The sequence below is a fragment of the Microbacterium hydrocarbonoxydans genome (assembly GCF_000956475.1).
Classification (GTDB): Bacteria; Actinomycetota; Actinomycetes; order Actinomycetales; family Microbacteriaceae; genus Microbacterium; species Microbacterium hydrocarbonoxydans_A.
The window spans coordinates 54,489-110,099 of the sequence record NZ_JYJB01000004.1 but is presented as its reverse complement, the minus strand read 5'-3'; the positions used below and the strand labels follow the sequence as shown (position 1 = coordinate 110,099).

General features: G+C 68.2%; 55 protein-coding genes and 1 tRNA gene (1 of these 56 cut by a window edge). 21 read left to right on the top strand and 35 right to left on the bottom strand.

What is annotated here, in order from left to right:
- From RS84_RS01750 to RS84_RS01720, 7 genes are all read right to left on the bottom strand, one after another.
- Positions 1-113 carry the start of a thymidine phosphorylase gene (locus RS84_RS01750; RefSeq protein ID WP_045256034.1) on the bottom strand. 1,198 nt of this gene lie to the left of the window's left edge, so 113 of the gene's 1,311 nt are visible here — the first part of the coding sequence; the start codon lies at positions 111-113; its stop codon lies beyond the left edge, outside the window.
- Positions 113-511 carry a cytidine deaminase gene (locus RS84_RS01745; RefSeq protein WP_045256033.1) on the bottom strand — a complete coding sequence of 133 codons (399 nt, stop codon included), beginning with the start codon at positions 509-511 and terminating at the stop codon, positions 113-115. The genes RS84_RS01750 and RS84_RS01745 overlap by 1 nt, the downstream gene beginning before the upstream one ends.
- 11 nt (positions 512-522) lie before the next feature.
- Positions 523-1,797, bottom strand: a complete 1,275-nt coding sequence (locus RS84_RS01740; RefSeq protein ID WP_045256032.1) for an ABC transporter permease — start codon at positions 1,795-1,797, stop codon at positions 523-525.
- Complete coding sequence (locus tag RS84_RS01735; protein ID WP_045256031.1) at positions 1,794-3,053, bottom strand: ABC transporter permease; 1,260 nt, start codon at positions 3,051-3,053, stop codon at positions 1,794-1,796. Before RS84_RS01735 ends, RS84_RS01740 begins: the two co-directional genes overlap by 4 nt.
- Positions 3,050-4,567: an ABC transporter ATP-binding protein gene (locus RS84_RS01730; protein WP_045256030.1), complete on the bottom strand. Its 1,518-nt coding sequence runs from the start codon at positions 4,565-4,567 to the stop codon at positions 3,050-3,052. Before RS84_RS01730 ends, RS84_RS01735 begins: the two co-directional genes overlap by 4 nt.
- Before the next feature lie 102 nt (positions 4,568-4,669).
- On the bottom strand, positions 4,670-5,752 hold the full coding sequence (locus RS84_RS01725; RefSeq protein WP_045256029.1) for a BMP family lipoprotein: 1,083 nt from the start codon (positions 5,750-5,752) through the stop codon (positions 4,670-4,672).
- 148 nt (positions 5,753-5,900) lie between these two features.
- Entirely contained in the window at positions 5,901-7,016 is a 1,116-nt protein-coding gene (locus tag RS84_RS01720) for a mannose-1-phosphate guanylyltransferase (RefSeq protein ID WP_152641726.1), read from the bottom strand.
- Between the two features lie 215 nt (positions 7,017-7,231).
- Between RS84_RS01720 and sdhC the strand changes: the two genes are divergently transcribed.
- The 6 genes from sdhC to RS84_RS01690 all read left to right on the top strand — a co-directional run bounded on the left by sdhC (position 7,232) and on the right by RS84_RS01690 (position 12,847).
- Positions 7,232-7,666 carry a succinate dehydrogenase, cytochrome b556 subunit gene (gene sdhC / locus RS84_RS01715; RefSeq protein ID WP_192628033.1) on the top strand — a complete coding sequence of 145 codons (435 nt, stop codon included), beginning with the start codon at positions 7,232-7,234 and terminating at the stop codon, positions 7,664-7,666.
- Positions 7,666-8,112, top strand: coding sequence for a succinate dehydrogenase hydrophobic membrane anchor subunit (locus RS84_RS01710; protein WP_045256028.1), 447 nt, complete (start codon positions 7,666-7,668; stop codon positions 8,110-8,112). The genes sdhC and RS84_RS01710 overlap by 1 nt, the downstream gene beginning before the upstream one ends.
- A 17-nt stretch (positions 8,113-8,129) precedes the next feature.
- Complete coding sequence (gene sdhA / locus RS84_RS01705; protein WP_045256027.1) at positions 8,130-9,956, top strand: succinate dehydrogenase flavoprotein subunit; 1,827 nt, start codon at positions 8,130-8,132, stop codon at positions 9,954-9,956.
- A 2-nt stretch (positions 9,957-9,958) separates the two neighbouring features.
- Positions 9,959-10,717 carry a succinate dehydrogenase iron-sulfur subunit gene (locus RS84_RS01700; protein WP_045256026.1) on the top strand — a complete coding sequence of 253 codons (759 nt, stop codon included), beginning with the start codon at positions 9,959-9,961 and terminating at the stop codon, positions 10,715-10,717.
- A gap of 84 nt (positions 10,718-10,801) precedes the next feature.
- Positions 10,802-11,944: a YihY/virulence factor BrkB family protein gene (locus RS84_RS01695; RefSeq protein WP_045256025.1), complete on the top strand. Its 1,143-nt coding sequence runs from the start codon at positions 10,802-10,804 to the stop codon at positions 11,942-11,944.
- A 9-nt stretch (positions 11,945-11,953) separates the two neighbouring features.
- On the top strand, positions 11,954-12,847 hold the full coding sequence (locus RS84_RS01690) for an exodeoxyribonuclease III (protein WP_045256024.1): 894 nt from the start codon (positions 11,954-11,956) through the stop codon (positions 12,845-12,847).
- Here RS84_RS01690 and RS84_RS01685 read toward each other — a convergent pair.
- From RS84_RS01685 to RS84_RS01675, 3 genes are read right to left on the bottom strand one after another with little or no spacing between them, the layout of a single operon-like run.
- Positions 12,841-13,479, bottom strand: coding sequence for a DUF4166 domain-containing protein (locus RS84_RS01685; RefSeq protein ID WP_045256023.1), 639 nt, complete (start codon positions 13,477-13,479; stop codon positions 12,841-12,843). The genes RS84_RS01690 and RS84_RS01685 overlap by 7 nt on opposite strands.
- Positions 13,476-14,159, bottom strand: coding sequence for a DUF4166 domain-containing protein (locus tag RS84_RS01680; protein ID WP_045256022.1), 684 nt, complete (start codon positions 14,157-14,159; stop codon positions 13,476-13,478). The genes RS84_RS01685 and RS84_RS01680 overlap by 4 nt, the downstream gene beginning before the upstream one ends.
- Complete coding sequence (locus RS84_RS01675; RefSeq protein WP_045256021.1) at positions 14,156-14,788, bottom strand: hypothetical protein; 633 nt, start codon at positions 14,786-14,788, stop codon at positions 14,156-14,158. Before RS84_RS01675 ends, RS84_RS01680 begins: the two co-directional genes overlap by 4 nt.
- A gap of 12 nt (positions 14,789-14,800) precedes the next feature.
- Between RS84_RS01675 and trpS the strand changes: the two genes are divergently transcribed.
- Positions 14,801-15,856: a tryptophan--tRNA ligase gene (trpS, locus tag RS84_RS01670; RefSeq protein WP_414738807.1), complete on the top strand. Its 1,056-nt coding sequence runs from the start codon at positions 14,801-14,803 to the stop codon at positions 15,854-15,856.
- A gap of 24 nt (positions 15,857-15,880) precedes the next feature.
- On the top strand, positions 15,881-16,636 hold the full coding sequence (locus tag RS84_RS19525) for a hypothetical protein (protein WP_235281359.1): 756 nt from the start codon (positions 15,881-15,883) through the stop codon (positions 16,634-16,636).
- A 33-nt stretch (positions 16,637-16,669) separates the two neighbouring features.
- On the opposite strand, the gene pth is transcribed toward RS84_RS19525, so the two are convergent.
- Together pth and RS84_RS01655 are read right to left on the bottom strand one after the other, a co-directional pair.
- The gene (gene pth, locus RS84_RS01660; protein WP_045256018.1) at positions 16,670-17,251 is read right to left on the bottom strand and encodes an aminoacyl-tRNA hydrolase; all 582 of its coding nucleotides are present in this window, start codon (positions 17,249-17,251) and stop codon (positions 16,670-16,672) included.
- Positions 17,252-17,347: 96 nt separating this feature from the next.
- Positions 17,348-17,935: a 50S ribosomal protein L25/general stress protein Ctc gene (locus RS84_RS01655; protein WP_045256017.1), complete on the bottom strand. Its 588-nt coding sequence runs from the start codon at positions 17,933-17,935 to the stop codon at positions 17,348-17,350.
- A 221-nt stretch (positions 17,936-18,156) separates the two neighbouring features.
- On the opposite strand from RS84_RS01655, the gene RS84_RS19675 reads away from it, so the two are divergent.
- On the top strand, positions 18,157-18,282 hold the full coding sequence (locus RS84_RS19675) for a hypothetical protein (protein ID WP_268748599.1): 126 nt from the start codon (positions 18,157-18,159) through the stop codon (positions 18,280-18,282).
- 26 nt (positions 18,283-18,308) lie between these two features.
- Here RS84_RS19675 and RS84_RS01650 read toward each other — a convergent pair whose 3' ends face one another.
- The 6 genes from RS84_RS01650 to RS84_RS01625 form a co-directional block, all read right to left on the bottom strand.
- Positions 18,309-19,343 (bottom strand): zinc-binding dehydrogenase, encoded by a 1,035-nt coding sequence (locus RS84_RS01650; protein ID WP_045256016.1) that lies wholly within the window; start codon positions 19,341-19,343, stop codon positions 18,309-18,311.
- Between the two features lie 16 nt (positions 19,344-19,359).
- Positions 19,360-20,082 carry a fumarylacetoacetate hydrolase family protein gene (locus RS84_RS01645; RefSeq protein ID WP_045256015.1) on the bottom strand — a complete coding sequence of 241 codons (723 nt, stop codon included), beginning with the start codon at positions 20,080-20,082 and terminating at the stop codon, positions 19,360-19,362.
- Complete coding sequence (locus RS84_RS01640; RefSeq protein ID WP_045256014.1) at positions 20,082-20,855, bottom strand: SDR family NAD(P)-dependent oxidoreductase; 774 nt, start codon at positions 20,853-20,855, stop codon at positions 20,082-20,084. The genes RS84_RS01645 and RS84_RS01640 overlap by 1 nt, the downstream gene beginning before the upstream one ends.
- The gene (locus RS84_RS01635; protein WP_045256013.1) at positions 20,852-22,270 is read right to left on the bottom strand and encodes an MFS transporter; all 1,419 of its coding nucleotides are present in this window, start codon (positions 22,268-22,270) and stop codon (positions 20,852-20,854) included. Before RS84_RS01635 ends, RS84_RS01640 begins: the two co-directional genes overlap by 4 nt.
- 119 nt (positions 22,271-22,389) lie before the next feature.
- Positions 22,390-23,181: an IclR family transcriptional regulator gene (locus RS84_RS01630; RefSeq protein WP_045256012.1), complete on the bottom strand. Its 792-nt coding sequence runs from the start codon at positions 23,179-23,181 to the stop codon at positions 22,390-22,392.
- Between the two features lie 21 nt (positions 23,182-23,202).
- Positions 23,203-24,261, bottom strand: coding sequence for a D-2-hydroxyacid dehydrogenase (locus tag RS84_RS01625; RefSeq protein ID WP_045256139.1), 1,059 nt, complete (start codon positions 24,259-24,261; stop codon positions 23,203-23,205).
- A gap of 102 nt (positions 24,262-24,363) precedes the next feature.
- Here RS84_RS01625 and RS84_RS01620 point away from each other — a divergent pair, with 102 nt between their 5' ends.
- From RS84_RS01620 to RS84_RS01605, 4 genes are all read left to right on the top strand, one after another.
- Positions 24,364-25,251 carry an NAD(P)-dependent oxidoreductase gene (locus RS84_RS01620; protein ID WP_045256011.1) on the top strand — a complete coding sequence of 296 codons (888 nt, stop codon included), beginning with the start codon at positions 24,364-24,366 and terminating at the stop codon, positions 25,249-25,251.
- Between the two features lie 58 nt (positions 25,252-25,309).
- The gene (gene gndA, locus RS84_RS01615; protein WP_045256010.1) at positions 25,310-26,758 is read left to right on the top strand and encodes an NADP-dependent phosphogluconate dehydrogenase; all 1,449 of its coding nucleotides are present in this window, start codon (positions 25,310-25,312) and stop codon (positions 26,756-26,758) included.
- A gap of 114 nt (positions 26,759-26,872) precedes the next feature.
- Complete coding sequence (locus tag RS84_RS01610; RefSeq protein WP_045256009.1) at positions 26,873-27,601, top strand: response regulator transcription factor; 729 nt, start codon at positions 26,873-26,875, stop codon at positions 27,599-27,601.
- A 47-nt stretch (positions 27,602-27,648) separates the two neighbouring features.
- On the top strand, positions 27,649-29,118 hold the full coding sequence (locus tag RS84_RS01605) for a sensor histidine kinase (protein ID WP_045256138.1): 1,470 nt from the start codon (positions 27,649-27,651) through the stop codon (positions 29,116-29,118).
- A gap of 30 nt (positions 29,119-29,148) precedes the next feature.
- Here RS84_RS01605 and RS84_RS01600 read toward each other — a convergent pair whose 3' ends face one another.
- From RS84_RS01600 to RS84_RS01575, 6 genes are all read right to left on the bottom strand, one after another.
- The gene (locus tag RS84_RS01600) at positions 29,149-30,702 is read right to left on the bottom strand and encodes an FAD-dependent oxidoreductase (protein ID WP_045256008.1); all 1,554 of its coding nucleotides are present in this window, start codon (positions 30,700-30,702) and stop codon (positions 29,149-29,151) included.
- Between the two features lie 28 nt (positions 30,703-30,730).
- Positions 30,731-31,582, bottom strand: coding sequence for an FAD:protein FMN transferase (locus tag RS84_RS01595; RefSeq protein ID WP_045256007.1), 852 nt, complete (start codon positions 31,580-31,582; stop codon positions 30,731-30,733).
- Positions 31,583-31,596: 14 nt separating this feature from the next.
- Positions 31,597-32,055, bottom strand: a complete 459-nt coding sequence (locus RS84_RS01590) for an FMN-binding protein (RefSeq protein WP_045256137.1) — start codon at positions 32,053-32,055, stop codon at positions 31,597-31,599.
- 95 nt (positions 32,056-32,150) lie between these two features.
- The gene (locus RS84_RS01585) at positions 32,151-33,185 is read right to left on the bottom strand and encodes a ribose-phosphate diphosphokinase (RefSeq protein WP_045256006.1); all 1,035 of its coding nucleotides are present in this window, start codon (positions 33,183-33,185) and stop codon (positions 32,151-32,153) included.
- A 6-nt stretch (positions 33,186-33,191) separates the two neighbouring features.
- Positions 33,192-34,622 (bottom strand): bifunctional UDP-N-acetylglucosamine diphosphorylase/glucosamine-1-phosphate N-acetyltransferase GlmU, encoded by a 1,431-nt coding sequence (glmU, locus tag RS84_RS01580; RefSeq protein WP_045256005.1) that lies wholly within the window; start codon positions 34,620-34,622, stop codon positions 33,192-33,194.
- Between the two features lies 1 nt (position 34,623).
- Positions 34,624-34,695, bottom strand: a tRNA-Gln gene (locus RS84_RS01575).
- 134 nt (positions 34,696-34,829) lie between these two features.
- Here RS84_RS01575 and RS84_RS01570 point away from each other — a divergent pair.
- Both RS84_RS01570 and RS84_RS01565 read left to right on the top strand, forming a co-directional pair.
- A complete protein-coding gene (locus RS84_RS01570) occupies positions 34,830-35,312 on the top strand; it encodes a GNAT family N-acetyltransferase (protein WP_045256004.1) in 483 nt (160 codons plus the stop codon).
- Entirely contained in the window at positions 35,309-35,803 is a 495-nt protein-coding gene (locus RS84_RS01565; RefSeq protein WP_045256003.1) for a MarR family winged helix-turn-helix transcriptional regulator, read from the top strand. Before RS84_RS01570 ends, RS84_RS01565 begins: the two co-directional genes overlap by 4 nt.
- Before the next feature lie 3 nt (positions 35,804-35,806).
- Here RS84_RS01565 and RS84_RS01560 read toward each other — a convergent pair whose 3' ends face one another.
- Positions 35,807-36,748 (bottom strand): zinc-binding dehydrogenase, encoded by a 942-nt coding sequence (locus RS84_RS01560; protein WP_045256002.1) that lies wholly within the window; start codon positions 36,746-36,748, stop codon positions 35,807-35,809.
- Positions 36,749-36,856: 108 nt separating this feature from the next.
- Here RS84_RS01560 and RS84_RS01555 point away from each other — a divergent pair, with 108 nt between their 5' ends.
- Together RS84_RS01555 and RS84_RS01550 are read left to right on the top strand one after the other, a co-directional pair.
- Complete coding sequence (locus RS84_RS01555) at positions 36,857-37,795, top strand: GlxA family transcriptional regulator (protein ID WP_052676173.1); 939 nt, start codon at positions 36,857-36,859, stop codon at positions 37,793-37,795.
- A gap of 38 nt (positions 37,796-37,833) precedes the next feature.
- Positions 37,834-38,754 carry a pseudouridine synthase gene (locus tag RS84_RS01550; protein WP_200891949.1) on the top strand — a complete coding sequence of 307 codons (921 nt, stop codon included), beginning with the start codon at positions 37,834-37,836 and terminating at the stop codon, positions 38,752-38,754.
- 59 nt (positions 38,755-38,813) lie between these two features.
- Here RS84_RS01550 and RS84_RS01545 read toward each other — a convergent pair whose 3' ends face one another.
- The 4 genes from RS84_RS01545 to RS84_RS01530 all read right to left on the bottom strand — a co-directional run bounded on the left by RS84_RS01545 (position 38,814) and on the right by RS84_RS01530 (position 43,340).
- Complete coding sequence (locus RS84_RS01545; RefSeq protein WP_045256000.1) at positions 38,814-39,473, bottom strand: methionine ABC transporter permease; 660 nt, start codon at positions 39,471-39,473, stop codon at positions 38,814-38,816.
- Positions 39,473-40,516: a methionine ABC transporter ATP-binding protein gene (locus RS84_RS01540; protein WP_045255999.1), complete on the bottom strand. Its 1,044-nt coding sequence runs from the start codon at positions 40,514-40,516 to the stop codon at positions 39,473-39,475. The genes RS84_RS01545 and RS84_RS01540 overlap by 1 nt, the downstream gene beginning before the upstream one ends.
- Positions 40,517-40,591: 75 nt before the next feature.
- Positions 40,592-41,509, bottom strand: a complete 918-nt coding sequence (locus RS84_RS01535) for a MetQ/NlpA family ABC transporter substrate-binding protein (RefSeq protein WP_045255998.1) — start codon at positions 41,507-41,509, stop codon at positions 40,592-40,594.
- Between the two features lie 112 nt (positions 41,510-41,621).
- Positions 41,622-43,340 (bottom strand): Na+/H+ antiporter, encoded by a 1,719-nt coding sequence (locus RS84_RS01530; RefSeq protein ID WP_045255997.1) that lies wholly within the window; start codon positions 43,338-43,340, stop codon positions 41,622-41,624.
- A gap of 99 nt (positions 43,341-43,439) precedes the next feature.
- On the opposite strand from RS84_RS01530, the gene RS84_RS01525 reads away from it, so the two are divergent.
- Positions 43,440-44,357 (top strand): L,D-transpeptidase, encoded by a 918-nt coding sequence (locus RS84_RS01525; RefSeq protein WP_152641725.1) that lies wholly within the window; start codon positions 43,440-43,442, stop codon positions 44,355-44,357.
- A gap of 33 nt (positions 44,358-44,390) precedes the next feature.
- On the opposite strand, the gene RS84_RS01520 is transcribed toward RS84_RS01525, so the two are convergent.
- Both RS84_RS01520 and RS84_RS18565 read right to left on the bottom strand, forming a co-directional pair.
- Positions 44,391-46,199 (bottom strand): ABC-F family ATP-binding cassette domain-containing protein, encoded by a 1,809-nt coding sequence (locus RS84_RS01520; protein WP_045255996.1) that lies wholly within the window; start codon positions 46,197-46,199, stop codon positions 44,391-44,393.
- Positions 46,200-46,205: 6 nt separating this feature from the next.
- Complete coding sequence (locus RS84_RS18565) at positions 46,206-46,922, bottom strand: alpha/beta hydrolase (RefSeq protein WP_052676172.1); 717 nt, start codon at positions 46,920-46,922, stop codon at positions 46,206-46,208.
- A gap of 142 nt (positions 46,923-47,064) precedes the next feature.
- Here RS84_RS18565 and RS84_RS19520 point away from each other — a divergent pair, with 142 nt between their 5' ends.
- From RS84_RS19520 to RS84_RS01495, 3 genes are read left to right on the top strand one after another with little or no spacing between them, the layout of a single operon-like run.
- Positions 47,065-48,690 (top strand): HNH endonuclease signature motif containing protein, encoded by a 1,626-nt coding sequence (locus RS84_RS19520; protein WP_235281358.1) that lies wholly within the window; start codon positions 47,065-47,067, stop codon positions 48,688-48,690.
- Positions 48,691-48,745: 55 nt separating this feature from the next.
- Positions 48,746-49,288: a hypothetical protein gene (locus RS84_RS01500; protein WP_152641723.1), complete on the top strand. Its 543-nt coding sequence runs from the start codon at positions 48,746-48,748 to the stop codon at positions 49,286-49,288.
- Positions 49,282-50,061, top strand: a complete 780-nt coding sequence (locus RS84_RS01495) for a hypothetical protein (protein ID WP_045255995.1) — start codon at positions 49,282-49,284, stop codon at positions 50,059-50,061. Before RS84_RS01500 ends, RS84_RS01495 begins: the two co-directional genes overlap by 7 nt.
- A gap of 83 nt (positions 50,062-50,144) precedes the next feature.
- On the opposite strand, the gene RS84_RS01490 is transcribed toward RS84_RS01495, so the two are convergent.
- The 4 genes from RS84_RS01490 to RS84_RS01475 all read right to left on the bottom strand — a co-directional run bounded on the left by RS84_RS01490 (position 50,145) and on the right by RS84_RS01475 (position 55,358).
- Positions 50,145-51,263, bottom strand: coding sequence for a sugar-binding protein (locus tag RS84_RS01490; protein WP_045255994.1), 1,119 nt, complete (start codon positions 51,261-51,263; stop codon positions 50,145-50,147).
- A 60-nt stretch (positions 51,264-51,323) separates the two neighbouring features.
- Positions 51,324-52,673, bottom strand: coding sequence for a multiple monosaccharide ABC transporter permease (mmsB, locus tag RS84_RS01485; protein WP_045255993.1), 1,350 nt, complete (start codon positions 52,671-52,673; stop codon positions 51,324-51,326).
- Entirely contained in the window at positions 52,670-54,190 is a 1,521-nt protein-coding gene (gene mmsA / locus RS84_RS01480; protein WP_321163030.1) for a multiple monosaccharide ABC transporter ATP-binding protein, read from the bottom strand. The genes mmsB and mmsA overlap by 4 nt, the downstream gene beginning before the upstream one ends.
- A 154-nt stretch (positions 54,191-54,344) precedes the next feature.
- Entirely contained in the window at positions 54,345-55,358 is a 1,014-nt protein-coding gene (locus tag RS84_RS01475; RefSeq protein ID WP_045255991.1) for a LacI family DNA-binding transcriptional regulator, read from the bottom strand.
- Between the last annotated feature and the right edge of the window lie 253 nt (positions 55,359-55,611).

Below are 55,611 nucleotides of genomic sequence, written 5' to 3'. Positions count from 1 at the left end.
ACGTAGCCGCGGGTGTACGCGTCGACCATCCAGCGCAGCGCCGGCTCGGGCACGACCCCGCCGTCGCGCTTCGCGCGGATGACGTCAACGGCGTCGAAGGGCTCAACAGACATCAGCGAACATCCTCAAGGTCACGGGGGCCGAACGCATCCGGCAGTACTTCATCGATCGTCCGGATGCCGGAGACGGTCTCCAGGAGCATCCCGGGGGTGGCGTGCTCGAACAGGAGCTGACGGCAGCGGCCGCACGGCATGATCGTCTCGCCGTCGTTGTTCACACACACGAAGGCGACCAGCTTGCCGCCGCCGGACATGTGCAGATCGCCGACCAGCGCACACTCGGCGCACAGGGTCACGCCGTACGACGCGTTCTCGACGTTGCATCCGGCCACCATGCGGCCGTCGTCCACGAGGGCGGCTGCGCCGACCCGATAGCGCGAGTACGGTGCGTACGCCTTCGTCATCGCGTCGGTGGCAACCTGACGCAGCTCATCCCAGTCGATGTCGGTCATCTCTCTCACTCCTAGGACTTGATGTACGGTTCGCCGTCAGCCGCCGGCGGACGAGAGCGCCCGACGAGACCGGCCACCGCGAAGATCGTGACGACGTACGGAAGCATCAGCATGAACTGGCTCGGCACGGGCGACCCGATGACGCTGAGCACGCCCTGCAGGTTGGTCGCGAACCCGAACAGCAGCGCTGCGAGCGTCGCCTTGATCGGGTCCCACTTGCCGAAGATCACGGCGGCGAGCGCGATGAAGCCGGCACCCGCCGTCATCTCCGGGTTGAACCGCGGCACCGAGACCAGGGTGTAGAACGCACCGCCCATCCCGGCGATCGCACCCGCGATCAGCACGTTCATGTAGCGGGTGCGGGCGACGTTGATGCCCACTGTGTCGGCTGCCTGCGGATGCTCGCCGACCGCGCGCATGCGCAGCCCCCAGCGGGTGCGGTACATGCCGTACCAGACCACGAAGACGACGACGTACATGAGGTACACGACGATGGTCTGCGTGAACAGGATCGGCCCGATGATCGGGATCTCGCTGAGGAGCGGGATCGGCAGCTTCGGGAAGGGCGTGACGGTGTTCAGCGTGGCCTGGTTCGGCGCGAGCACCTGCCGGAACAGGAACGTCGTCACGCCGATCACGAGAACGTTCAGCACGACGCCGACGATGACCTGATCGACGTGATAGGTGATCGCGAAGACGCCGAGGACCAGCGCGACCAGGACGCCGGCGACCATGGCGGCGACGAGGCCCGCCCACGGCGTGCCGGTCGCCGAGCCGACGATCGCGGCGGTGAACGCGCCGGCCAGCAGCTGCGCTTCGATCGCGATGTTGACGACACCGGCGCGCTCGCCGATCACACCGCCCAGAGCGCCGAAGATCAACGGCGTCGCGAGCGCCAGCGCCCCGCTGAGGAGTCCGATCATCGGCAGCGTGCCCTTGCTGCCGGCCGCGGCCCAGGCGAGGAAGCCGATGATCAGCGCCGCGGCGAAGATGGCGGTGAGCCACAGCGGCACCGTGCGACGCGTGGCGGCCAGCCACCAGGCGATGGCGGTGACGGCTGCGGCGACGAACACCGCGACCCACGCCGTCGCCGTGCCCGGCACGACGACGTTCGGCAGCGCGAGGATCTCGCCACCGGCCGTGAGGCGGAACGTCGAATCCCCTGGGCGCGGCACGAAGAGCGGCAGAAGAGCGAACAGCACGGTGACGACCGTGAAGATGACCGGCGTCTTCCACGAGACGACGGCGACGGTGCGGGGCTCTGCGTCGAGAGTCACAGCGGTCATGCCGCCACCTCCTTCTTCGCGGCGCGACGCTGTCGGCGAGTCGCGACGCCCGGCTGCGGCAGCCCGAACATCGCCCGCACGAGCGGCGGAGCGGCGATGAACAGCACGATCAGCGACTGCACGACCAGGACGATCTCGATCGGGACGCCCTGCGACGCCTGCATCGTGAAACCTCCGGTCTTGAACGCCCCGAAGAGGAGACCGGCCCACAGGATGCCGAGTGGACGCGAGCGTCCGAGGAGGGCGACCGTGATCGCGTCGAAGCCGATCCCGGCATCGATGCCACCGCTGAAGCCCTTCGGCTCGGTGCCGAGCACCTGGCTCACGCCGGCGAGACCGACCAGCGCACCGGCGATGAGCATGACGGTGAAGTACATGCGTCCGACCGAGATGCCCGCGGTGCGGGCCGCGGCGGGATTCTCGCCCACCGCACGGAACCGGAAGCCCAGGCTCGAGCGCTCCAGCAACCACCACGTGATCGCGACGGCGACCAGCGCCAGGAGGAACCCGAGGTGCAGCTTGTACATCGGCCCGAGGATCAGCGGGAACACGGCGGACTCCGCCATGGGCGCGGTCTTCGGGTTGTTGGATCCCGGCGCCTGCAGCAGGCCCTGAGTAGCCAGCATCCACGCCAGGAGGTAGAACGCGATGTGGTTGAGCATGATCGTGACGATCACCTCATGTGCGCCGGTGCGCGCCTTGAGCAGCCCTGCGATGCCGGCCCAGATCGCACCAGCGACGATGCCGGCGACGAGCGCGGCGATCAGGTGCAGCGGGAACGGCAGCTCCCAGGCGGTGGCGACGTATCCGGCGGCGGCAGCGGCCATCAGCATCTGCCCCTGGCCGCCGATGTTGAACAGGCCGGCGCGGAACGCAAGTCCCACGCCGAGGCCTGCGGCGATCAGCGGCGTCGCGAACTTCAGCGTCTCGGTCAGAGGGCGAATGCCGATCGCGAACGAGTCGGCGTTGAAGTTGTAGATCGAACCGCGGAACAGAGCCGAGTACGCTCCCCCGACGGCGCTCCCGATCGCGCTGAAAGTGTCCATGGGCGCCGCGAAGAAGTAGCCGGCCGCGGCCTGCACTGCAGGGTCGGTCAGGGCGATCATCAGGGAGCCGACGACGATGGCCACGAGCACCGCGAGAACCGACACGAGCGCGTTGCCGTTCACGATCTCGGTGAGCGCTCTCCGCCACTTCGAGGGCTTCGGCGCCTTCGGCGCGATCTCGGTCGCCGGCTGAGTCTGAGCGGCGGTCATGCCTGTGCTCCTTCGTTCACGGCGGCGCCCGCCATCATCAGTCCGAGCACGTCACGCGGTGTGTCGCCCGGGACGATGCCCACGATGCGGCCCCGATACATCACCAGGATGCGATCGGCAAGGGCCGCGACCTCGTCGAGCTCGGTCGAGATCACGATCACGGGCACTCCGGCGTCGCGGGTCTCGATCACGCGCTTGTGGATGAACTCGATGGAGCCGACGTCGACCCCTCGGGTCGGCTGGGCGGCGACGAACAGCGAGAGCTCGCGGCTCAGTTCGCGCGCCAGCACGATCTTCTGCTGGTTGCCGCCGGAGAGGCGGCCGGCCGCCTGAGTCGGCCCCTGTGTGCGGATGTCGAACTCTGCGATCTTCGCCTTCGCGAACTCATCACGGGCCCTCAGCTGCAGAGCGCCGTTCTTGACGAACGGAGCGCCGTTCGATCGATCGAGCATCAGGTTCTCGGCGATCGAGAACTCCTTGACGAGGCCGTCTACACCCCGATCCTCCGGGACGAAGCCGACACCGGCATCCAGGATCTGCCGCACACTGCGTCCGACGAGCTCCTGGCCGTTCAGGCGGACGCTGCCGCGCACCTTCTCCTGGAGGCCGAGCAGAGCCTCGGTGAGCTCGGTCTGGCCGTTGCCCTGGACCCCGGCGATCGCGAGCACTTCGCCGCCGCGCACCTCGAACGAGGCCTCGTCGACGAGAACCGCGCCCGCCGCATCCGTGACCGTGAGGTTCTCGACCACAAGGGAGTTGCTGCGCAGCCTGGGGGCGTCCTTGTGCACCGTGAGCTCGACCGCCCGGCCCACCATGAGCGACGCGAGCTCGGTGTTCGACGCCGTCGGAGACGCCTCGCCGACGACCTTGCCGAGGCGGATCACAGTGATGCGATCGGCCACCTCGCGGACCTCGCGCAGCTTGTGCGTGATGAAGACGATCGCCGTGCCGCGCTCGCGCAGCTGACGCATCGTCGCCATCAGCTCATCGGTCTCCTGAGGGGTGAGCACGGCCGTGGGCTCGTCGAAGACGAGGATGCTGGCGTCGCGAGCCAGCGCCTTGATGATCTCGACGCGCTGCTGCACGCCGACGGGGAGGTCTTCCACCACCGCATCCGGGTCGACGTCGAATCCGAAGCGATCGGAGATGTCCTTCACCTGCCGGCGTGCGGCGGCGATATCGAGGCGGCCTCCGGCGGTGGTCTTCTCGTGACCCAGCATCACGTTCTCGGCGACGGTGAAGACGGGCACGAGCATGAAGTGCTGGTGCACCATGCCGATCCCGGCCTTCATCGCGTCGCCGGGGCCCGCGAAGTGCTGGACGACGTCGTCGATGAGGATCTGCCCCTCGTCGGCCTGGTACAGGCCGTAGAGCACGTTCATCAGAGTCGACTTCCCGGCGCCGTTCTCGCCCAGAAGGCAGTGGATCTCTCCGGGTTGGACGACCAGATCGATGTGGTCGTTGGCAGTCAGCGCGCCAAACCTCTTCGTTATCCCGCGCAGCTCGAGCTTCATGTGTCCGATCCTATTCATGCCGTCGTCGCCGTGCGCAGGGATCGCCCGCGCAGACGACAGCGGGGAGACCGACTGGGCCGGCCTCCCCGTTGTTGCTTGCTGTTACTCGCTCAGGTAGGACTTGACGGTGATCTTGCCGTCGACGATGTCCTGCTTGATCGCGTCGACCTTCTTGACCAGTTCCGCGTCGACCTTGCTCTCGAAGTTGTGCAGCGGGGCGATGCCCACGCCCTCGTTGTCGAGCGTGCCGATGTAGGCGTCGCCGCTGAAGCTGTCATCGGCGCTCGCCATGACCGCCTCGTAAGTGGAGAGGTCCATGGCCTTGAGCACCGAGGTGAGCACGTAGTCCGCCGTGGTCGGGTCGGTGTTGAACAGGTCGGCGTCGGCGCCGATCAGCGCGATGTCCTTGCCGGAGTCCTTGATGGCCTGCAGGCCGGACTGGTAGATCGGGCCGCCGACCGGGAAGAGCACGTCGACACCCTGGTCGATGATGTTCTGCGCCGTGGTCTTGGCGTCCTGGTTGGCCTCGAAGCCGCCCGTGAAGGAACCGGTCGATCCGTCCCACCCGACGACCTCGACGGCGGTGCCGTTCTCGGTGTTGTAGTAGTCGACGCCCTGCTTGAAGCCGTCCATGAAGATCGTCACGGTCGGGAACTCCATGCCGCCGTAGGTGCCGACCTTCGCGGTCTTGGAGTAGCCGGCCGACAGGTAGCCCGCGAGGAACGCGGCCTGCGCCGTGTCGTAGAGCAGCGGCTTGACGTTGTCGGGCTTGCTGTCGCCACCTGCGTCGTCGACGAGGATGAAGTCGGTGTCGGGGTTGGCCGTAGCGGCGTCGACCGTCGCCTGCGACAGTGCGAAGCCGACGGCGACGATCGCGTTGCAGCCCTCGGACACCATGTTGTCGATGTTGGGGGCGTACTCCGTCTCGGCGTTCGACTCGGCCTTCTTCAGCGTGGCGCCGAGTTCATCGGCCGCCTTCTGCGCGCCTTCGTACGAGAGCTGGTTGAACGACTTGTCGTCGAAGCCGCCCGCGTCGGAGACGATGCACGGGGTGAAATCGGAGGCGGCGGATCCGCCCGAGCCGCCCGGCTTGTCGGTGGGCGCCTGGCCGCAGCCGGCGAGTGCGAAGACGACGCTGGCGGCGACTGCCGCGCCGAGAAGCTTCTTGGTGGTGGAGATGGTCAACTCATGCCTCCCTCAACGATCCCGCGGCCCTCGCGGATCGCTCAAAGTTACCTAGTGTTTCGACGTTTGGGCATATCCAGTTCGCGCGCGCAGACGAATGGTTACAAAGCCGAGATCAATCCAGCAGATGAGCATGCAAGGGTGCTCATCAGAGCACGTCGCCACGCCCGGTGAGCTTGAGCGACTCGACGACGCCCTTCACGCGCTGCGCGTGCTCGACGGTCGTGACCAGCAGGGCATCGGGCGTGTCGACCACCACGATGTCCTGCACGCCGACGAGGCTGATCACGCGGCTGGTCTGGCTCACGAGGATGCCGCTCGCGGCATCCGACAGCACGCGCGCGTTCGGTCCGAGCACGGCGAGGTCGTTCTTGCGGCCGTTGGTGATGAGCTTGGTCAGCGAGGCGAAGTCCCCCACGTCGTCCCAGTCGAAGTGGCCCGGCACGACCGCGAGGCGCCCTCGCTTGGCCGCGGGCTCGGCCACCGCGTAGTCGATCGCGATCTTCTTGAGGCGAGGCCAGATCCGGTCGACGGCGGGCCCTCGCTGGTCGCGGTCGTCCCACGCCTCGGCGAGCTCGAGGAGGCCCGCGTGCAGCTCGGGCTCGTTCGCAGCGAGCTCGTCGAGCAGCACGCTCGCCCTGGCGATGAACATACCGGCGTTCCACAGGTAGCTGCGATCGGCGACGTACGCCTTCGCCGTCTCGAGGTCGGGCTTCTCGACGAAGCTCTCCACCAGCGACGCCTCGCGAGCCGCCTCGACGACGAGCTCCTCCCCCTGCTTGATGTACCCGAAGCCGATGGCCGGCTCGGTCGGCGTGATGCCGATCGTGCAGATGTACCCCTGGCGGGCGACCTCCACGGCATCCCGCACCGCGAACTCGAACACGCGGGTTCCCCGGATCACGTGATCGGCGCTGAACGAGCCGATGATCACATCAGGGTCGCGGCGGTGCAGGATCGCCGCGGCGAGCCCGATGGCGGCGGCCGACTCGCGCGGTTCCGATTCGAGGAAGACGTTGAGGTCGGGGATGCCGGGGAGCTGCTCCTCGACCGCGGCGCGGTGCGCGCGCCCTGTGACGACGGCGATCCGATCGTGCCCTGCGAGCGGCTCGAGCCGGTCCCACGTGTCGCGCAGCAGCGAGTGGCCGGAGCCGGTGAGATCGTGCAGGAACTTCGGCGCATCGGCCCTCGACAGGGGCCAGAGCCGACTGCCGATGCCGCCGGCGGGGATCACTGCGTAGAAGTCCTTGATCGGTTGAGTCACCTGGCCAGAGTACCCGCAGCCCATCATGTCCTCAGGCTCTCGACACCATGCAGAAAACCTCTCGACGTCGAGATACTTAGGGTGTCCTTCGTCGCTCCCAGCGAGCTGACAGGAATAGGATGGACGACGATCGGCCGTGCCTGTTGTCTTCTCAGGCTCACACTTGGACCACGCAGTGCACGCGACCGAGTCACATCGATCCAGGGAGGACGACCGTGTCCACAAGCGCTCGCTTGACACCGTCGATTTCGGAAACCACGTCCAAGTCCCCGCGCGGAACCCTGTACCGGGGTCGCGAAGGCATGTGGTCGTGGGTGCTTCACCGCATCACCGGAGTCGCCATCTTCTTCTTCCTATTGGTGCACGTGCTCGACACGGCACTGATCAGGGTGTCGCCCGAGGCGTACAACGCCGTGATCGGCACATATAAGAACCCGATCATGGCGCTGGGCGAGGTCGTGCTGGTCGCGGGCATCGTGTTCCACGCGATGAACGGACTGCGAATCATCGCCGTCGACTTCTGGTCGAAGGGCGCGAAGTACCAGCGCCAGCTCTTCTGGGGCGTGCTGCTGGTCTGGGGCATCATCATGGCCGGCTTCGTGCCGCGTCACCTGATGCTCGCGTTCGCCGGATTCGGAGGGGGTCACTGATGACCGCTCAGACCGTCGCCGCGCCCGCCCGCCGTCAGCGGCGCTTCAACCTGGAGATGTGGGGGTGGGCCTTCATGCGCCTCTCCGGCGTGCTCCTCGTGATCCTCATCTTCGGCCACCTGTTCATCAACCTGATGGTCGGCGAAGGCATCCACGCCCTCGACTTCGCGTTCATCGCCGGCAAGTTCGCCACTCCGTTCTGGCAGTGGTGGGACGTGCTGATGCTGTGGCTCGCCCTGATCCACGGCGCCAACGGCATGCGCACCATCGTGAACGACTACGTCACGAACAGCACGGCGCGCAAGGTCCTCATCTGGGCTCTGGGTCTCGCCGCGGGCCTGCTCATCCTCCTCGGCACCCTGGTGGTCTTCACGTTCGACCCGTGCCTCGGAGTCACCGAGTCGAGCACGCTGTGGGACACCTGCCAGGCCGTGGCCAACCGATAGAAGAAGGCATACGAAAAGTGACTACTGAGGCGCAGGAGTCCGTCGTCCGCGACGGCGTGCACTACCACCAGTTCGACATCGTGATCGTCGGCGCCGGCGGCGCCGGCATGCGCGCGGCCATCGAGGCCGGCCCGGGAGCCCGGACCGCGGTGATCTCCAAGCTCTACCCGACCCGCTCGCACACGGGCGCAGCGCAGGGCGGCATGGCCGCGGCGCTCGCCAACGTCGAGGAGGACAGCTGGGAGTGGCACACCTTCGACACCGTCAAGGGCGGCGACTACCTCGTCGACCAGGATGCTGCGGAGATCCTCGCGAAGGAGGCCATCGACGCTGTCATCGACCTCGAGAACATGGGTCTCCCCTTCAACCGCACCCCCGAGGGCAAGATCGATCAGCGCCGGTTCGGCGGCCACACCGCGGAGCACGGCAAGACTCCGGTGCGACGCGCCTGCTACGCCGCCGACCGCACGGGCCACATGATCCTGCAGACGCTTTTCCAGAACTGCGTGAAGCTGGGCATCAACTTCTTCAACGAGTTCTACGTGCTCGATCTGATCACGGTGAAGGATGCCGACGGCAAGACCCAGATCGCCGGCGTCGTCGCCTACGACCTCTCCACCGGCGAGCTGCACGTCTTCCAGTCCAAGGCCGTCATCTTCGCGACCGGCGGCTTCGGCAAGATCTTCAAGACCACCTCCAACGCGCACACCCTCACGGGTGACGGCGTCGGCATCGTGTGGCGCAAGGGACTCCCCCTCGAGGACCTCGAGTTCTTCCAGTTCCACCCGACCGGTCTCGCCGGCCTCGGCATCCTGCTCACCGAGGGCGCCCGCGGTGAGGGCGCCATCCTGCGCAACGCGTCGGGCGAGCGGTTCATGGAGCGCTACGCCCCGACCATCAAGGACCTCGCCCCGCGCGACATCGTCGCCCGGTGCATGGTGCAGGAGGTCGCGGAGGGCCGCGGCGCAGGTCCTCACAAGGACTACGTGCTGCTGGACTGCACGCACCTGGGCGCAGAGGTCCTCGAGACCAAGCTCCCCGACATCACCGAGTTCGCCCGCACCTACCTCGGCGTCGACCCCGTGGTCGAGCCGGTGCCCGTGATGCCCACGGCTCACTACGCCATGGGCGGCATCCCGACCAACAACAACGCCGAGGTCCTCGCCGACAACACCACTGTCGTGCCTGGTCTCTACGCCGCCGGCGAGTGCGCGTGCGTCTCGGTGCACGGCGCCAACCGCCTCGGCACGAACTCCCTTCTCGACATCAACGTGTTCGGCAAGCGCGCAGGACGCCAGGCGGTCGAGTACGTCAAGACCGCCGACTTCGTCCCGCTCCCCGAGAACCCGGCCGGCTTCGTGTCCGGGATGCTCGAGGGTCTGCGCAACAACCAGGGCACCGAGCGCATCGCCGTGCTTCGCAAGACGCTGCAGGACGAGATGGACAAGGGCGCGCAGGTGTTCCGCACCCACGACTCGCTCGAGCACGTGCTCGGTGTCATCAAGGACCTCCGGGACCGCTACCGCAACGTCCATGTCGACGACAAGGGCCACCGGTTCAACACCGACCTGCTCGAGGCCGTCGAGCTGGGCTTCCTGCTCGACATCGCGGAGGTCGTCGTCTATGCCGCACAGAACCGCCAGGAGAGCCGCGGCGGCCACATGCGCGACGACTTCCCGAAGCGCGACGACGAGAACTACATGAAGCACACCATGGCGTATCTGACGGGTGACCCGCACTCGTCGACGCCGAGCGATCACATCAAGCTGGACTGGAAGCCGGTCGTGTTCACCAAGAACGAGCAAGGCGAGCTGAACTACCCGCCGCTGGAGAGGAAGTACTGACCATGTCGAACGCTGTTGCAGAGGCACCCGCGAGCGACTCGGGCGTGCAGTCCTTCATCGTCACCTTCAACATCCGCCGCTTCGATCCCGAGGTCGACGCCGAGCCGCACTGGGTCGACTACGACGTGGAGCTCTTCTCCACCGACCGCGTGCTCGACGCGCTGCACAAGATCAAGTGGGAGGTCGACGGCTCGCTGTCGTTCCGACGCTCGTGCGCGCACGGCATCTGCGGCTCCGACGCCATGCGCATCAACGGCCGCAACCGCCTCGCCTGCAAGACGCTGATCAAGGACCTCGACATCTCGAAGCCGATCTACGTCGAGGCGATCAAGGGTCTGCCGCTCGAGAAGGATCTCATCGTCGACATGGAGCCGTTCTTCGCCTCCTACCGCGAGGTGCAGCCGTTCCTCGTCGCGAACTCGGTGCCCGAGAAGGGCAAGGAGCGCGTGCAGTCGATCGCGGATCGTGAGATCTTCGACGACACCACCAAGTGCATCCTGTGCGCAGCATGCACCTCGTCGTGCCCCGTGTTCTGGACCGACGGGCAGTACTTCGGCCCCGCCGCGATCGTCAACGCGCACCGCTTCATCTTCGACTCGCGCGACGACAACGCCGCCGTGCGCCTCGACATCCTCAACGACAAGGAGGGCGTGTGGCGCTGCCGCACGACCTTCAACTGCTCTGAGGCATGCCCCCGCGGCATCGAGGTCACCAAGGCGATCGCCGAGGTCAAGCAGGCCGTGCTGCGCGGACGCCCCTGACCGCACGCGCACGCTGACGCCGAAGGGCGGGTCTCCTCCCGGAGCCCGCCCTTCGCTGCATCCGGTTGTCGATATCGTGGGGACGTGTCCGATCACGCGCCGCTCCGCACCCGCCTCGAGGTGCCGCTGGAACGTGTGATCGAGCTCAAGGACCGCACGCTCGCCGCATTCCCCGTGCGCGTGTGGCGCAACTTCTCCTACAGCAACGGGTTCCTGCTCTCGGCGGGCATGAGCTACTACGTGCTGTTCGCGCTCTTCGCCCTGCTGTACGTGGCCTTCGCGGGCGCGGGATTGTGGCTGGGCGCGAGCGATGCGGCGATCGGCGCCCTGGTCCGGCTGATGAACACCTACATCCCTGGGCTCATCGGCACCGACGGCGAGGGCCTCGTCTCGGTCGATGATGTGACCGAGATCGCCAAGAGCTCAGGCGGCGTGCTCGGCGTCACCGGCGCGATCGCCCTCGGCGTGGCCCTGTGGACCGCCGTCGGTGCGGTGACCTTCACCCGGCGCGCAGTGCGAGACCTGTTCGGGCTGCCTTTCGACGCCCGCAGTTACTGGCTGCTGAAGGCACGCGATTTCTTCTCGGCGATCGTTTTCGGGGGCGCGATGCTGGTCGGCGCCGTCGTCAGCTGGGCGGGTGTGTGGGCGCTCGAGCAGCTGTATCACCTGCTCGGCTGGAGCACCGGCTCCTGGCCCTTCGACCTGAGCGTTCGGCTGCTGTCCGTGGTCGTCGCGTTCGCGCTGGATGCAGCCGCGCTCGCTCTGCTCGTGCGGTTCCTCACCGGGACCGTCCTGCGCTGGCGCTACATCTGGCCCGGCGCCCTCCTCGGCGGCGGCGCGATGGTGATCCTGCAGCTCGGCGCCGGGCTGCTTCTCTCGCGGGTGCCAGGCAACCCGCTGCTCGCGTCGTTCGCGGTGATCGTCGGGCTGCTGCTGTGGTGCCGCTGGCTGGCGATCGTCGTGCTGATCGCCGCATCGTTCATCGCGGTCACCGCCATGGATCACGACCAGCCGCTCGAGCGCGAGGACGAGACAGCCGCGCGCAAGGCCGAGGAGCAGGCGCTCGTGCTCGCAGCGCGGGTTCGGCTGCGCCGCGCGGAGGACGCGGCTGTGGAGGCTCCCTGGTACCGCCGGTCCGCAGCGCGCCGTGCGGTCCGGAGAGCGCAGGATGCGCTGGCAGATGCACTGGCGGATGCCGAGGCCGAGAATGTCCGACCCCGCGCCTAGGCTTGTTGTATGCCTCATCTGCGTATCGCCACGGTCAATGTCAACGGAATCAGGGCCGCCGCCCGCAACGGCATGAGCGCCTGGCTCGATGCCGCCGACGTCGACATCCTCACGCTGCAGGAGGTCCGCGGCCAGGACGAGCACCTGGAGGCCGCACTCCCCGGATGGACCTTCGTGCACGACGAAGCCACGGCGAAAGGCCGCGCCGGCGTCGCGATCGCGAGCCGCACGCCCTCTCTCGCGCACCGCACGGAGTTCGGCCCCGAGGACTTCGACTCGAAGGGCCGCTGGATCGAAGCCGATTTCCTGATCGGCGACGCCACCCTCACCGTGGTCAGCGCCTACGTGCACTCGGGCGAAGCCGACACCCCGAAGCAGGAGGAGAAGTGGAAGTTCCTCGATGCGATGAGCGTGCGCATGGCGGAGCTCGGTGCCGAGGGGGCCCTCGCTCTCGTCACCGGCGACCTCAACGTCGGCCACCGACCCCTCGACATCCTCAACTGGAAGGGCAACGTCAAGAAGGCCGGCTTCCTCGCGCGCGAGCGCGCATACTTCGACCGCTTCCTCGGCGCCACGGGAGAGCCCGTGGCCGGACAGGAAGGCATCGGCCGGGGAATGGTCGGGCAGCTCAGCGACACGAGGCCGTTCGCGTCCGAGGGCGGCGGCACCGGCCTCGGCTGGGTCGACGTGGGGCGCCGCTTCCACGGCGAGGTCGACGGCCCCTATACGTGGTGGTCGATGCGCGGTAAGGCGTTCGACAACGACTCCGGCTGGCGGATCGACTACCACCTCGCCACGCCCGCCCTCGCGGAGCGCGTGCAGGCCTACCAGGTGGCCCGCGCGGTCGCCTACGACCAGCGCTGGAGCGACCACGCTCCTGTCGTCGTCGACTACACCTACTGAAAGTCGCGCGACGCAGCCGCGGTCCGACGATACCGACCGCGGTATTCGAGCACGACGCCCAGCAGCGGGCTGCGGGCGCGCATGTCAATCGTGCGGCACTGCAGGGCCTCGTCCCAGCCGTCCTCCACGTCCACCCGCAGGCCGAGCGGCCCTGCGAGCGGCACTCGCGCGGGTCCCAGCCGCACGAGGACGCGGTGCGAGCGCATCCGCAGCCGTCCTTCCGGAGTCACCGAACACAGCATCAGCACCTCGATGCGTCCTCGTTCTCCCAGGGCGCTGCGCAGCTCGCCCGGCCGGCCGGTCGCCACGATCCTGTCGACCACGCGCTGCGAGCCGCCGGCGAAGCGGAACTCGCGGCGGGTGACGAGCGACTGCTCCCCCGTCGGCGTCGGCTCGGGGATCTCCTGCATCGAGAAGGACACGTCGCGCTGGAACCGTGTGATGATCAGGCCCGGGCCGACGAACGGTCTCGCGAGAGCGGAGAGCAGCCGGAGTCGGCTTCCCGCCACGTCGAACACGCCATCAGCCCCGCCCGGTCGCGCCCCCTCCCGCAGCTGGGCCCGCAGCTCGGGATCGAGCAGCCCGGCCTGCTCGCCGAGAACACGCAGGAACAGCGGTTCGACGGCGCTCACTCCCGCGCTTCCTCGCGATAGGGCTTGACGGCGGCCGGAGCGTCTGTGCCGGGGATGAACTCGCACGTGAACGTGCCTCGGTAGCCGAAAAGGAATCCGAGCAGATCGTTGTGCACCTCGAGGTCGATCACGTAGCACTCTCGCTCGTCGTCGTATCGCTCGGTGAGTCGTGCCCGTCCGCTGAACAGCATGGGGAACCGGAACGCGATCGGCCCCTCGTAGAAGCGCTGCGCGCCGGACATCAGCCGCAGGGATCCGTCGTCGCCGACCGAGAGATCGAGATCGACCGCGAGATGCTGGTGCGTGCCGAGGTAGTCGACGATCCGCGCCCGCGCCTCGCTGTGGATCATTGTGGCGTCGAAGCGCCGCCGCCGATTCCTGCGGACCTGCATCGTGCGGACAAAGGTCACCGTCTCGCGCCCATAGCCGTCGACGTAGGCGTAGTTGTCGATCTGGAAGGGGACGTCCCGACCCCGATCGGGGAACATGATGTTGCGCATCGTACCGATCGCCAGGAACGGCAGGGTCCACCATGGACCTCGGCGCACCTCGGTCATCACGCCACGCCCGACGCATCCGTATCCGGCCTCGACGCCGACGCCGAAGCGCCGCTGCATCTGAGGGTGAAGCCTGTCGAACTCCTCGCCGAGGGCGCGGCGGAAGATGCTCTCCGTGCTCATGAGTCCAACCCCGACAGCGACTCCGGCGCATGCTGCATGATCGTGCGGCCGCCCGTCCGCGGCGGGCGCGACAGGCAGCGTCCCGCGCGAGCGCGCGGACGGTTCCCCGGGCGCAGGGAGCGCCACCAGCCCGTCTGCTCAGGGGGCACGCCCTCCTCCGCCCACAGTCGCAGACGGTCGAAGCTCCACGCGGTCAGCCACCAGACGAATCGACGGGTGACGATCGGGTCGAGCAGGCGCCCGAGCGGCCCCCACCCCGGCGTGTAGTCGTACCCGGTGAGGAACCGGACGCCGTCCGGCGTCGGGATGTAGCGCCAGTATCCTCGACCCTTGCCGAGGGGCGACAGCGCGTCGTCGGTGTCGAACACGAGGGCCGAGGTGCGCTCGCCACCGCGGCCGTGCCGCTCGCCCAAGGAGACGCCGGTGCCGCGGATCGTGTGGGCATGCAGATCGAGCTCGTAGTCGAACTCCTGCGCGCCGTCGTCTCGCACCCGGACGGGACGGATGAGCGTGAAGCGCGCATCCCATCGGACGTGTGCGGTCGGATCCTGCGTCAGCGCCCACACGACGTCCATCGGCGCTTTGATGAGAGTCTCGACGTACAGCGCCCTGTCGCTGTGAGCGGTCATGCGCACCAGCCTATGGTTCCGCGCGGCGCAGCAGCGCACCGGCATCCGCATAGGATTGATATCGTGACGAAACCTCGCCTGTACTCCGGAATGCAGCCCTCCGCCGACTCCCTCCAGATCGGCAACTACATCGGCGCGCTCCTGCAGTGGCGAGACCTGCAGAGCTCGTACGACGCGTACTTCTCCGTCGTCGACCTGCACGCGCTCACGGTCGCGCAGGACCCTGCGGAGCTGCGCGAGAAGACCCGCCGCACCGCCGCCCAGTACATCGCGGCAGGCATCGAGCCCTCGCAGTCGACTCTCTACGTGCAGTCGCACGTGCGCGCGCATGCCGAGCTCGCCTGGATCCTGTCGACCATCACCGGCTTCGGCGAGGCCGGCCGAATGACGCAGTTCAAGGACAAGTCCGCCCGCTACGGCGCGGACGCGACGAGCGTGGGGCTGTTCACGTACCCGGTGCTGATGGCGGCCGACATCCTGCTCTATCAGACCGACGTCGTGCCGGTCGGCGACGACCAGAAGCAGCATGTCGAGCTCACCCGCGATCTCGCCGAGCGCTTCAACTCCCGGTTCGGCAGCACTTTCGTGGTGCCGCGTCCGGTGATCCAGAAGGACACCGCCCGCATCTACGATCTGCAGAACCCGACATCGAAGATGTCGAAGTCCGCTGAGAGCGACGCGGGCGTGCTGTGGATGCTCGACGATCCGGCGAAGTCCGCCAAGAAGATCATGCGAGCGGTGACCGACAACGAAGGTGCTGTGCACTTCGATCGCGAGAGCAAGCCCGGTGTGTCGAACCTGCTGACGATCTACGCCGCCCTCACCGGACGCCAGATCGGCTCGATCGAGGACGAGTACGCCGGCCGTGGCTACGGGGACTTCAAGAAGGGCCTCGCCGAGGTCGTCGTGAGCGAGTTCGAGCCGGTGCGCGCGCGGGCCCTCGAGCTGCTCGACGACCCTGCCGAACTCGACCGCATCCTCGCAGCCAACGCGGAGCGAGCGGATGCCGTCGCGGATGCGACCCTGGGCGCGGTCTACGACCGGGTCGGACTGTTGCGGCGCGTCTGAGCACGACCGCTCTAGTATGGGGGCGTGACTGATCCGCAGCTGCCCCCGCCGTCCGGTGCCGTTCCTCCCGCGCCTGCGGCGCCTCAGGGGGCCCAGCCCGCGTATCCGACCGCTCCCCCGCCGGCCCCTCAGCCCGACGCGGCACGCCCTCCCGTGCCGCAGACATCCGGGAATCCTGCGCCTCCGGCGTTTCCTGCCGCGGCACCGGCGCCCACGCATGCTGCGCCTCCGGTGCCGCAGGCGCCCGGCGGTTACCCGCAGGCACCGGCCGGATACCCGCAGGCACCGGGAGGTCAGCCGCAGGCGCCGGCGCCCCAAGCACCGCCAGGCGCCTACCAGGTGCCGGTCGGCGGCTACGCCGCACCCCAGGGCGTCTATGCGGCGCCGCAGGCCGCTTCGGCGCCGTCCGGCGGCTTCCTCGGCATCCTGTCGCTCATCCTCGGTGGCATTGCGGCGATCGTCATCCCGATCATCGCCGGTATCGCAGGATTCGAGATCGGCGTGCGACTCCCCTCGGGCTTCGACACCACCGACCCCGACTTCCTGAGCACCCTCTCCCCCGCGCGCACTCAGGTGCTGTGGGCCGAGATCGCATTCTGGGTCGGAACGGCTCTCGGCATCGCCGCGATCGTGGTCGGCATCATCGCGATCCGCAAGAAGCAGCGTCGTGGGCTCGGAATCGCGGGCCTCGCCCTCGGCGTGCTGGGCGCGGGCATCTTCTGGATCGTGCTGGTCGCGACGCTGTCGGCAGGAACCGCGACGGGCATCGTCAACTACTGATCAGACCCAATACCGATCAGGGCCCGCCACCGATCAGCGCGGAGCGTGGTGCTTCTGCTGCGCGGCGAGCAGTCCTTCGGCGACCAGCAGCTCGACGGCGTCGGCGGCATCCGACACGAGGATCGGCAGATTCGCCCGTTCGTCCTTGCCGAACGGGGAGAGAACCCAGTCTGCCGGGTCCTGCCGCCCTGAGGGGCGCCCGATCCCGACCCGCACACGCGGGAAATCGGGAGTGGTGATGGCCTTCGCGATGTCGCGCACGCCGTTGTGGCCGCCGTGTCCGCCTCCGGTCTTCAGCTTGACCGTGTCGAACGGGATGTCGAGCTCGTCGTGCACGACGACGATCCGCTCGGCCGGCACGGAGTAGAACCTCGCCAGCGCCGCCACCGGCGTGCCGGACACGTTCATGAAGGTGTTCGGCTTCGCGAGCACCAGCTTGTCCGCACCGGGTCGAAGCCAGGTCTCGACGACGCGGGCGCCCGCCTTGTGCTCACGGAAGCTCTCGCCGCGCCGTGCCGCGAGTTCGTCGACCACCATCTGGCCGACATTGTGCCGCGTGGCCGCGTACTGCGGACCGGGATTCCCGAGACCGACCACGAGCCAGGTCGATGCCATGTGATTGTCCTCTCTGGAAGCCGCGCGGCCTCGGTCAGGATACGACAGAGGGGACGCGATCTGCTCGCGCCCCCTCTGCGGTGAACCGGCGGGAGATTACTCCGCGGCTGCCTCTTCGGCTGCGTCGTCGGCGGGAGCCTCTTCTGCGGCTTCGCCAGAGACGGCCACGATGAGGACATCGCCGTCGGTGATGAGCGTCGAGCCCTTGGGCAGGACGACGTCGGCGGCCGTGATGTGGGCGCCCTCTTCGAGTCCCTCGACGGAGACCTCGACGTTCTGCGGGATGTGCGTCGCCTCTGCCTCGATCGAGATCGTGGTGGCGTCGAGGTTGACGATCGTGCCGGGGGCGGCCTCGCCCGTGACCACGACGGGAATGTCGATCGTGACCTTCTCGCCCTTCTTCACGACGAGGAGGTCGATGTGCTCGATGATCTGGAGCACCGGGTCACGCTGCACGTCCTTGACGAGGGCGAGCTCCTGCGTGCCCTCGATGTCGAGCTCGAGCAGGGCGTTGGCACGGCGGATAATCAGCGAGACCTGGTGGCCCGGCAGTGCGACGTGCACGGGATCGGTTCCGTGGCCGTAAATGACGGCGGGGATCTTGCCGGCAGCACGCAGGCGGCGGGCGAAGCCCTTGCCGAACTCGGTGCGACGCTCTGCTGCGACCTTGGTGTCTTCAGACATGGTGGTTCTCCTTCGGGGCACACAACGGGAGCTGTGCGGTGGTCTGGGAAATCGCGATCTCGAACGCAGACACGTGAAGAAGCCGCAGGGCTCTCGCCGCGTCGATTACGGATGCGTGCGCACGCGCAGAAGCATCCCTCGCCGAGGTACTCCTCAATGGTACCCGATGACCCGGTAGGCTGAGGACACCGGTCCCTTCCTCGCAGATCTCGGAGATTCCCATGCTCGACGGCGCTTTCCTCTCTCACGCAATCGGCTGGCTGATCGGCGCCATGACCCTGTGCGCGGCCGTCGTCACGTTCGGCGCTCTGTTCGCCATGGGACGCTCCGGCTACCGCAAGGACTGAGAGGTCGAACTCCTCCGCGGAAGACCTCAATCCGCCGCGAAGTCGAGCAGCACCTTGCACGAGCTCGCCGGATCGGCGGCGAGCGCGAAAGCGGCCAGAGCGTCCGCTGCCGGCCGCACCTCGCTCACGATGCCGCTGACATCGAGAGATCCGTCCGCCAGCGCCGCGATCACGTCGTCGAACTCTGCCGCGAAGCGGAATGAGCCGGTCAGGGTGAGTTCGCGCGTGATGGCCGTCGACATGGGGACGGCGACGTCTCCGGCCCGCTGAAGGCCGAGCAGAACGACCGTGCCGCCGCGCGCGGCGGCCGAGACGGCGGCTGACAGACCAGGCTCGGTGCCGCTGGATTCCACGACCACGTCGGCGTGCAGAGCCGAGATCGCGTCTGCGTCGCGGGCGTCGAGCGAGCGGATGCCGCGCGCCTCCGCGATGCGACGGGGCTTCTCGTGCAGGTCGGTCACGGTGACGACGGATGCGCCGGCACGCCGCGCGACGGACGCCACGAGCTGCCCGATGGGGCCCGCGCCGATCACCGCGACGCTGCGGTCGCGGACATCCCCTGCCCGTGCCAGCCCATGCCAGGCCACGGCCGCCGGCTCGGCGAGCGCGGCGACGCGAAGATCGAGCGATGCGGGCACCTCGTGCAGCATCCGCCCGGGGATCGCCACCCGCTGCGCGAAGGCGCCCTGCGTGTGCGGCAGGTGCAGAGCGGAGCCGAGATAGCTCGATGCGGGGGCGAGGTTCGGCCGATCAGCAGGCCAGGGCGTGACACCGTCGCCGTGCGGTGTCAGCGGATGCACCGCGACGGGTGTGCCTGCGGCCGGTCCCGTGCCGTCGGCAGCCTCGACGACGACCACTCCCGACACCTCGTGCCCGAGGATCATCGGCTCACGGAGGATGGATGCACCGGCGGCACCGTGGCGCAAGTAGTGCAGGTCGGATCCGCAGATCCCTCCGTACGCGATCCTCACGACGGCTTCGTCGGCGGCCGGCACCGGTGTCCCGGCGTCCTCGACACGGAGATCGTCGGCCGCGTAGGCCACGACGGCGAGGTTCGACATCTGCTCTCCTTCTCTGTCACACCAGCGGCGTGACCAGTTCGACGCCCGCGACGCGGATCGTCACGGTCTGCCCCGGGATCACCGGCGCCTGCGAGTGCGGGGCTCCGGTCATCACGAGGTCGCCGGCTCCCAGCGGGGTCCAGGACGCGACGTACGCGAGGCATCGCCTGATCGTCATGGGCAGCTCACGGCTTCCGGTCTCGGCGACGCGCACGCCGTCGACGTCGACCGTGAGCGAGACGTCGTCGATGCCGGCATCCGTGTCGATCCACACGCCGAGCGGCGTGTATCCGACGCCCGACTTGGACTCGAAGTTGCGAGGGTCGAGCTCAGCACGATCGGGGCTGGAGAGGTCGTTCACGGCAGTGACCCCGAGCACGTACTCGTGCGCGTTCTCCGCCGTGAGCCCCTCCGTGTCGCGACCGATGACGACGCAGATCTCGCCCTCGGCGACCGCAGCTCCGGCATCCCGGCGCAGCACCACCTCTGCTCCGCTCGCGATCACCGTGCGCGGGCTCTTCAGCCACGCCTGCACGGGCGAATGATGAGCGGGGCCGTTCTGCGCGATGCCGACGATCACCGTCGGCGATGTCGCGGCGAGCTGCTCGCCCTCGAGGCGCCCGCCGATCACGGCGGGCGTGCGACCCGCGGAGAGCGCCGTGAACGGGTCCTCGACCAGCGATCCCTCGCCGTCCACCCAGTGCACGCCGTCGTCGTCGAGGATGCGCCCGAGCAGCATCACACCACCGCCGTCATGCCGCCGTCGACGAACAGCGTCTGCCCGTTGACGAAGTCGCTCGCCGCGCTCGAGAGGAACACCAGGGCTCCCACGAGATCCTTCGTATCGCCCCATCGTCCTGCCGGGGTCCGGCCCCGCACCCAGGCGGAGAACGTCTCGTCCTCGACGAGGGGCCGGGTGAGTTCCGTGTCGAAGTAGCCCGGCGCGATCGCGTTGGCCTGGATGCCGTGGGGCGCCAGGTCTGCGCACAGCCCCTTCGTGAACATCACGATCGCCCCCTTCGTCGCAGAGTACGCGGCGATCGAGGGCCGGGCGAGCTGCGACTGCACGCTGCCGATCTGGATGATCTTGCCGCTCCCCCGCGCGATCATCCCGCCGGACACCCGCCGCGACAGATGGAAGACGCTGGAGAGGTTGGTCTGCACGAGCGCGTCCCAATCGGCATCCGAGAACTCGGAGATCGGGGCGCGGCGCTGCACGCCGGCGTTGTTCACCAGGATGTCGGGCGTTCCGATCAGCCGCTCGACCTCGGCGATCCCGGCGTCGACGGCTGCAGCATCCGTGACGTCGAACACGACGCTGTGCGTCCTGCGGCCCGTGACCGCCTCGATCTGGGAGGCCACGCCCGCCGCCTTCGTCTCGTCCCGGCCGTGCACGATGACCGTCGCCCCCGCGGCCGCGAGCCCTTCGGCGAGGGTCCGGCCGATTCCCTGGCTCGAGCCGGTCACCAGCGCCGTTCTGCCGGTGAGGTCGAAGGCGGCGAGCCCGGTCACAGTCCGACAGCCTTGATCGAGACCGTGGTGGCGTAGACGTCTTCTCCGCCTTCGTTGCGCGACACCTTGATCGCATCGTCGATGCGGGTGAGGTCGCGACGCAGGGTCTCGGGAACGAGGAAGGTCGACGCGGTCGTGATCAGCGCGAGGGTCGCCATGTAGGTCGCGAGCAGCACCCAGTTGCCGCCCGAGACGCTGATGATGTACGAACCGAGCACTCCGGCGAGGCCGCCGGCGAGCACAGCCGAGATCTCTCGAGCCATCGCCACACCGAGGTAACGGTGACGGTTGCCGAACAGCTCAGGAAGCATCGAGCACTGCGGGCCGAGCATGGTGGCCACGGCGAAGCCGATGCCCACCGCGATGACCGCGATGGCGATCGCGTGGTTGCCCAGCGACAGCAGCCACCATGCGGGGAACGTGTAGACCAGCATGAACACGGAGCCCACGCGGTAGATGGTGCGCCGGCCGAAGCGGTCGGAGAGGTGGCCGGCGAACGGCACCGAGAAGACGCCGATCAGGGAGCCGATCGTGACACCCCAGGTCAGCAGGCTCTTGTCGGCCGTGGGGCCGAGGACCGAGACGAAGAAGGCGAGACCGAGCGTCTGGAACATGTACGAGCCGCCGTTCTCCGCCATGCGGAGGCCGATGCCGACGATCACACCGGGCAGACCATGGCTGAAGATGTCGCGGATCGGACGATCGGCGATCTGGTCGTGCTTCTCGAGCTCGACGAACGTGGGCGTCTCGCGCAGCCGCATGCGGATGAACAGGGCGAGCAGGATCAGGGCGAACGATGCGAGGAAGGGAACGCGCCAGCCCCACGAAAGCAGCTGGTCCTCGGGGAGCAGGGCGATGCCGCTGAACACGAGCGCGGCGAGAAGGGTGCCCGCCTGGATGCCGATGAACGGCAGAGCCGAGAAGAATCCGCGGCGCTTGACGGGGGCGTACTCGGCCATCAGCACAGTGGCACCGGCCTGTTCTGCGCCGGCGCCGAATCCCTGCAGCAGACGCAGCAGGACGAGGATCAGCGGGGCCCAGAATCCGATCGTCTCATACGTCGGCAGAAGGCCGATCGCGGTGGAGGCGCCGCCCATGAGCAGGATCGTCACGACGAGCACCCACTTGCGCCCGAGCTTGTCGCCCAGGACGCCGAAGAACAGGCCGCCGAACGGGCGCGCGAGGAATCCTACGCCGAACGTCGCGAAGGCGAGCACGGTCGCCATGCCGGGGTCACCCTGAGGGAAGAACAGGACGTTGAAGATCAACGCGGTCGACAGGCCGTAGAGGGCGAAGTCGAAGTACTCGAGCGCACTGCCGAGGCTGGACGCGAGCGTGGCCCGGCGCAGATTCGCCGCGTACTCGGGGTCGTCGTGCACCGCGCGTGTGGTGAGGGGGGAATCGGTCACTGCCATCTCCTTCGATCGGCTCTCGCCCTTCGGCGTGATCTCGAATGTACCAGCCTGTTGGATTGAGTACAACCCTTTGGACCGATTCCGGATACGCAAAAACCCGCACCCGGTGGCGGCAGAGTTCAGCGGCTCCGGGCGGCGGCGCTGAACGGGTTGGTCAGGGCGGCGGCGGCCGCCTGGAGCGCCTCGCCCACACGCTCGATGCGCTCGTAGTCGGCCTCGGCCGCGCGGATCGCCACGCCGAGGGCCAGCGGCGGATCGGCCGGAGCCCAGCCGTCGAGCGGGACTGCGACGCCGACGACGCCCCGGAACGATTCCTCGGCATCCAGCGCCCAGCCGCGTTTGCGCGCGGCGGCGAGGACTTCGAGGAGCCCGGCCATGGTCGTGGTGCTGCGTTCGGTAAGAGCAGGGAAGACGGCATCCGCTCCGAGCAGGGCGATGACCTCGTCATCCGCCATCCGAGAAAGCAGCGCCCGCCCCGTGGCCGACAGCGGCGCCGGGAGCCGCGAGCCGAGAGGAGTGCCGATGCGCAGCGACGACGACCCCTCGTGCCGCGCGAGATAGAGCGCGTCGGATCCGTCGAGCATCGCGACCTGCACGAGCTCGGCGTGCAGCACCTCCGAGGAGTCGCACACCGTGTAGAACTCGCGTACCTGATTGAACTGTGCGGCGAACGCCCCGCCGAGCTCTGCGGTGCGCAATCCCAGTCGGTAGCCCTGGGCGGTGCGGTCGATCATGCCCGCAGCTTCCAGCGCCAGGCACAGGTTCGCGGTCGACGACTTCGCCAGCCCGAGAGAGCCGGCGAGCTCTGTGAGCGTGCGCGGTCCGCGAGCGTCGGCGAGCAGCCCGAGCAGACGGATGCTGCGTGTCACCGCGGGCGCCGGATCGCGCCCTTCCTTGGCATCCTCGTCCATGCGCACCCCTTCAGAGCGAGTTCAGTAGAACTCGACCGTATCGACCACCGCGCGCAGTGGGCGGCCATCGAGCAGGCGCGCCGCGTTCTCGGCGAAGCGCCGGGCGATGCGCTCCTCCTCCTTGGAGCTCAGAGCGGCCGTGTGAGGGCTCACCAGCACGTTCGGATGCGACCAGAGCGGCGACTCCGTGGCCAGAGGCTCGCTCTCGAACACGTCCAGCGCCGCGAAGGCGATGCGTCCGTCATCGAGGGCGGGCAGGAGCGCCTGCTCGTCGATCACGGTTCCCCGTCCCACACTCGCGAGGATGGTCCCTGGCCGCACCGCCTCGAAGACGTCCGCTCCGATCAGATGATGGGTCTGCTCGGTGCCGGGGAGGGTGACGACGATGGCGTCGACCTGAGCGACCGCATGAACGAGCTCGTCGAGCCGCACCAGCCGGTCGACGCCCTCCACGGGCTCGCCCGAGCGGGTCGTGCCCCAGACCTGGGCTCCGAGCGCATGGAACCGGCGCGCGCACTCCGCGCCGATACCGCCGAGCCCGACCACGAGGACGGTCATCTCGTCGACCTGGCGCATCTCCCAGCGCTCTGGCCACGCCCGGTCCTGCTGATCCCGCAGCAGGCGGGGAAGCGACTTGGCTCCCGCGAGAACTCCCAAAACGGCGAACTCCGCGAGCGGGCCCCCGTGCACGCCGGCACTGGTCGTGAAGGTGATGCGGTCGAGATCGGCGCGGTCGAGATCGGCGGATCGCACCTGGGCCCCGCCGCCCGCCGCTGTCGTCATGACCCAGCGCAGACGCGGGTTCGCAGCGACGGTGCGTGCGAGCGCGGCGGGGTCGACATCGGGAATCCCGAACAGCGCGTCGGCCGAGTCGACCATGGCGTCGAACGCGGCCTGCTGCTCGGGCGTGCGCCGATGCTCCGGGTCACCGGACCAGTCGGCGGGGCCGCGCATGGGGTGCATCAGCGAGTGGTCGCGGATCATCTCCACGCGCGGCTCGAGTTCTTCGATGAGCCGGCACAGCTCCTCATTCAGCGGCACTGCGGCGACGGCGCGCAGCTTGGTCTCGATGTCGGCCATGCTCATCCCTTCCTCGGGAGGTCTCTCGATCCGTTCATCATAGTCGAAATCCAACCTGTTGGACAGTATTCAATACAATGGATATCTGGTACCGTGGGGCCCATGAGCACCTCTCCCACTGTCGGGATCATCGGACTCGGCGCCATGGGCCGCCCTGTCGCCGATCGGCTCCTGGCGGCACACGACAGTCTGCACATCCACGCCCGCCGACCTCAGCCGGAGTTGATCGCCGCAGGAGCGACCTGGTCCGACAGCCCCCGGGAACTCGCCGCCGTCGTCGACGTCCTCGTCACGTTCCTGCCCGACCTTCCCGAGCTCGAGCAGCTGCTCGACGGCGAAGAGGGGATCATGGCGGATGCCGGAGACCTCCTCCTCCTGATCGGGTCCACATCGTCTGCGCCCGCCGTGCGCGAGCTCGCAGACCGCGTGCACACCCAGTCGCGGGGTCGCGTGCGCGTGGTGGACTGCCCGGTGTCCGGCGGCGTCGACGGCGCGAACGCGGGAACGCTCTCCATCATGCTCGGAGGAGCCCCTGAGGACGCGGCGGTCGCGGCATCCGTCCTCGCACCGTGCGGCACCCCTGTGCACCTCGGCCCGCTCGGGGCGGGCGAAGTCGCCAAGGCCTGCAACCAGCTCGTGGTGTCGGCGACCATCCTCGCGCTCGGCGAGGCGACCGTGCTCGCCGACCGCTCGGGACTCGACCTCGACGCCCTCTGGGGCCTGCTCGGCGGCGGCTACGCCGGGTCGAACCTCCTGGAGAGCCGCAAGCACAAGCTCGTGTCGGGCGACGACTCCCCCAGCGGCGTCGCGAAGTACATGGTCAAAGACCTGCGCTTCGCGGCCGACATCGCCGATGCGACAGGCACGGAGCCTGTCCTGCTTCCCGCACTGCGCTCCGCCTTCGACGGCATCGTCGACGCGGGTCTCGGCGACCGCGACATCGCCGTCACCCGCCGTTTCGTGCAGTCCCGTGACACACAGGCGTCCTGACGTCGGCCGCCACGATAATCTGAGACCATCCCCTAACTTCACGATCGAGGAGCCCTCTGTGCCCGAAGCATCAGCGAACATCGGAGTCGTCGGACTCGCCGTCATGGGTTCGAATCTCGCCCGCAACCTCGCGAGCCGCGAGGGCAACACCGTGGCGATCTTCAACCGCAGCTACGAGAAGACCCAGGCGGTCCTCGACGCGCACCCCGAGGCGGGCTTCATCCCGGCGCAGACCTACCGGGAGTTCGCCGACTCGCTGCAGAAGCCGCGCACCGCGATCATCATGGTCAAGGCCGGCGGCCCGACGGATGCCGTGATCGACTCCCTGGTGGAGGTCTTCGAGCCCGGCGACATCATCGTCGACGGCGGCAACGCCTTCTTCCCCGACACCATCCGCCGCGAGAAGGCCGTCCGCGAGACCGGCATCAACTTCGTCGGCGCCGGGATCTCCGGCGGCGAAGAGGGTGCGCTCCTCGGCCCGTCGATCATGCCCGGCGGCTCGGACGAGTCGTGGGTCACGCTCGGTCCGATCCTGAAGTCGATCGCGGCCGTCGCCGAGGGCGAGCCGTGCGTGACGCACGTGGGCCACGACGGCGCGGGCCACTTCGTCAAGATGGTGCACAACGGCATCGAGTACGCCGACATGCAGCTGATCGCCGAGGCCTACGACCTCATCCGCCGCGGCACCGGCAAGTCGCCGGCCGAGATCGCCGAGATCTTCGCCGAGTGGAACAAGGGCGAGCTCGAGAGCTACCTGATCGAGATCACCGCCGAGGTGCTCCGACAGAACGACGCCGCCACCGGACAGCCGCTGGTCGACGTCATCGTCGACCAGGCCGGCGCGAAGGGCACCGGCGCCTGGACCGTGCAGACCGCGCTGTCTCTGGGCGTGCCGGTCTCGGGCATCGCCGAGGCGACGTTCGCCCGCTCGCTGTCGTCGCACCCCGAGCAGCGCGCCGTGGCATCCGCTCTCCCCGGCCCCGCCGAGGCGTTCACCGTCGCGGACCAGGACGCGTTCATCGAAGACGTCCGTCTCGCGCTGTACGCGTCGAAGATCGTCGCCTACTCGCAGGGCTTCGACGAGATCCGCGCCGGAGCCGCCGAGTACGATTGGAAGATCGACCTCGGCGCGATCAGCAAGATCTGGCGCGGCGGCTGCATCATCCGCGCGCAGTTCCTCAACCGCATCGCCGACGCCTACGACGCCGAGCCGGGTCTGCCCGTGCTGATGACGGCTCCGTACTTCGCCGAGGCGCTCACGCGCGCCCAGGCGTCGTGGCGCCGCGTCGTCGTCTCGGCCGCCGAGGCCGGCATCCCCGCCCCCGCATTCTCGTCGTCGCTGTCGTACTACGACGGCCTCCGCGCCGACCGCCTCCCCGCCGCTCTCGTGCAGGGCCAACGCGACTTCTTCGGCGCGCACACCTACAAGCGCATCGACAAGCCCGGCACGTTCCACACGCTGTGGTCCGGCGACCGCACCGAGATCGAGGCCGAGGACACGCACTGATCGGGTACTGAACGCACAGAGGGCTCCGGCATCCGCCGGGGCCCTCTCTGCGTTCACAGCGAAAGCATTGCCCGCTCCATAGGAATTCCATAGGAGATTCCGCAGAATGAGGACATGAGCACCGTGCATCCCGACCTGCGCCGCCCCGACGGCTCCCCGCTGCGCATCCTCGCCGTCGACGACGAGCAGATGCTGACCGACCTGCTCGCCATGGCGCTGCGGATGGAGGGCTGGGAGGTGCGCACCGCCTCGTCCGGCCTGGAAGCCCTGCAGGTGGCGCGCGAATTCGATCCCGATGCTCTCGTGCTCGACATCATGATGCCCGATCTTGACGGCATGTCGGTGCTGAAGCGGCTGCGCGAGTCGGGCAGCCTCGTGCCTGTGCTCTTCCTCACCGCGAAGGACGCGGTGGGCGACCGTGTCGCCGGGCTCACCGCGGGCGGCGACGACTACGTCACCAAGCCCTTCAGCCTGGAGGAGGTCATCGCCCGCCTGCGGGCGATCATCCGCCGCACCGGGCACGCCACCGCCGACGACGGCCAGTCGATTCTGCGCGTCGCCGACCTCTCGCTCAACGAGGACAGCCATGAGGTCGTCCGCGACGGCGACGAGATCGAGCTCACCGCGACCGAGTTCGAGCTGCTGCGCTATCTCATGCGCAACGAGCGGCGCGTGCTGTCGAAGGCGCAGATCCTCGACCGGGTGTGGAGCTACGACTTCGGCGGCAAGTCGTCGGTGGTCGAGCTGTACATCTCGTACCTCCGCAAGAAGATCGACGCCGGCCGCACGCCGCTGCTGCACACGGTCCGCGGCGTCGGCTACATGATCAAGGCCCCGCAGTGACCTCGACGAGGGTGACGCGACGACCGCTCACACTGCAGACGAGGCTGATGACCGCGGTCATCGGGTTCGTGTCGCTCATCCTCGTGATCGTCGCGGTCATCACCTCGGCGACGCTGGGCAGGACGATGGAGGATCAACTCGACGTCCGCTTGAAGGGATACTCCGCCACGCTCAAGGACTGGGTCGAACGTGTTCCCCCTGAAGCCGCGACCGTCGACAACGTGCTGGCAGGGAAGACGGCGCAGGTTCCCGGTCTCCTGTTCGCCGTCTCCAACTCCGCCTCCGGAACGAGCGGCGTCATCCTCTCAAGCACGGACGGCGAGCTGGGCGGGAGCACACGCAACCTCAGCAGCGAGCAGATCGGGGAGATCAGCGAGGCTCTCAGCCAGGGTGGGCATCTCGCCACCGTCGCCATCGCAGATGTCGGTTCTTACCGCATCCTCGTGAGCAAGACCGATACCGGCGTTGTCCTGGTGACGGGCCTGCCGCGGGACGAGATCCAGAACCAGCTCGCCACACTGCTCACGGTGATCGTGCTCGCGACGCTCGGCGGCCTCATCCTGCTGGCGCTCACCACCGCCATCACGATCCGCGTGGGGCTGCGCCCGCTTCGCGCCGTCGCAGCGACCGCCACCCGGGTCGCGAACCAGCCGCTGGACAGGGGCGAGGTCGAGATCACCGAGCGCGTCCCGGCATCCGAAGCCGACCCTCGCACCGAGACGGGTCTCGTCGGCGCCGCGCTGAACAAGCTCCTGGATCACGTGAACGACTCGCTGTCCGCTCGTCAGCGCAACGAGGAGCGCATGCGGCAGTTCGTCGCCGATGCGAGCCACGAGCTGCGCACGCCTCTCGCTTCGATCCGCGGGTACTCCGAGCTCTCTCTGCGCGCCCTTCGACAGGCGCAGGGACCCAGTTCAGAAGGACACGGACCCGGCGCGATCGAGGGGACGACCACCTCGCTGGAGCGCATCCAGGCCCAGTCGCTGCGCATGACCCGCCTCGTCGAAGACCTCCTGCTCCTCGCGCGGCTCGACGAGGGGCGCGAACTCGTCTACGGCACCGTCGACCTCGCGCAGCTCGCGCTCGAGGGGGTGTCGGATGCTCAGCCGACGGCGCCCGATCACGGATGGAGCATCGAGGTGCCCGACGAGCCGGTGGTCGTCGTCGGCGACGCCGGACGACTGCATCAGGTCGTCACCAACCTCCTCGCGAACGCGAGGACGCACACGCCTCCGGGTACCGAGATCACCCTGAGCGTCGCGCGCGAGGGCGAGGAGGCGGTGCTGCGCGTGCACGACGACGGCCCAGGGATCGATCCGGCCGTGCGCGAGGAGCTCTTCGCGCGCTTCGCCCGCGGTGACAGCTCGCGAGCCAGGCAGACCGGAGGGACCGGGCTGGGCCTCGCGATCGCAAAGGCGATCGTGGAGGGTCACCACGGCCGCATCGAGGTCTCGAGCGCACCGGGCGACACCACGTTCGCCGTGCACCTCCCCCTGAGCCCTGTCGTGGGCGCCTGACCTTCCGCACGGCCCGCAGGGGCTGCGCGCTCAGTATCCGGCGAAAGCGTCGGTCGTGAGGTTGCGCGCCTTCTGCAGGGCCGGGGCGAGGTCCGCGATCAGCCGCGGCGGGCCCGAGATGAACGCGTGGCGGGAGGCGATGTCTGCGACGTTCGCCTCGAGAGCTGCCGCATCCAGCCGGGCTCCCTGCGCCCATGTCCAATGCGCTGGCAGGTTCTTCGGCTCCTCCCGCGTGAACACGGCGACGCGGGCTCCGGTGGCGGCGAGCTCCTCGCGGAATGCGAGTTCGGCAGGATCGGATGCCACGTACACGAGGACGACGTCGCGCTTCTCCCCCGTCGCCTGCAGCTGCCGCAGCTGCGACACGAACGGCGTCACCCCGATGCCAGCGGCCACCATCAGAACGGGCACGTCCCCGCGCGGCAGCAGGAAGTCGCCCCAGGTGCCGGTGACCGCGAGCGTTGCGCCCGGCTGAGCGGCGGCAAGAGCGCGCTTGTAGCTGGACGGATGCTTCTGGTCGCCGTCCTTGTACGCGATGCGCAGTGTCGGCAGATCAGCGGGGGCCGAGACGATGCTGAACTCCCGGCGTGTGCCGCGAGCGTCGGGGCGGCGATGCGGCACGTCGAGCTCGAGGTACTGCCCCGCGAGGAATCGCAGACGGCTCCTGGTGCGGAAGGTCAGCTCCTGCACCGTGGGCGTGATGAACTCGCGCTTCTCGAGCGTGAGGCGCACCGACCCTCGCACGGCGAACGCGAACGCCAGCAGATTGCCGATCAGCAGCGCACGCTCCTGGCCGAGCGTGAACCCGCCGAGGAAGATCGGCCATCCGGCGAGCACGCCGACGAGGGCGGCGACCGAGAACTGCTGCCAGCGTCGCGGCGGCAGGGTCAGCGGCTCGGAGAGCATGAACGCGCCGAGGAAGAAGTACGGCGACTGCAGCACCGCGAAGGACAGCGCCTGGCCCGCATCGAAGGGGAGGCCGCCCTGGGTGAGCTGCACATACTGACGCAGCAGAGAGACCGCGATCGCGATGACGAGGAACACGAGGACGATCCGCACCTTCTCGGTGCGCCAGAGCACGAGCAGGCCCAGGACCACGACCGGGACGAAGAGCGCGGGCGTGCCGACCCACCACGACGAGCTCGTGCCGAGATGCGCGATCGTGACCACCGCGGCCCCGAAGGCCGCGGGATTCAGGATGTGCCGGCCGCGCCATGCGATCAGGTACTTCGAGACGCTGGCGAGCGCTCCCGCGAGGGCGAGGCCGCCGAGGGCGGCAGGAGCGAAGTCGGATGCCGGTGCGAGCACGAACAGCAGGATGAGCGCCGTGACCAGCGACGACTCGATGCGCCACGGCAGATGCAGAAGCCGCTGCGCCGCGGCATCCACCAGCGAGATCACGGCGGCGAGTACGACGAAGGACACCAGGATCTCGAGGGGCCGCGGTGCCACGAGACCTGCGAACGACAGCACCTCGGCGAGGAGCGCGAGAGCGAGCAGCGAGAACAGCACCAGGCGGTACATCGACAGCGCCCCCAGCAGGGCGAGGACTCGCTGCCTGACAGCGGTGAATGCGGTGATCACGATTCCACTCTTCCGTATCTCTCGGTGTTCAGGGCCGGGTGGTGAACAGTTGCCCGGTCCAGCCCGCCGATCGCTCGACCTTGCCGTCGGTCGTCATCCTGACCCACTCGACGCCCCAGTCGGCGGCCAGTGCCGGCCCTCCGTCGAAGAAGAGTGCGGTGGCGATGGCATCCGCCCTCATCGCCTGTGCGCCGAGTGCCCAGGTCGCCGCCCACGTGCGAACGGGGCGACCGGTGCGTGCGTCCAGCACATGATGCAGTCCGTCGCCCCAGGCTCGGCGGTTGATCGCAGAGCCGCACAGCGCGGCATCCTGCAGCTCCACGACGCCGATCGCCTTCGTGGCGTCGAAGGGATGCTCGAGCGCAGTGCGCACCGAGGAGCCGCGCACCCTCATGTCGCCCCCGGCGTCGACCACCAGATCACCCGGTACGCGGGCCAGGGCCGAGAAGACCAGGTCGACGAGGCGCCCCTTGCCGAGAGCGCCCACGTCGATCAGGGCGGGAGCGGACGCCGTCAGCCCCTGATGGTTCCAGGCGACGACCTCGCTCCAGGCCGCGGGAGCGGCGAGCGCCGCACCCGCGGCCAGCGTGTACGCCGCGTCGTATCCGAGGGCCTCGAGACTCGCCCCGACGAGCGGGTTCACGGCTCCTGCCGTCGCTGACGAGAGCGCTGCATAGGCGTCGAGCATCGGCGCGGCATCCGCCGACTCCAGCACCCCGCCGGCCGATCCCAGCCGCGTCACCGCCGAGTCGTCGCGGAACCTCGACCACTCGCGGTCGAAGCGCTCGATCACCTCAGAGACTGCGGATCGGTCGCTGCCGTCGAGGTCACCCTCGATCTCCCACCGCGTGCCGATCGCGTCGAAACGCCAGATCGCCATGGCAGGCCAGGCGCCTAGGAGGCGGCCTGCTCCTTGATGGACTCGACCGCCGCGTTGAATCCGCCGCTGGTCAGCGACGAACCCGACACGCGGCTCACCTTCAGGTCGTCGAGCGCCACGCCCACGACCTCATCGGCGATCCCGTCGATGAACTTCGACTGATACTCCTCGGTCTCGGGAGCCTGCGGGTCGCCGGTCACCTCGACGTCGGTCACCTTGCCGTCGGCGAGGGTGAGGGTCACCGAGATCGATTCGACGGTCTCGGGAGTCTGGTACGAGCCATCGGCGGTGTAGGTGCCGTCGGCGTAGGTGCCCGACCCGGAGTCGCTGCTGCTGGACGATGCGTCGGTGCCGGCGCCCTTGTCGGTCTCGGCATCGGCGGCGCCGGAGCAGCCGGCGAGGACGAAGAGTCCGGCCACACCGACGAGTGCTGAGGCCGTGCGTACGGACTGGGGAACGTTCGTGCGGATCATGATGGCCCTCCCGGTTCGGTGCGTCGACGAGCTGTCGATGCATTCAACGGTATGCATCGCTCCTATGCGCGGGCTGTGCCGCGACGATGATCCGCCTAGGCGTCTCCACCGAACATGCTGGTCACCGAGCCATCCTCGAAGACCTCGTGGATCGCGCGGGCGAGAAGCGGGGCGATCGGGAGGATCGTGAGCTTGTCCCATCTGCGCGACTCGGTCAGCGGGATGGTGTCGGTGATGACGACCTCGTCGATCGAGGTGTCCTGCAGGCGCTCGGATGCCGGATCGCTGAAGATCGCGTGGGTCGCCGCGACGATGACGCGGTGCGCACCGGCCGCCTTGAGAGCCTGCGCAGCCTTCACGATCGTGCCGCCGGTGTCGATCATGTCGTCGACGAGGAGGCAGGTGCGGCCCTCGACAGTTCCGACGATCTCGTGCACCGAGACCTGGTTGGCGACCTTCGGGTCGCGACGCTTGTGGATGATCGCCAGCGGCGCGCCGAGGCTGTCCGACCACGTGTCGGCCACGCGCACGCGGCCCATGTCGGGCGAGACGACCGTGAGGATCTCGCGGTCCTCCTTCGACAGCGTGCGCTCGAAGTGGTCGAGCAGCACGGGCTTGGCGAACAGGTGGTCGACGGGGCCGTCGAAGAAGCCCTGGATCTGCGCTGCGTGCAGGTCGACGCTCATGACGCGGTCTGCACCGGCGGTCTTCAGCAGGTCGGCGACCAGGCGGGCGCTGATCGGCTCGCGGCCACGGCCCTTCTTGTCCTGGCGGGAATAGGGGTAGTACGGGGCGACGACGGTGATGCGCTTGGCCGATGCGCGCTTCGCCGCGTCGATCATGATGAGCGTCTCCATGAGCCACTCGTTCACGGGCTCGCCGAAGGTCTGGATGAGGAAGAGATCGCAACCGCGGATCGACACCTCGAAGCGCGCGTAGATCTCGCCGGACGCGAAGGTGCGGTGCTCGACGGGTGCGATCTCGGTGCCGAGATCCGCCGCGACGGCGGCGGTGAGCCCTGGATGCGAGCGCCCGCCGGCGATGACGAGCCGCTTCTTGGTCTTCGCGACGAGACCCGGGGCGATGTCGTTGTCGCGGTCCAGATCGACAGTCTTCTTCTTGCGCGCCATTTCCGCCTATTCCGCCGATCGCTCTCGGGCTGCAGCATCCGCCGCACCCGTGCCTGCCCTGTTCTTCTCGACCCAGCCCTCGATGTTGCGCTGAGGCGCGACGCTCATGGCAAGCGCACCGGCCGGGACGTCCTTGCGGACGACGGCGCCGGCGCCTGTCTTCGCGCCAGCACCCAGCCTAACGGGCGCGACCAGGGTCGTGTGCGATCCGGTGTGCACCTCGTCCTCGACAACCGTGCGGTGCTTGTTGACATCGTCGTAGTTGGCGGTGATCGTGCTCGCACCGAGGTTGACGCCCCGCCCGATCGTCGCGTCCCCCACGTAGGAGAGATGCGGCACCTTGCTGCCCTCGCCGATCTCCGCGTTCTTCGTCTCGACGTAGGCGCCGATCTTCCCCTTGGCGCCGAGGACCGTGCCAGGGCGCAGGAACGAGAACGGGCCCACGGTGGCCTGAGCGCCGATCACGGCCAGCGTGGCATCGGTGCGCCGGACGGTCGCGTCCTCTCCCACCTCGCAGTCCACGAGAGTGGTGTCGGGCCCGATGGTGGCTCCCGCGGCGATCGTGGTCGCACGCAGGATCTGCGTGTGCGGGAGGATCGTCACGTCGGGGGCGAGCGTGGCGTCGTCATCGATCCAGGTGGTGGACGGGTCGATGATCGTGACCCCCTCGAGCTGCCAGCGACGGACGATGCGCTGGTTCAGCAGCCGCCCGACCTCGGCGAGCTGCGCCCGATCGTTGACCCCGAAGGTGACGGTGACATCGGAGACGACGGATGCCGCGACCCGGTCGCCGTCTCGGCGGAGGAGCCCTGGGACGTCGGTGAGGTACATCTCGCCCTGCGCGTTGTCGACCCCGATCTCCGGGAGGTACCGGCGCAGCGTCTCTGAGCGGAACACGTACATGCCGGCGTTGATCTCGCGGACGGCCTTCTCGTCGTCGGTCGCGTCCTTCTGCTCGACGATCCGGTCGACACCGCCGTCGCCGTCGCGGATCACCCGGCCGTACCCGTTCGGGTCGTCGACCACCGCAGTCATCAGGGTCGCCGGGGCCCCTGCCGCGCGGTGCTCGTCCAGGAAGGCCGCAAGCGTCTCCGCGTCGGCGAGCGGGCAGTCGCCGGAGAGCACGAGCACGTCGCCGTCGAAGTCGGCGGGAAGCGCGTCGACCGCGACCTGCACGGCACGGCCGGTGCCCGGGACCTCGTCCTGATCGACGAAGACCGCATCGGGATAGTCCTCGGCGAGCGCGGCGACGACCCGGTCGCGCTCATGGCGGACGACGACCTCGACGTGATCGGCTCCGAGCCGCGCGGCCGTGGTCAGCACGTGCCCGACCAGCGGACGACCGCCGATCGGATGCAGCACCTTCGGCAGGCGCGACTTCATGCGTGTTCCCTGACCTGCGGCGAGGATGATGATCGCGAGATTGTTCCCAGTCATGCTCCGCCGCCAGGACTCGAACCTAGACCTCACAGCTCCAAAGGCTGTCGTGCTGCCATTACACCACGGCGGACCACAGCCCCTCGGGCTCGGTGAGCCTGTCGACGGGTCTGCCCCACAAGTCTGCCATGTCCGCCTGGGTGTGACCGGCCCTGGCCCGAACCATCGTGACACGTATCGGAAACACGGTCCTGGAAGGCTGAGCCCATGAGCTTCGTCATCGAGCGCGTCCTGAGGTCGACGCCCGCACTTTCCGCCTTCATCGCGGCGCATCATGCCGACATGCAGGGCACCGCTCCGCCCGAGAGCCAGCACGCGCTGGCCGTCGAACGGCTCTTCACCCCCGGCATCCGCCTGTTCGCGACGACGGCCGAAGGGCGGATCGTCGCGACCGGCGCCCTGGCACCGGTGGAAGACGGCCACGAGGAGCTCAAGTCGATGCGCACCGACCCGAGCATGCGCGGCCGCGGGCTCGGGCGCGCGATGCTCGCGTTCCTGATCGATGACGCCGCAGAGCGCGGCATCCGCCGGCTCTCGCTCGAGACCGGGCGCCACGATTTCTTCGCGCCGGCTCGCGCGATGTATGCGAAGGCGGGGTTCGTCGAGTGCGCGGCCTTCGGTCGCTACCAGCCGGATGAGAACAGCGCGTTCATGACTCTGGTGCCGGTGCCCGCGATAATGGTCGGATGAGCGAGCTGGATGAGGTCGACAGGATCGTCGGCGCGTGGAACACGCAGCGACCCGACCTCGACTTCTCCCCTCTCGAGGTGCTGTCGCGCGTGGATCGACTGACGCGGCTGCTCGATCGGGCCCGCCGCGACGTCTTCCGTCGCAGCGATCTCGAGCCCTGGGAGTGGGATGTGCTGTCCGCGCTCCGCCGCGCCGGCGCCCCTTTCCAGCTCTCCCCCAAGCAGCTGCTGCAGCAGACGCTGGTCTCCAGCGGCACGATGACGAACCGCATCGACCGGCTCGTCGGGCGGCGCTTCGTGCGTCGCGAGTCCGACCCGGCCGACGGGCGGAGCGTGCTGGTGACGCTCACGGATGACGGACGGATCCGGGTGGATGCCGCGATCACCCGCCTCGTCGATGTGGAGGCCGACCTGCTGCAGGGGCTCTCGCGCAGCGACCGCGAGCGGCTGGCCGGCCTCCTTCGAAAGCTCAGTCTGAGCTTCGACGCCTGACCTCTACACGCTCGGATCGACGACGACGGCCACCTTGCCGGTGACGCGGCCCGACTCCACGCGCTCCTGCGCCGCCGCGAGCTCCTCCAGCGGGAACTGGGAGTCCAGGTGCACGGTGACCCGGCCCGACTCGGCGAGTTCGGCGATCTCGGCCAGCTGCGACCCCGACGCCGCCACGAGGATCCGCTCGACCGGGTCGGCGCCCCAGGACGCGAGCTGCGCGGCCTGGGCCTCGGACAGGCCGGTGATGGTGATCACCGCGGTGCCCTGCGAGACGGCGCCGCGCGGCGGGAGCGTGTCGTCGACCGTGATGATCACCGCATCCACCGGTGCGAGCGCGGCGAGCGCCGCCTCGTCGTGGTAGTCCACGACCTCCTGGGCACCCCAGGACAGCAGAAGTCCGTGCTTCGCGGGGCTGCCGGTGGCGACGACGTCGGCTCCGCGAGCCGCAGCGAGCTGGACCGCGAGATGGCCGACTCCGCCGGCACCTCCGAGGACGAGCACGCGCTGCCCCTTCCCGACCTCCGCCGCCTCGAGCGCCTGCCATGCGGTGAGCGCGGTCAGCGGCGCAGCCCCTGCCTGCGCGGTCGTCCACGACAAGGGAGCCGGTGCGAGATCGGCCGCCGCGACCACGGCGTAGTCGGCGAGCGTGTGCGCCGCCGCGGGGAACGCCGCGAGCGCGAACACGCGATCGCCGACCGCCCAGTCTTCGACGCCGGCCCCCACCGCCGCGACGACGCCCGCGACATCCCAGCCCGGGTGATCGGTGTACCTGATCGGGCCGAAGTCCCTCGCGGCCGCGCGGATCTTCACGTCGACGGGGTTGAGCCCGGCTGCGCCGACCCTGACGAGCACCTCCCCGGGACCGGGCGCCGGCACCTCGACGTCGATGACGGAGATGACCTCTGCCGCGGGGCCGGCACCGGAGTACTTCGCTGAACGCACGTGATTCGCCTTTCTTCTCTGTGGCCGATCTGGCCAGCGCATCCAGCCTGATAGATCCGGTGCCACCGCGACAGTGGCCGGATGGACAACATGTGTCACGATATAGCCATGCATAGAATCGCCGTCGTCGCTCTGCCTGGAGTGTTCCCGTACGAGCTGGGCGTGCCGGCTCGCTTCTTCCGCGCGGCGCTCCACGACGCAGAGCCGCTGTACTCCGTGACCACGTGCAGCCTCGACGGCGCTCCCGTCCAGACGAATGCGGATTTCTCCGTCGCACCGACCGCCGATCGCAGCGCTCTGGAGACGGCAGACACCATCATCGTCCCGCCCTGGAGCGCCGCGGAGTTCTCGGGAGACCCCATCGGGCTCGCCGACTTCGCCGATCGGCGGATCGTCAGCTTCTGCACGGGAGCATTCACGGTGGCGGCATCCGGCCTCCTCGACGGCCTCGAGGCGACCACTCACTGGTGCGCCGCCGAGGAATTCGCGCGGCGGTTCCCGCAGGTGCGCCTGCGCACCGATGAGCTCTTCGTCGACTCGGGCCGGATACTCACAGCGGCCGGGGCCTCGGCCGCTGTCGACGCCACGATGCACCTGATCGCGAGCGACCACGGCTCTGCCGTCGCCGCCGCCGTCTCCCGGGCGACCCTCGCCGCGCCGCATCGCGGAGGCGGCCAGCGCCAGTTCGTCGATCGTCCTGCTGTGATCGCCCCTGCCGGAGCGGGCTCTGCGAGCGACATCCAGAGCTGGCTGATGGCCCGCATCGACGAGCCCCTGTCGCTGGCCGAAGTCGCCGACAGCTTCGGGATGAGCGTTCGCACCCTGACCCGCCGCTTCCGCGCCGAGACCGGCCGGACAGTCGGCGACTGGTTCGCGGATGCCAGGGTCGATCGCGCGCGCGAGCTCCTGGAGACGACCGATCTGCCGGTGGATGCCGTCGCGGCGGGCTCTGGCTTCGCCACGGCTGCGGCGCTGCGCAAGCACTTCCGCGAGCGGATCGGCCTGGCGCCGCAGCAGTACCGCTCACGCTTCACCCGAGCGGCCTAGAGCGGGGCGCAGAGCCGCGTAGGCTTGACCGAATGGGCATGCCCTCCCCCCTCCCCGTGCGCGACGGCGTCGGCGCGACCCGCCTGCACGTGCCGATGACGGGCGCCTGGCCCACGATCGCCGCCTACATGATCGAGCGGTTCTTCCACCTCGACCCCGAGCGACTGCTGACGCGCTTCGACCGCGGCGAGATCGTGGCCCGCGATGGCAGCGCCCTCAGCCGCGACACACCCCTGGGCGCAGAGGAGTTCGTCTGGTACTACCGCGAGCCGCCGGCGGAGAAGGCCATCCCGTTCGAGGTCGAGGTGCTGCATCAGGATCGCGACCTCGTGGTGGTCGACAAGCCGCACTTCCTGCCGACCACGCCGGGAGGGAAGTTCGTGCAGAACTCGGCGCTCGTGCGGCTGCGCAATCTGCTCGGCATCCCCGAACTCACCCCGATCCACCGCCTCGACCGCGCCACCGCCGGCCTGCTGATGTTCTCTACCCGTCCGCAGACCCGCGGCGCCTACCAGCTCCTGTTCGAGAACCGTCAGGTGCGGAAGGTGTACGAGGCGGTCTCGGCCCGGCCTGCGCACTGGGATGCATCGGCGTTCCCGCTCGTGTACCGCAACCACATCGTCAAGAACCGCGGCGAGGTGTGCGTGCAGGTGGACGCCGATCGTGAGCCGAACTCCGAGACGCTCATCGAGGTGCTCTCCGCCGACGACCGAACCGTGCACACGCTGCTTCGTCCGCACAGCGGCAAGATGCACCAGCTGCGCGTTCATCTCGCAGCCCTCGGGCTAGGCATCCTGAACGACGGCTTCTACCCCGTGCTGCTGCCTGAGGCCCCCGACGACTTCGACAGGCCCTTGCAGCTGCTCGCACGCGAGCTGCGCTTCGTCGATCCGCTGAGCGATCAGGAGCGAGTCTTCACGACCCGCCGTCGGCTGGCGCTCGCTCCTCCGGCTCCCTGAGCGCTCGCGCGCTTGCTCCCTGAGCCCTCGCCCCCTGGGTCCCTGAGCCCGTCGAAGGGTCAGCGCCGCATGACCTTTCGCGCGAGCCGGGTGCCCAGCAGCTGCACCAGATGCACGAAGGCGACGATCAGGATGATCGCGGCCCACATCACGACCGGCTCGAACTGCCGGAAGCCATAGATCTGCGCGAACGCGCCGAGGCCTCCGCCGCCGATGAGTCCTGCCATAGCGGTCATGTCGATCAGCGCGACGACGATGAACGTGTAGCCGAGGATGAGCGGGCCGAGGGACTCGGGGATGGCCACCGTGAACAGGATCCGCCAGGGGCCTGCGCCCATGGATCGCGCTGCTTCGATCACTCCGGGCGAGACCGACACGAGATGCTGTTCGACGATGCGGCCGATCGCGAATGAGGCGGCGAGTCCGATGATGAAGGCTCCCGCGGTCGTGCCGATGCCGACGCCCACGACCACTCGGGCGAGCGGCTGCGCGACGGCCATGAAGATCACGAACGGGATCGGGCGGAAGAAGTTCACCACGAAGTTGAGGAGCGCGGCGATGACGCGGTTCTGCAGCAGTCCCCCGGGGCGGGTCACATAGAGCAGTACGCCGATGACCAGCCCGAGCACACCCGCGAGCAGCAGGGCGAATGAGGTCATGTAGAGGGTCTCGAGCGCGGCCTTCCAGAACTCCGGCCACAGTTCGTTCAGACGATCCATCAGCGGACCTCCTCTCCCGCGATGACGGTCACTTCGACACGTTCGGCGATGCTCTCGAGCGCTCGATCGATCGACGAGGCGTCACCGCGGATCGCGAGGGTCAGATGACCGAACGCGCGCCCGCGGATGTCGTTGATGCCTCCGTAGATCAGCTCGAAGTCGAGCCCCGCGGCTGCGAGGTCGACGAACACCTGGGCCTGCGAGGAGTCGCCGTCGCGGAACGAGAACGTCACGATCCGGCCTTCGTGACGCTCGCGCAGCACGGCGAGCTCGGCGGGCGTGGGCACGCCCTTGACGACCGTGCCCACGAATCGCTGCGACGCCGGGTTCTGCGGCGCCGAGAACACGTCGAACACGTCTCCCTGCTCGATCACCCGCCCCTGCTCCATCACGGCCACCTTCGTGGCGATCGTCTGGATGACGTCCATCTCGTGGGTGATGACGATGATGGTGACGCCCTGCTCCTGGTTCACGCGCTTCAGGAGGTCGAGCACCTCGTGCGTGGTCTGCGGATCGAGCGCGCTGGTCGCCTCGTCTGCAAGCAGGATCGCCGGGCGGGTCGCCAGAGCACGTGCGATGCCGACGCGCTGCTTCTGCCCACCAGAGAGCTGCTCCGGATACGCCTTGGCCTTGTCTGAGAGACCGACGAAGCCGAGCAGCTCCGTCACCCGGGCATCGATGTCGTTCTTCGACCAGCCGGCGAGCGTGAGCGGGTAGGCGATGTTCGCTTTGACGGTCTTCGCTGCGAACAGGTTGAACTGCTGGAAGATCATGCCGATGCCGCCGCGGACCTTGCGCAGCTCGCGCTCCCTGAGCGCGGTGATGTCCACGCCGTCGACCGTGATCGTCCCCGCACTCGCGGGTTCGAGGGCGTTGATCAGCCGGACGAGCGTCGACTTGCCGGCCCCGGAGTATCCGATGATGCCGAACACGTCTCCCTTCTCGATCGAGAGGGTGACGTCGTCGACGGCGACCACGTCGCCGGCGCCCGGCGACCGCGACGGATACGTCTTCGAGACGTTCGTGAGGGTGACGATCGGCATGTGCGGCTCCGGTCTACTGCTGCCAACGGAGAATCGGGTGGCGCGATGCGCCACCCGATTCTCTCAGTCGTGGTGTTACTTGTTGTCCTTCGTGTCCGCTTCGACCTTCTTCAGCGACGCCACGAGGTCCTCGACCGGGGTCTGCAGCGCGACCGCCGTGTTGCCGGAGGACTCGAGCAGGCCCGCCTGCACGTCCTTGTCGGTCTGGAAGATCTCGACCAGCTTCTGGTAGGTCTTGTTGTCGGCGTCCTCCGCGCGGGCGGCGAAGATGTTGACGTACGGCAGCGCGTTCGGGTCCTCGGGGTCGTCCTGCGCGATCGCGTCTTCGAACGTGAGTCCGGCATCTTCGACGAAGTCGTTGTTGATGATCGCGGCGGCCACGTCGGGCAGCGAGGTCGGGATGAGGGCTGCCTCGAGAGCGGTGACCTTGACCTTGGACTTCTCGGTGTCGATGTCGGCGATGTCGGAGAAGATGGTGCCGCCGCTCTTGAGCTCGACGAGTCCTGCCGACTGCAGCACGAGCAGAGCACGCGCCTGGTTCGAGGCGTCGTCCGGCACGGCGACGGTCTCGCCCTTCGGGATGTCCTTCACGTCGTCGTACTTCTTCGAGTACAGCCCGAGCGGATAGATCGCGGTCGACCCGATCGGCACGAGGTCCGAGCCGGAGGCGTCGTTGTACTCGGCGAGGTACACGATGTGCTGGAACTGGTTGAGGTCGATCTCGCCCTCGGTGAGCGCAGGGTTGGGCTGCTCGTACGAGCCGAAGTCGACGAGCTCGACCGTGATGCCCTCATCGGCTGCTGCGTCGACGAACGGCGCCCACTGCGCGTCGCCCTTGCCGACGACGCCGATCCTGACGGTCTCGCTCTCGGAGGAGTCGCCCGAGCCGGAGCCGGAGCCTGTGGAGTCGGATGCCGTCGCGCAGCCTGCGAGGGCGACGAAGAGCGGCACCGCGGCGAGCGCTGCGATGAGGGACGTTGTGCGACGAGTCATGTGAAGGGTTCCTCTCTTGGGGGACTCTTCAACGGTAGGCAGGGGTCCTGCATCCGATGGAATCGAGTGTCACACGACGTCACAGCCCTGCGTCCCTGAGCCGGTGGAAGGGTCAGTCGAATTCCTCGATGCCCTGCAGGCGCACCTGCTCGAGGTCGAGGCGCGCCGAGATGCGCCTGACCACCATGTCGTCGACGGCGCCCGAGCGGCGCAGCCCCAGCAGCACCTCGCGCTTGCGATCGAGCAGCGCGAGCTTGAGACGCGTGTGCTCCTCATGCCTGATGAGCGGCGAGCGCTGCGCGAGGTCGACCGCGGTCGACGTCGCGATGATCTGCAGCGATCCGCCGCTGCCGGCAGCATCCGCATCGACCATCTCCACGCCGGCGCCGTCGTACGGATCGGGTTCGTCGAGCATGGCGTCGAGGGCGCTGGCCTCGGCGTCGACGACGGCCTGCTCCCGAGCGAGGGCACGCGCATTCGCGTACTCGAGCATCGTGTACCCCTCGCTGCGCACTCGGTCGAGCACCTCCTGGCCGATGCCGTGCTCGAGCGCGAGATCGTCGAGAGCGGCGAGCGCCGCACCCGAGATCGTGCGCTCGGCGAGCTCGTACTCCTGAATCTCCGCGGTGTCGGTCGGCGGATTCGCCCATCGCACGACCGCCGGGAGAAGCGGCCCCTGCACGAGAAGGCTGAGCAGGATGACGCCCGCGGTGACGACGACGATCTCGTCACGTCCCGCTCCCCCGATTCCCGCGGGAACCGACAGCGCGATCGCGAGCGATACGGCACCTCGCATACCGGCGACGGTCGAGACCAGGCGCATGCGAGAACGGAGTCCGCGCGGCGGCCGCGGGCCTGTCTGCCGCTGGAAGGGCACGTTGAGCAGCTGGAAGACGTAGCGCACGACGAGAAGCGCGACCCAGACCGCGAGCGTGGTCAGCACCAGCCGGCCGACGGCCGCGGCCGAGATCTCGTGCACGACGTACTGCACCTCGAGTCCGATCAGCACGAACAGCGCGCCGTTGAGAAGGTAGACGCCGAAGGGGAACGCCGCCTCGGACTGGCGGCGCGACGAGGCCGTTGTGATGCGCGGCGAGACGTACGCGATCACGAGTCCGGCCACGACGACCGCGAGCACCCCGGAGGCGTGCATGATCTCGGCGAGCAGGAAGGCCGTGAACGGCACGAGCAGAAGGGTGACGTTGATGACGGCGGTGCGCGTCGCGCGCCGCAGGAGCAGATACGCCAGCGCGGCGATCACGGCGCCCGCCAGCACCCCGCCGACGTACGACACGAGCAGCGTCCATGTGATGCTCCACGGCGTGACGTCGCCGCCGACGGCGAGCGAGATCGCGATGGCGTACAGCACGAGCGCCGTACCGTCGTTCGTGAGGCTCTCGGCTTTGAGCTTCATGAATGTGCGCCGGGGCAGGAGCCGGCCGAGAGCGGCCACAGCCGTCGCATCCGGAGGCGCGACCGCGGCGCCGAGGATGAGGGCGATCTCCCACGGCATCCCCAGGAGGACTCCGACGCCCGCGACCGCAAATGCCGACGCGACCACGAGCAGAGTGCTCATCGGCAGGATGTAGCGGAAGTCGCGCCTGATCGAGCGCAGCGAGGTCGTCAGGCTCTCCCAGAACAGCATCACCGGAAGGAACAGCAACAGCACGGTCTCCGGCGGCAGCTGCACTTCGCGGAGTGCGGGGACGAACCCGAGGAGCAAGCCGAACACGACCAGCACGAGCGGCAGCGCGACGCGTATGCGCGGTGCCAGCAGGGTGCCCGCAAGGATCGTGAGCCCGAGCAGGACGGTGACTTCGAGACCTTCCATCTCTACCTCCCAACGCTGCCTCAGGTGAATCGTATTCCCTCGGGGACTGCGCCGTGCCCCGGGGTGGCGGCATCGCGCCTCGCCACGCAAGATGGAGTCGTGCACTCCAGCGAACCGCGGCATTCCCCCGCCCGACGAGGACTGTGGTGGGGTCTGGGCGCCGTCGTCGCTCTCCTCGCGATCGCGGCATCCGCCGTCCTGTTCTGGCCGCGCACCGCCGAGGTCACCGCCCCCGCCCCCTCGCCGCGGGCCCCGGCCGAAACTCCGCTGCCGACTCCGGAGCCGACGCCCACCTCGACCGGCTTCCCCGTGAACACGTCGATCTACGACACCTCAGCGCTGCCTCAGGTCGACGTCTTCGCCGTGATCCCTGCGCTGCCCGTCGACGCCGACCCCTCGCAGCCGTTCGCGGGATTCGCCGCGCGGTCGAAGGAGACGGCGGCGCCCGTGTGGGCCGATCCCACGGGCGAGCCGGTCGCGGCGCTCCCCCGCGACTTCGAGTTCGACGGAACAACCGTGGCTGTCGTCGAGAAGCAGGAGCACTGGCTGCGCGTGCTGCTGACCGGGCGCCAGGCGCTGCCGTCGGCCGGGAACTCCGCGCAGCTCTCCGGCTGGGTGCGCACGGCCGACGTCGACCTCACGCCGGTCGACGCGACGGTCGAGGTGAGCCTGACCGCGCGCACGATCGACATCGTGCGGGGCGAGGCCAGAGAGCGCATCGCCACCGACTTCGCATCCGGCACGGCCGACACGCCGACGCCGCTGGGCCGGTCGTTCGTCATGATGACGCGGGTCGTGCCCGAGTTCGGCTACACCCGCGGCAACCCGATGATCTACCTGTCCGTGCAGTCGCCGACGCTCGACGGGTTCGGAGGCGACCCCGCCGCGGTCACTGCGTTCCACTACCACGATGCCCGCAGCGGGGCGATCTCGAACGGCTGCATCCGTCTGGATGCCGAGGCCATCGCGAAGCTCAGCCAGTTGCCGCAGGGCACAGGCGTGCGCATCCTGCCCTGACGAAAGGCTGGCTCCGGCTTCGGGGCGCCGCTGTCAGCCGATCTCCTCCGTGAGCTCGAACCAGCGGAGCTCGAGCTCCTCGATCTCGGCTTCGGTGTCGCCGATCGCCTTCATCTTGTCGCCGAGGCCGGCGTAGTCGGCCTGGTCGTGATCCGCGAGCGCGTGCTTGGCCTTGTCGACCTGCTCGGTGAGCTTCTGGATGCGGCGCTCGAGGGCCGCGACCTCCTTCTGCGCGGTGCGCAGAGCTGCTCCGTCGAGCCCCTTGGGCGCCGCCTTCGCGTCGTTGGCGTCGACCGGCTTCGCGGGCTCTGCGTCCTGCAGATGACGCAGCCGCAGGTACTCGTCGACACCGCCGGGGAGGTGACGCAGGCGTCCCCCGAGGATGGCGTACTGCTGATCGGTCACGCGCTCGAGGAAGTACCGGTCGTGGCTCACGACCAGCAGCGTGCCGGACCACGAGTCCAGCAGATCTTCGATCGCGGCGAGCATGTCGGTGTCGAGGTCGTTGGTCGGCTCGTCGAGGATCAGGACGTTGGGCTGATCGAGCAGCACGAGCAGGAGCTGCAGGCGGCGCTGCTGGCCACCCGAGAGGTCCTTGACGGGCGTCGACAGCTGGGCCGATGAGAACCCGAGGCGCTCGAGAAGCTGACCGGGCGTCAGATCCTGCGCCTTCGATCCGGCGCCGAGGGTGTATGAGGTGCGCAGACCGGAGATCACGACGCGCACCGGCTCGTTCCAGTACTGGTCGAGTTCGTCGAGGCGCTGCGTGAGTGTCTGCACCTTGACGGTCTTGCCGCGCTTGACGCGGCCCGTGGTCGGTTCGACGGTGCCGGAGATCAGGCCCAGGAGAGTCGATTTGCCCGCGCCGTTCACGCCCAGGATGCCGGTGCGCTCGCCCGGCGCGATGCGCCACTCGATGTCGCGCAGGACCTGCTTCTCTCCGCCCGCCGAGGGGTACGTCACGCCGACATCGAGCAGGTCCACGACGTCCTTGCCGAGGCGCGAGACGGCGAGCGACTGCAGCGACACCTTGTCGCGGATCTCCGGGACGTCGGCGATCAGCTCGTTGGCCGCGTCGATGCGGAACTTCGGCTTGCTCGTGCGCGCGGGGGCGCCACGGCGCAGCCAGGCGAGCTCCTTGCGCGCCAGGTTCTGGCGCTTGGCCTCTGTGGCGGCGGCCATCCGGTCGCGCTCGACACGCTGCAGGATGTACGCCGCGTAGCCGCCCTCGAAGGGCTCGACGATGCGGTCGTGCACCTCCCAGGTCTCGGTGCAGATCTCGTCGAGGAACCACCGGTCGTGTGTCACGACCAGCAGCGCGCCGGAGTTCGGGCTCCACCGCTTCTTGAGGTGGCCGGCGAGCCAGCTGATGGCCTCGACATCGAGATGGTTGGTCGGCTCGTCGAGCGCGATCACGTCCCAATCTCCCGCGAGCAGCTTCGCGAGCGACACGCGGCGGCGCTGGCCGCCCGAGAGGGAGCCGATCTCGGCATCCCACGGCAGATCCTTCAGCAGCCCCTCGATGACGTCGCGGATGCGCGCGACGCCCGCCCATTCGTGCTCGGGCATGTCTCCGACGACGGCCTCGCTGATCGTCACGTCGTCGGCGAGCGTGTCGGCCTGGCTGAGGACGCCGATGGTGGTGCCGCCACGCACCGTGACGCGCCCCGAATCCGGCTCTTTCAGGCCTGCCAGCATCCCGAGCAGGCTGGACTTGCCATCGCCGTTGCGGCCGACGATGCCGATCCGATCCCCCTCCTCGATCCCCAGGGTCACGGAGTCGAAGACGACCCTGGTCGGATATTCGAGGTGGAGGGCTTCAGCCCCGAGAAGATGTGCCATGTCTCTTCAAGAGTACTGGCCGAACACCTCAGGGACGGCGGCCGTGAACTCGTCGAAGTGGCTGTACCAGACGGTGTGGGCGGCCGAGCGGATGCCGCGCACGCTGACGCCGTGTGCGGCGAAGCGGCGCTTGTCGTCGTCGGTGACCCAGTTGCTCGGTTCGGCGTGCACGAGGACCGCCCCGCGCTCGGGCATCAGCGTGACGTCGTCACCGCAGGAGATCGACGCGCTGGTCGCCGGATCGAAGCGGGCCGCAGCGCGCGCCTCGACCTCGGCATCCCTGGCCGTATAGAAGGGCCTCGTACTCCGCAGCCAATCCGTGCTCTGGCGATTCCGGCGATCGCTCTCGTAGCGGGCGGTGAACTGCGCCCGATCGTGGCCGCCGGTGAATGACAGCGCAGAGTCGATGTAGACGGTCACGTCGGCGTCGATGGCGGCTGCAGCGAGCACCGTGGCGCCATAGGAATGGCCGAGCGCGTGGAGCGGGCGCTGCGGATGCGTCTCCCGGAGCGTGGCGGCGACGGATGCTGCGGCCTTCGCGACCGTGAGATCAGGGTCGCGCGGGGAGAGACCGTGGCCGGGAAGGTCCATCGCGAGGACGCGGTAGCCGCGGTCGACCAGTAGCGGGATGACGCGCCACCAGCTCTCCGTGGACCCCATCAGGCCGTGCAGCAGGAGGGCGGTCTTGTCGCCGCGTCCGACGTCGGTGGTGTGCAGCAGCATCCGCTGGTCCTGTCGTGTGGTGACGGGGTCTCGGGCCACCCTACGCGATGTCGTTATCGTTCCGTGACCTTCTCGCCGCTTCCGCGCGTCGAATCTTCGTTCGAATGTCGGTGGTGCCTGGTGTACTGGATTCATGGACGCGATGATCGACGCAACCGACTCGCAGATGGCGACGCTCGCCGATCTGCTCGAGTCTCTTGCCGCGGCCGATGCGACGGTGAACGCCATGATGGCTGCCCGCGACGGGCTGCTCGCCCTCGCCGGGCGGGTGGCGATCGACATCGCGAAACAGGGCGACCACAGCGACGACGGCGACATGACGATGCGCGTGGTGGCTGCGGAGATCGGGCAGCGGCTGCGGGTCAGCGACCGCACCATGGCGCGGCGGATCGCTCAGGCATCGTGGCTGGTCGACGGATTCCCGACCGTGTGGGCGGCGCAGGGTGCCGGTCGTATCACGGCGGCGCACGCGCACGTGATCGTCGAGTCGGGGGCTCATCTGATGGATGCCGCTCTGCGCGAGGCGTACGTCGCTGCCGTGATGCCGCTCGCCGAGGCAGAGTCTCCGAATCGGCTGCGTCCTCTCGCGCGACGCATCGCCGAGCGATTCCACGAGCTCCCGGTCGACGAGCGTCACCGCACGGCACGGTCGCGGCGGCGGGTGTGGGTGCGCGATCAGGAAGATGCGATGGCTGACCTCACGCTGCACGGGCCGGCGGTGCTCGTGCACGCCATGATGGATCGGCTGTCTCAGATGGCGCACGAGATCCGCACCGACAATCTGAGGGCGGCGAAGGAGGCGCGTGCCGCCGACACCGAGTTCGCGCCCGACACTCGTTCCGTCGACGAGATCCGCGCCGATCTGCTCGCCGATCTGGTGCTCACCGGCGCCCCTGCCGGGCACGACAGCGCCGATGCGCTGCTGGGCGAGATCCGCGCGCGCATCGAAGTCACGGTGCCTGTGACGACCCTGATGGCCCAGGACCTCAGAACGGATGCTCGCTCCTCCGATGCTCGGTCAGGCGAGCCCGCAGGCGGGTCGTTGAACGAGCCCGGAGACCGCTCCTCGAGCGAACCCCGAGACCGCTCGTCGAGCGAACCCGCAGACCAGTCGTGGAGCGAACCCGCAGACCAGTCGTGGAGCGAACCCGCAGACCAGTCGTGGAGCGAACCCGCAGACCAGTCGTGGAGCGAACCCCCAGACCGGTCGTCGAGCGAACCCCCAGATCGGTCGTTGAGCGAGCGCAGCGAGACGAAACGCCCCTCCCCCGGCGCGTTCCCGCCTGCCCTTCTCGATGGGGTCGTCCCGATCGACTCCCGCACGGCGCGCCTTCTCGCGGGCAGAGCCACCGGCTGGGATCGCGTTCTCACTCATCCCGTCACCGGAACGGTTCTGGCCACCGACCGATACCGACCGCCGGAACAGCTGAGGCGTCATCTTCGCGCCCGCGACCAGAGGTGCCGGTTCCCGACCTGCGGACTCCCTGCTCGCAAGTGCGACCTCGATCACAACGATGCGGCCTCGACCGGCGGCGCGACCAGCGAGGGCAACCTGAGCGCTTTCTGCCGTCGACATCACACGTTGAAACATGCTTCTCCTTGGCACGTGCGGCATAGAACTGACGGCCTGATCGAATGGACGAGCCCGACAGGGAGGACCTATGTGGACACTCCCCCGATCCCGAACACCGTCGTGTTCACGCCGGAGACGGCTGATCCGTTCGATTCGGCCGAGTCGTTCGTCGACAGCGTGCGCGCCCCGTTCTGACGCAGCCTGTGGATAACTCTCCCGCAGCACCCCGGGTTCGGGTTACCGTGTCGGAGTGACATCGCACAGGACCGCCGCCCACGCTCTCGCCGGCATCAGCGCGCTTGTGTTGACCGTCGGATTCCTGTCGGGATGCACGCCGGAGCCGGATCCCACGCCGACCCCGACCGCCGCGTTCGCCAGCGAGGAGGAGGCGTTCGCGGCGGCGGAGGAGGTCTATCGGTCGTACACGGAGGCCGTGAATCTCGAACGAGATGGCGATGACAGCGTCGACCCCTTGGGCTTTCTCGTCGGAGAAGCGCTTGACGGAAGCCTCGACACGTCGAACAAACTTCAATCCCAGGAGCTGCGGATCGTGGGGGACAGTTTCGTTCTCGCGTTCACCGGACAGTCCGCGGACTTCCCGAACGGCGAAGGAGCGACCGTTACGGCTCTGGTGTGTCTTGATGTCAGTTCCACGGTAGTTCTCGACTCCTCCGACAGCGATGTCACACCCTCTGATCGTGCCGGGCACGTGCCGCTGGATGTTAAGTTCATCGACTCCGGTGACGGGCTCCGAATCTCACAATCTGAACTAGCTGAGGCCGCCGCATGCTGATCACCGCGGCGATCTTGAGCGGGCTAATTGCGTCGCCCTTAGGCTCGCCGCTGCACGTCGCAACAGGATGTGACGCCAACCTCGCCGCCGCTGGTCTGTGCGGCGAGTCGAACGGCACCGTGCTGGATATCTCCCAGACACACCAAGATCCAGGCACCGACAACACCAATAACTCTTCCGGGGGCACCAACCCGGGCACCGGTACCCCGTTTCCTCCCTGCGTCATGTACCTCAACGAGCGGTGCGTCGACTACATCTTCCAGCGTGCCGAAGAGGCGAGCCCCGGCGCTCCGACCATCACGATCACCGACCTGGCTTCCTTCGCACCCAAGCCGACGGCACTCGCAGTCGAGCCCGGCAACGCCGGCATCGCCAACATGCCCGCGAATTTCCTCGCCGCGGAATCCGTCCATACGCAGACCGGAACCTTGTTCGACATCCCACTCACGGTCCGCTTCACTCCGATCGCCTACGACTACACCTACGGCGACGGAACCACCGCCACGATCACCACACCAGGTCGATCGTGGGCGGACCTCGGCCAGGCTCAGTTCACGCCAACTCCGACGAGCCACGTGTACATGGAGCGCGGAACATATGAGGCCGATGTCGATGTCCGCTACACAGCTGAGATCGACTTCGGACTCGGCTGGTATCCCGTCAGCGGCGAGTTGACCAGCGACGGGCCGAGCCAGCAGATCCAGATCTTCGAGGCGCACACCGCCCTCGTCGCCCACACCTGCACGGAGAGGCCGACCGCGCCCGGTTGCTGACTGGCGACGGGCATCGCCAGCCGCGCAAAGGGCGGGCCGCCCGAACCCGAAGGTCCGGACGGCCCGCCCGTCGCCAGTGAGACTTACTGGTACGACTTCACGATCTCGAGCAGGCTCGGAACGTTCGCGTACGCCTCAGCAGCGTTCGCCTTGGTGACGATGATCGGGTCGAGCAGGTACGCCGGAACGACCTTCACGCCGTTGTTGTACGACTCCTCGTCGTTGACATCGACCTTCTCGCCCTTCTGGAGCTGACCGACCATCTTGATCGACTGCTCGACGAGCAGCGTGGTGTCCTTATTGATCGTGGAGTACTGCACGCCCTCCATGATCGACTTGACCGATTCGACCTCGGAGTCCTGGCCGGTGACGACCGGAACCGGCTTGCCGGCACCCGTGACCGAGGTGATGATCGCGCGAGCCAGCGTGTCGTTCGGCGACAGGACGCCGTCGAGCGTCGCGGAGCCGTACGACGCCGTCAGCAGCGAGTCCATGCGACGCTGAGCGTTCTCAGCCTTCCATCCCTCGGTCGCGGTCTGCGCGATCTCGGTCTGGCCGGAGACGACCTTCAGCGTGCCGTCGTCGATCTTCGGCTGCAGGACGCTCATGGCCCCGTCGAAGAAGACCTTCGAGTTGGCGTCATCGGGCGAACCCGAGAACAGCTCGATGTTGTACGGCGCCTCGTGTCCCGCACGCTCGGCAAGACCGTCGAGCAGAGCCTGACCCTGCAGTTCACCGACCTTGAAGTTGTCGAACGCGACGTAGTAGTCGACAGCATCCGTGTTCTCGATCAGGCGGTCGTAGGCGATGACGGTGACACCCGCGTCGCGAGCGGCCTCGACCTGCGTCGCCAGCTGCTTGCCGTCCTTGGCGCCGATGATGATGACCTTGGCACCACCCGTGACCATGGCCTGGATCTGGTTCTGCTGCTCGGCGACCGTGTTCGACGCGGGAGCGTACTGCACGTCAGCCTTGAAGCCGGCCTCCTTGAGGCCGTCCTCGAACAGCTTGCCGGCCAGAACCCAGTTCTCACTGGTCTTGTCCGGCAGAGCGACGCCGATCGTTGCGTCGGCGGCGAATCCCTTGGTGGACTCGGTCGACGTGCCGCCGTCAGTGCCGCCGCCGCGCTCGGACGAGCATCCGGTGAGGGTGAAGGCAGCCGCTGCGACAAGCGCTGTCGCGGTGACGATGATCTTCTTCATGCGATCTCTTTCTCTGGTGAGGGACAGATCCTCCGCGCGAGCCGTGCGCGGGGAATCCGCCTACTTGCCGCTCGTCTTGTCGACAGCGGGGGTTTCGTAGGTCTGGTTGGGGGTCAGCGGCGGCACGGCCGGGGTGTCCCCCGACGTGAACCTGCGCAGGATGAACCCGGTCAGCGAGGGGCGCCCCTGCTGCTTGTTCCACACGTCCACGGCAACCGCGAACAGGAGCACGAGGCCCTTGATCATCGAGACGACGTCGGCGCCGGCGCCCATCAGCGCAAGGCCGTTGTTCAGGAACGCCATCACGAGACCACCGATGATCGAACCGATCACGGTGCCGATTCCGCCCGAGACGGCCGCGCCACCGATGAACACCGAGGCGATCGCGTCAAGCTCCCAGCCGTTTCCGTCCTGGGGACCGGATGCCGCGGCACGCGCGACGTAGATCATGCCCGCGAGAGCCGCCAGGACCGACATGTTCATCATGACGAAGAAGTCGACCCAGCGGTCCTTCACGCCCGACAGGCGAGACGCCTGGCGGTTGCCGCCGACCGCGTAGATGTGACGGCCGAACACCGTGTTGTTCGTGACGAAGGAGTAGACGATGACCAGGACGAGCAGGATGATGCCCGAAACCGGGAAGCTGGTGCCGGGACGACCCGTCGCGAACAGCCAGCCGGCCACGAGGATCACGGCGGAGATCAGCACGACCTTGATGACGCTGACCCAGAGCGGCGCACTCGCAGAGCCCATTCGCTTCTGCACGCCTCGGGTGCGGATCTCCCAGAACACGATCCACGCGACCCCGAGGAGAGCGAGGACCATCGTCAAGACGTTGAAGTTCAGCGGCACCGCGAGCTCGGGCAGATACCCGGAGCCGATCACCCGGAACTCCGGCGGCACCGGGATGGTCGTCGACTGGCCGATGAACTGGTTCGCCCCGCGGAAGAACAGCATGCCCGCCAGGGTCACGATGAACGCGGGAACGCCGACATAGGCGACCCAGAAGCCCTGCCATGCGCCGACGACGATGCCCACACCCACGCCGAGCGCGATCGCGAGCGGCCAGGGCAGGTTCCACTCCGACATCGACTTCGCGACGATGATGCCCGTGAACGCCGCCACCGAGCCGACCGACAGATCGATGTGGCCCATGATGATGACCATCACCATGCCGATCGCGAGGATCAGGATGTAGGAGTACTGGTTGACGACGTTGATCAGGTTCTCGGGCGAGAGCGTGAGCCCCGTGCCCTTGTAGATGAACGTCAGCAGCTGGAACAGCGCCAGGATCACGATCAGGCTGCCGAGGATGCCGAACTGGCGCAGCTTGGACTGACCGCCGCCGAACATCTTGGTGATGTCGCGGAAGCGGAAGGACGACGACGTCTGCGAGGTGTCGGTGCTCATGCGGATGCCTTCTGGTTCGAGGAGGTCATGCTGCGCATGAGAGCCTCCGGAGTTGCCTGATCTGCCGGGATGCAGTCTGTGACCCGGCCTTCGAAAACGGTGTAGATGCGGTCGGAGATGCCCAGGAGCTCGGGCAGCTCGCTGGAGATGACGATCACGCCCTTGCCCTGTGCTGCGAGCTGGTTGATGATCGCGTAGATCTCGTACTTGGCGCCGACGTCGATGCCGCGGGTCGGCTCGTCGAGGATCAGCAGGTCGGGGTCGGTGAACATCCACTTCGCCAGAACGACCTTCTGCTGGTTGCCGCCCGACAGCTTTCCGACGCCCTCCTCCACGGAGGGTGTCTTGATGCGCATCGCCTTGCGGTACTCCTCGGCGACCGCATACTCGGCACGGGAGTCGACGACGCCGCGCTTCGAGATCTTCGACAGCTTCGCCGCCACGGTCGATCGCTTGATGGTGTCGAGCAGGTTGAGCCCGAGCACCTTGCGGTCCTCGCTCACGTAGGCGAGGCCGTGCTTGATCGCCGAGGAGACGTCGGGCAGCACGATCTCACGGCCGTCCTTGATCAGGGTCCCGGAGAGGAACGTGCCGTAGGAGCGCCCGAAGATGCTCATCGCGAACTCGGTGCGCCCCGCGCCCATGAGGCCCGCGATGCCGACGACCTCGCCGCGACGGACGTTGATGCTCGAGCCCTTCACGACCATGCGCTCGTGCACGGTCGGATGCTGCACCCACCAGTCCCTGACCTCGAAGAAGACCTCCCCGATGTCCGGCGTGCGGTCCGGGTACCGGCTCTCGAGCGAGCGACCCACCATGCCGCGGATGATGCGATCCTCGTTGATCTCGCCGCGGGAGATGTCGAGCGTCTCGACAGTGCGGCCGTCGCGGATGATCGTGATCTCGTCGGCGATCTGCTCGATCTCGTTGAGCTTGTGGCTGATGATGATCGACGCGATGCCCTTGGCCTTCAGCCCCAGGATCAGATCGAGCAGGTGCTGCGAGTCGTTCTCGTTGAGAGCCGCGGTCGGCTCGTCGAGGATCAGCAGCTTGACGTCCTTGTTGAGCGCCTTCGCGATCTCGATCAGCTGCTGCTTGCCGACGCCGAGCGTCTTGATCGGGACGTCGGGATCCTCGTTGAGGCCGACGCGGGCGAGCAGCTCGATCGCGCGCTGCTTCTGCGCCTGCCAGTCGATGCGGGCCCCTCGACGGATCTCGTTCCCCAGGAAGATGTTCTCGGTGACCGACAGCTCGGGGATCAGCGCGAGCTCCTGGTGGATGATCACGATGCCCGCGGCCTCGCTGGCCGCGATGTCCTTGAAGCGCTGCTCCTGGCCGTAGAGGAGGATCTCGCCGTCATAGGTGCCGAACGGGTACACGCCCGAGAGCACCTTCATCAGGGTCGACTTGCCCGCGCCGTTCTCGCCGCAGATCGCATGGATCTCGCCGGAGCGGACGGTGATGGACACATCGGACAGCGCCTTCACCCCGGGGAACTCCTTGGTGATGCTGCGCATCTCCAGGATGGGGCCAGACACGACCGGCAACGTTGCTGTGGTGCTCACGGATCTTCCTCGCGCCTTCGCGGTCATCTTCCATGTGACCGTTCACATTGGTTTATATGGTCTACGTTCCACGGGGCAGTGTCAAGCCCGTGATCGAATCGTGCTCTTATCGCATGGCAGACGACTCGCGCATGCGCAGCGTCGTCTGCAGCGGCCCGAACTCCGGCGGGGCTTCTCCCCGGATCTGCGCAAGCAGGATGCTGACCGCGCGCCGGCCGAGTTCGGTGAAGTCCTGATGCACGGTCGTCAGGGAGGGCGCCACATGGGCCGCCACAGGGATGTCATCGAACCCGACGACGCTCACATCAGCCGGCACGCGCACACCCGACACCCGGAGTCCGTGCATGAGCCCGATCGCCATCTGATCGTTGGCGACGAAGATGCCGGTGAAGTCGCGTCTGCGCGACAGCTCTTGCCCTGCGAAGAAGCCGAAGTCGGCGGTCCAGTCACCCCTGATGGGCGGGAACGTCGGCAGATCGGCTTCGCGCAGCGCCTCGAGGTATCCGCGCATCCGCGACTCCGCCTCGATCCAGTCCTGAGGGCCGGCCAGATGGAGGATGTCGGTGTGACCGAGCGATATCAGGTGCTCTGTCGCCGCGCGGGCACCCGCCACCTGATCGGCCGAATGGCTGACGCCGTCGGAACCGGATGCGGTCTGCAGCGTCACGAACGGGATGTCGACGGCCATCCCGCGCAGCACGTGGAACACCCGCACCTGCGGGGCGAGCACCACGATGCCGTCGACCTGCTCTCTCGACAGCTGGCGCAGCGCCTGCCCGATGGCCTCCGGCGTGGTCGCCGAGAGGTTCAGCGTCGAGACCGAATAGCCCTCTTCGCGGGCAGCATCCTCAATCCCCACGATCGATGAAGTGGGGCCGAACTCCCCCACGGTCGCCGAGAGGATGCCGAGCATGTTGGATTTGCTGGTGACGAGAGCACGCGCTGCAAGGTTCGGGCGATAGTCGAGCACCGAGATCGCATCGAGCACCTTGGCCTTGGTCTCAGGCCGGATGCTCGGATGATCGTTCAGCACGCGCGAGACCGTCTGATGCGAGACCCCCGCCAGCCGTGCCACATCGCGGATGCTCGGCATCCGTCCGCGCTCTGAAGCCGTCGACATCACAGCCTCCTCGCATGTGCACGGTCACATAGAACAAACCCCATTATGTACACAGAACGCCCGCCGCGCATTCGGGTCTTGTCATGCGCGCGTCCCGCACGCTCTCCCAGCAACCTCTCAGTAAAAAACCTTGTCCCCCATTTGGGGGACAAGGACGTTCAGGGTTACCCTCGATATGCAGCTGGGGCTGTCTGCCGGCGTCTGGGGATCCGACAGCAGATGTATCGCCTCCTTCACGGAGAATCGCGCCCTC

Excerpts from the sequence above, each read along its gene's own strand:
- RS84_RS01745 (WP_045256033.1), bottom strand. The coding sequence starts at position 511 with ATGACCGACATCGACTGGGATGAGCTGCGTCAGGTTGCCACCGACGCG.
- RS84_RS01740 (WP_045256032.1), bottom strand. The coding sequence starts at position 1,797 with ATGACCGCTGTGACTCTCGACGCAGAGCCCCGCACCGTCGCCGTCGTC.
- RS84_RS01735 (WP_045256031.1), bottom strand. The coding sequence starts at position 3,053 with ATGACCGCCGCTCAGACTCAGCCGGCGACCGAGATCGCGCCGAAGGCG.
- RS84_RS01730 (WP_045256030.1), bottom strand. The coding sequence starts at position 4,567 with ATGAAGCTCGAGCTGCGCGGGATAACGAAGAGGTTTGGCGCGCTGACT.
- RS84_RS01710 (WP_045256028.1), top strand. The coding sequence starts at position 7,666 with ATGACCGCTCAGACCGTCGCCGCGCCCGCCCGCCGTCAGCGGCGCTTC.
- RS84_RS01700 (WP_045256026.1), top strand. The coding sequence starts at position 9,959 with ATGTCGAACGCTGTTGCAGAGGCACCCGCGAGCGACTCGGGCGTGCAG.
- RS84_RS01690 (WP_045256024.1), top strand. The coding sequence starts at position 11,954 with ATGCCTCATCTGCGTATCGCCACGGTCAATGTCAACGGAATCAGGGCC.
- RS84_RS01680 (WP_045256022.1), bottom strand. The coding sequence starts at position 14,159 with ATGAGCACGGAGAGCATCTTCCGCCGCGCCCTCGGCGAGGAGTTCGAC.
- RS84_RS01675 (WP_045256021.1), bottom strand. The coding sequence starts at position 14,788 with ATGACCGCTCACAGCGACAGGGCGCTGTACGTCGAGACTCTCATCAAA.
- trpS (WP_414738807.1), top strand. The coding sequence starts at position 14,801 with ATGGTTCCGCGCGGCGCAGCAGCGCACCGGCATCCGCATAGGATTGAT.
- pth (WP_045256018.1), bottom strand. The coding sequence starts at position 17,251 with ATGGCATCGACCTGGCTCGTGGTCGGTCTCGGGAATCCCGGTCCGCAG.
- RS84_RS01655 (WP_045256017.1), bottom strand. The coding sequence starts at position 17,935 with ATGTCTGAAGACACCAAGGTCGCAGCAGAGCGTCGCACCGAGTTCGGC.
- RS84_RS19675 (WP_268748599.1), top strand. The coding sequence starts at position 18,157 with ATGCTCGACGGCGCTTTCCTCTCTCACGCAATCGGCTGGCTGATCGGC.
- RS84_RS01650 (WP_045256016.1), bottom strand. The coding sequence starts at position 19,343 with ATGTCGAACCTCGCCGTCGTGGCCTACGCGGCCGACGATCTCCGTGTC.
- RS84_RS01645 (WP_045256015.1), bottom strand. The coding sequence starts at position 20,082 with ATGCTGCTCGGGCGCATCCTCGACGACGACGGCGTGCACTGGGTGGAC.
- RS84_RS01635 (WP_045256013.1), bottom strand. The coding sequence starts at position 22,270 with ATGGCAGTGACCGATTCCCCCCTCACCACACGCGCGGTGCACGACGAC.
- RS84_RS01630 (WP_045256012.1), bottom strand. The coding sequence starts at position 23,181 with ATGGACGAGGATGCCAAGGAAGGGCGCGATCCGGCGCCCGCGGTGACA.
- RS84_RS01625 (WP_045256139.1), bottom strand. The coding sequence starts at position 24,261 with ATGGCCGACATCGAGACCAAGCTGCGCGCCGTCGCCGCAGTGCCGCTG.
- RS84_RS01620 (WP_045256011.1), top strand. The coding sequence starts at position 24,364 with ATGAGCACCTCTCCCACTGTCGGGATCATCGGACTCGGCGCCATGGGC.
- RS84_RS01610 (WP_045256009.1), top strand. The coding sequence starts at position 26,873 with ATGAGCACCGTGCATCCCGACCTGCGCCGCCCCGACGGCTCCCCGCTG.
- RS84_RS01605 (WP_045256138.1), top strand. The coding sequence starts at position 27,649 with ATGACCGCGGTCATCGGGTTCGTGTCGCTCATCCTCGTGATCGTCGCG.
- RS84_RS01595 (WP_045256007.1), bottom strand. The coding sequence starts at position 31,582 with ATGGCGATCTGGCGTTTCGACGCGATCGGCACGCGGTGGGAGATCGAG.
- RS84_RS01590 (WP_045256137.1), bottom strand. The coding sequence starts at position 32,055 with ATGATCCGCACGAACGTTCCCCAGTCCGTACGCACGGCCTCAGCACTC.
- RS84_RS01585 (WP_045256006.1), bottom strand. The coding sequence starts at position 33,185 with ATGGCGCGCAAGAAGAAGACTGTCGATCTGGACCGCGACAACGACATC.
- glmU (WP_045256005.1), bottom strand. The coding sequence starts at position 34,622 with ATGACTGGGAACAATCTCGCGATCATCATCCTCGCCGCAGGTCAGGGA.
- RS84_RS01570 (WP_045256004.1), top strand. The coding sequence starts at position 34,830 with ATGAGCTTCGTCATCGAGCGCGTCCTGAGGTCGACGCCCGCACTTTCC.
- RS84_RS01565 (WP_045256003.1), top strand. The coding sequence starts at position 35,309 with ATGAGCGAGCTGGATGAGGTCGACAGGATCGTCGGCGCGTGGAACACG.
- RS84_RS01555 (WP_052676173.1), top strand. The coding sequence starts at position 36,857 with ATGCATAGAATCGCCGTCGTCGCTCTGCCTGGAGTGTTCCCGTACGAG.
- RS84_RS01550 (WP_200891949.1), top strand. The coding sequence starts at position 37,834 with ATGCCCTCCCCCCTCCCCGTGCGCGACGGCGTCGGCGCGACCCGCCTG.
- RS84_RS01545 (WP_045256000.1), bottom strand. The coding sequence starts at position 39,473 with ATGGATCGTCTGAACGAACTGTGGCCGGAGTTCTGGAAGGCCGCGCTC.
- RS84_RS01540 (WP_045255999.1), bottom strand. The coding sequence starts at position 40,516 with ATGCCGATCGTCACCCTCACGAACGTCTCGAAGACGTATCCGTCGCGG.
- RS84_RS01535 (WP_045255998.1), bottom strand. The coding sequence starts at position 41,509 with ATGACTCGTCGCACAACGTCCCTCATCGCAGCGCTCGCCGCGGTGCCG.
- RS84_RS01530 (WP_045255997.1), bottom strand. The coding sequence starts at position 43,340 with ATGGAAGGTCTCGAAGTCACCGTCCTGCTCGGGCTCACGATCCTTGCG.
- RS84_RS01520 (WP_045255996.1), bottom strand. The coding sequence starts at position 46,199 with ATGGCACATCTTCTCGGGGCTGAAGCCCTCCACCTCGAATATCCGACC.
- RS84_RS18565 (WP_052676172.1), bottom strand. The coding sequence starts at position 46,922 with ATGCTGCTGCACACCACCGACGTCGGACGCGGCGACAAGACCGCCCTC.
- RS84_RS19520 (WP_235281358.1), top strand. The coding sequence starts at position 47,065 with ATGATCGACGCAACCGACTCGCAGATGGCGACGCTCGCCGATCTGCTC.
- RS84_RS01495 (WP_045255995.1), top strand. The coding sequence starts at position 49,282 with ATGCTGATCACCGCGGCGATCTTGAGCGGGCTAATTGCGTCGCCCTTA.
- RS84_RS01490 (WP_045255994.1), bottom strand. The coding sequence starts at position 51,263 with ATGAAGAAGATCATCGTCACCGCGACAGCGCTTGTCGCAGCGGCTGCC.
- mmsB (WP_045255993.1), bottom strand. The coding sequence starts at position 52,673 with ATGAGCACCGACACCTCGCAGACGTCGTCGTCCTTCCGCTTCCGCGAC.
- mmsA (WP_321163030.1), bottom strand. The coding sequence starts at position 54,190 with ATGCGCAGCATCACCAAGGAGTTCCCCGGGGTGAAGGCGCTGTCCGAT.
- RS84_RS01475 (WP_045255991.1), bottom strand. The coding sequence starts at position 55,358 with ATGTCGACGGCTTCAGAGCGCGGACGGATGCCGAGCATCCGCGATGTG.